61 protein-coding genes and 1 riboswitch (1 of these 62 running past the window's edge) are annotated in these 57,671 nt (G+C 34.4%); of the genes, 32 read left to right on the plus strand and 29 right to left on the minus strand.

From position 1 onward, the window contains the following. The first annotated feature begins 587 nt into the window (after positions 1 to 587). The 10 genes from GCQ56_RS18695 (at position 588) to GCQ56_RS18740 (ending at position 9,442) form a co-directional block, all read left to right on the plus strand. Positions 588 to 1,694 (plus strand): alpha/beta hydrolase-fold protein, encoded by a 1,107-nt coding sequence (locus GCQ56_RS18695; protein ID WP_152736061.1) that lies wholly within the window; start codon positions 588 to 590, stop codon positions 1,692 to 1,694. 408 nt (positions 1,695 to 2,102) lie between these two features. Beyond that, entirely contained in the window at positions 2,103 to 2,645 is a 543-nt protein-coding gene (locus tag GCQ56_RS18700) for an HD domain-containing protein (RefSeq protein WP_152736062.1), read from the plus strand. 139 nt (positions 2,646 to 2,784) lie between these two features. After that, positions 2,785 to 3,237, plus strand: a complete 453-nt coding sequence (locus tag GCQ56_RS18705; protein ID WP_152736063.1) for a hypothetical protein — start codon at positions 2,785 to 2,787, stop codon at positions 3,235 to 3,237. A 72-nt stretch (positions 3,238 to 3,309) separates the two neighbouring features. Further along, the gene (locus tag GCQ56_RS18710) at positions 3,310 to 3,825 is read left to right on the plus strand and encodes a hypothetical protein (protein WP_152736064.1); all 516 of its coding nucleotides are present in this window, start codon (positions 3,310 to 3,312) and stop codon (positions 3,823 to 3,825) included. A gap of 15 nt (positions 3,826 to 3,840) precedes the next feature. Then, a complete protein-coding gene (locus GCQ56_RS18715; protein ID WP_152736065.1) occupies positions 3,841 to 4,977 on the plus strand; it encodes a hypothetical protein in 1,137 nt (378 codons plus the stop codon). Between the two features lie 45 nt (positions 4,978 to 5,022). Then, positions 5,023 to 5,721: a hypothetical protein gene (locus GCQ56_RS18720; protein ID WP_152736066.1), complete on the plus strand. Its 699-nt coding sequence runs from the start codon at positions 5,023 to 5,025 to the stop codon at positions 5,719 to 5,721. A gap of 181 nt (positions 5,722 to 5,902) precedes the next feature. Further along, the gene (locus tag GCQ56_RS18725; RefSeq protein WP_152736067.1) at positions 5,903 to 6,943 is read left to right on the plus strand and encodes a serine hydrolase; all 1,041 of its coding nucleotides are present in this window, start codon (positions 5,903 to 5,905) and stop codon (positions 6,941 to 6,943) included. A 183-nt stretch (positions 6,944 to 7,126) separates the two neighbouring features. Further along, a complete protein-coding gene (locus GCQ56_RS18730) occupies positions 7,127 to 8,293 on the plus strand; it encodes an acyltransferase (protein WP_152736068.1) in 1,167 nt (388 codons plus the stop codon). Positions 8,294 to 8,605: 312 nt separating this feature from the next. Then, positions 8,606 to 8,824, plus strand: coding sequence for a hypothetical protein (locus tag GCQ56_RS18735; RefSeq protein ID WP_152736069.1), 219 nt, complete (start codon positions 8,606 to 8,608; stop codon positions 8,822 to 8,824). A 171-nt stretch (positions 8,825 to 8,995) separates the two neighbouring features. Further along, positions 8,996 to 9,442: a hypothetical protein gene (locus GCQ56_RS18740; protein WP_152736070.1), complete on the plus strand. Its 447-nt coding sequence runs from the start codon at positions 8,996 to 8,998 to the stop codon at positions 9,440 to 9,442. Positions 9,443 to 9,659: 217 nt separating this feature from the next. Here the strand turns inward: GCQ56_RS18740 and GCQ56_RS18745 are convergent, their stop codons facing one another. Further along, on the minus strand, positions 9,660 to 10,124 hold the full coding sequence (locus GCQ56_RS18745; protein ID WP_152736071.1) for a KTSC domain-containing protein: 465 nt from the start codon (positions 10,122 to 10,124) through the stop codon (positions 9,660 to 9,662). 456 nt (positions 10,125 to 10,580) lie between these two features. Between GCQ56_RS18745 and GCQ56_RS18750 the strand changes: the two genes are divergently transcribed. The 3 genes from GCQ56_RS18750 to GCQ56_RS18760 all read left to right on the plus strand — a co-directional run bounded on the left by GCQ56_RS18750 (position 10,581) and on the right by GCQ56_RS18760 (position 15,756). Next, positions 10,581 to 11,246 carry a metal-dependent transcriptional regulator gene (locus GCQ56_RS18750; protein ID WP_152736072.1) on the plus strand — a complete coding sequence of 222 codons (666 nt, stop codon included), beginning with the start codon at positions 10,581 to 10,583 and terminating at the stop codon, positions 11,244 to 11,246. Between the two features lie 39 nt (positions 11,247 to 11,285). Then, positions 11,286 to 13,607, plus strand: coding sequence for a TonB-dependent receptor (locus GCQ56_RS18755; RefSeq protein WP_152736073.1), 2,322 nt, complete (start codon positions 11,286 to 11,288; stop codon positions 13,605 to 13,607). 175 nt (positions 13,608 to 13,782) lie between these two features. Beyond that, on the plus strand, positions 13,783 to 15,756 hold the full coding sequence (locus GCQ56_RS18760) for a tetratricopeptide repeat protein (protein ID WP_152736074.1): 1,974 nt from the start codon (positions 13,783 to 13,785) through the stop codon (positions 15,754 to 15,756). A 3-nt stretch (positions 15,757 to 15,759) separates the two neighbouring features. On the opposite strand, the gene GCQ56_RS18765 is transcribed toward GCQ56_RS18760, so the two are convergent. Continuing rightward, entirely contained in the window at positions 15,760 to 17,379 is a 1,620-nt protein-coding gene (locus GCQ56_RS18765; RefSeq protein WP_152736075.1) for an amidase, read from the minus strand. A 298-nt stretch (positions 17,380 to 17,677) separates the two neighbouring features. Here GCQ56_RS18765 and GCQ56_RS18770 point away from each other — a divergent pair, with 298 nt between their 5' ends. The 13 genes from GCQ56_RS18770 to GCQ56_RS18830 all read left to right on the plus strand — a co-directional run bounded on the left by GCQ56_RS18770 (position 17,678) and on the right by GCQ56_RS18830 (position 31,574). After that, entirely contained in the window at positions 17,678 to 19,324 is a 1,647-nt protein-coding gene (locus GCQ56_RS18770; RefSeq protein ID WP_227006120.1) for an AMP-binding protein, read from the plus strand. A gap of 202 nt (positions 19,325 to 19,526) precedes the next feature. Beyond that, positions 19,527 to 19,728: riboswitch (cobalamin riboswitch) on the plus strand. 30 nt (positions 19,729 to 19,758) lie between these two features. Further along, positions 19,759 to 19,983, plus strand: coding sequence for a hypothetical protein (locus GCQ56_RS18775; RefSeq protein ID WP_152736076.1), 225 nt, complete (start codon positions 19,759 to 19,761; stop codon positions 19,981 to 19,983). Positions 19,984 to 19,999: 16 nt separating this feature from the next. Continuing rightward, positions 20,000 to 20,845, plus strand: coding sequence for a uroporphyrinogen-III C-methyltransferase (cobA, locus tag GCQ56_RS18780; RefSeq protein WP_227006121.1), 846 nt, complete (start codon positions 20,000 to 20,002; stop codon positions 20,843 to 20,845). Positions 20,846 to 20,847: 2 nt separating this feature from the next. Next, positions 20,848 to 21,732: a sirohydrochlorin chelatase gene (locus GCQ56_RS18785; protein WP_152736077.1), complete on the plus strand. Its 885-nt coding sequence runs from the start codon at positions 20,848 to 20,850 to the stop codon at positions 21,730 to 21,732. A gap of 15 nt (positions 21,733 to 21,747) precedes the next feature. Next, complete coding sequence (gene cobI, locus GCQ56_RS18790) at positions 21,748 to 22,452, plus strand: precorrin-2 C(20)-methyltransferase (RefSeq protein ID WP_152736078.1); 705 nt, start codon at positions 21,748 to 21,750, stop codon at positions 22,450 to 22,452. Between the two features lie 6 nt (positions 22,453 to 22,458). Next, entirely contained in the window at positions 22,459 to 23,862 is a 1,404-nt protein-coding gene (gene cobJ, locus GCQ56_RS18795) for a precorrin-3B C(17)-methyltransferase (RefSeq protein ID WP_152736079.1), read from the plus strand. Then, on the plus strand, positions 23,855 to 25,060 hold the full coding sequence (cbiE, locus tag GCQ56_RS18800) for a precorrin-6y C5,15-methyltransferase (decarboxylating) subunit CbiE (protein ID WP_152736080.1): 1,206 nt from the start codon (positions 23,855 to 23,857) through the stop codon (positions 25,058 to 25,060). Before cobJ ends, cbiE begins: the two co-directional genes overlap by 8 nt. 45 nt (positions 25,061 to 25,105) lie before the next feature. Further along, positions 25,106 to 26,938, plus strand: coding sequence for a precorrin-4 C(11)-methyltransferase (cobM, locus tag GCQ56_RS18805; RefSeq protein ID WP_152736081.1), 1,833 nt, complete (start codon positions 25,106 to 25,108; stop codon positions 26,936 to 26,938). A 68-nt stretch (positions 26,939 to 27,006) separates the two neighbouring features. Continuing rightward, positions 27,007 to 28,827 (plus strand): cobalt-precorrin-5B (C(1))-methyltransferase CbiD, encoded by a 1,821-nt coding sequence (gene cbiD, locus GCQ56_RS18810; RefSeq protein WP_152736082.1) that lies wholly within the window; start codon positions 27,007 to 27,009, stop codon positions 28,825 to 28,827. A 3-nt stretch (positions 28,828 to 28,830) separates the two neighbouring features. Then, positions 28,831 to 29,559, plus strand: a complete 729-nt coding sequence (locus GCQ56_RS18815) for an energy-coupling factor ABC transporter permease (protein WP_152736083.1) — start codon at positions 28,831 to 28,833, stop codon at positions 29,557 to 29,559. Between the two features lie 4 nt (positions 29,560 to 29,563). Further along, positions 29,564 to 29,857 carry an energy-coupling factor ABC transporter substrate-binding protein gene (locus GCQ56_RS18820; RefSeq protein ID WP_152736084.1) on the plus strand — a complete coding sequence of 98 codons (294 nt, stop codon included), beginning with the start codon at positions 29,564 to 29,566 and terminating at the stop codon, positions 29,855 to 29,857. Between the two features lie 182 nt (positions 29,858 to 30,039). Continuing rightward, on the plus strand, positions 30,040 to 30,783 hold the full coding sequence (gene cbiQ / locus GCQ56_RS18825) for a cobalt ECF transporter T component CbiQ (protein WP_227006122.1): 744 nt from the start codon (positions 30,040 to 30,042) through the stop codon (positions 30,781 to 30,783). Between the two features lie 5 nt (positions 30,784 to 30,788). Beyond that, on the plus strand, positions 30,789 to 31,574 hold the full coding sequence (locus GCQ56_RS18830) for an energy-coupling factor ABC transporter ATP-binding protein (protein WP_152736086.1): 786 nt from the start codon (positions 30,789 to 30,791) through the stop codon (positions 31,572 to 31,574). Positions 31,575 to 31,679: 105 nt separating this feature from the next. Here GCQ56_RS18830 and GCQ56_RS18835 read toward each other — a convergent pair whose 3' ends face one another. The 24 genes from GCQ56_RS18835 to GCQ56_RS18910 form a co-directional block, all read right to left on the minus strand. Further along, positions 31,680 to 32,969: a glycosyltransferase family 4 protein gene (locus tag GCQ56_RS18835; protein ID WP_152736087.1), complete on the minus strand. Its 1,290-nt coding sequence runs from the start codon at positions 32,967 to 32,969 to the stop codon at positions 31,680 to 31,682. 171 nt (positions 32,970 to 33,140) lie between these two features. Beyond that, positions 33,141 to 33,917 (minus strand): nucleoside triphosphate pyrophosphohydrolase, encoded by a 777-nt coding sequence (mazG, locus tag GCQ56_RS18840; protein WP_152736088.1) that lies wholly within the window; start codon positions 33,915 to 33,917, stop codon positions 33,141 to 33,143. A 303-nt stretch (positions 33,918 to 34,220) separates the two neighbouring features. Then, positions 34,221 to 34,679: a hypothetical protein gene (locus tag GCQ56_RS18845; protein WP_152736089.1), complete on the minus strand. Its 459-nt coding sequence runs from the start codon at positions 34,677 to 34,679 to the stop codon at positions 34,221 to 34,223. A 64-nt stretch (positions 34,680 to 34,743) separates the two neighbouring features. Then, positions 34,744 to 35,541 carry a hypothetical protein gene (locus GCQ56_RS18850; RefSeq protein WP_152736090.1) on the minus strand — a complete coding sequence of 266 codons (798 nt, stop codon included), beginning with the start codon at positions 35,539 to 35,541 and terminating at the stop codon, positions 34,744 to 34,746. Positions 35,542 to 35,628: 87 nt separating this feature from the next. Then, entirely contained in the window at positions 35,629 to 37,692 is a 2,064-nt protein-coding gene (locus GCQ56_RS18855) for a P-loop NTPase fold protein (protein WP_193323833.1), read from the minus strand. A 668-nt stretch (positions 37,693 to 38,360) separates the two neighbouring features. Beyond that, positions 38,361 to 38,657 carry a hypothetical protein gene (locus tag GCQ56_RS18860; protein WP_152736092.1) on the minus strand — a complete coding sequence of 99 codons (297 nt, stop codon included), beginning with the start codon at positions 38,655 to 38,657 and terminating at the stop codon, positions 38,361 to 38,363. A gap of 105 nt (positions 38,658 to 38,762) precedes the next feature. Next, positions 38,763 to 39,500, minus strand: a complete 738-nt coding sequence (locus tag GCQ56_RS18865; RefSeq protein ID WP_152736093.1) for a DUF6261 family protein — start codon at positions 39,498 to 39,500, stop codon at positions 38,763 to 38,765. Positions 39,501 to 40,057: 557 nt separating this feature from the next. After that, positions 40,058 to 40,690 carry a class I SAM-dependent methyltransferase gene (locus tag GCQ56_RS18870; protein ID WP_152736094.1) on the minus strand — a complete coding sequence of 211 codons (633 nt, stop codon included), beginning with the start codon at positions 40,688 to 40,690 and terminating at the stop codon, positions 40,058 to 40,060. Positions 40,691 to 40,717: 27 nt separating this feature from the next. Then, positions 40,718 to 40,945 (minus strand): VF530 family DNA-binding protein, encoded by a 228-nt coding sequence (locus GCQ56_RS18875; protein WP_152736095.1) that lies wholly within the window; start codon positions 40,943 to 40,945, stop codon positions 40,718 to 40,720. Positions 40,946 to 40,947: 2 nt separating this feature from the next. Continuing rightward, the gene (locus GCQ56_RS18880; protein ID WP_152736096.1) at positions 40,948 to 42,090 is read right to left on the minus strand and encodes a DEAD/DEAH box helicase; all 1,143 of its coding nucleotides are present in this window, start codon (positions 42,088 to 42,090) and stop codon (positions 40,948 to 40,950) included. Positions 42,091 to 42,317: 227 nt separating this feature from the next. After that, positions 42,318 to 42,473, minus strand: coding sequence for a hypothetical protein (locus tag GCQ56_RS20335; protein WP_193323834.1), 156 nt, complete (start codon positions 42,471 to 42,473; stop codon positions 42,318 to 42,320). A 62-nt stretch (positions 42,474 to 42,535) separates the two neighbouring features. After that, on the minus strand, positions 42,536 to 42,706 hold the full coding sequence (locus GCQ56_RS20340) for a hypothetical protein (protein WP_193323835.1): 171 nt from the start codon (positions 42,704 to 42,706) through the stop codon (positions 42,536 to 42,538). 68 nt (positions 42,707 to 42,774) lie between these two features. Next, complete coding sequence (locus GCQ56_RS18885) at positions 42,775 to 42,987, minus strand: hypothetical protein (RefSeq protein ID WP_152736097.1); 213 nt, start codon at positions 42,985 to 42,987, stop codon at positions 42,775 to 42,777. Positions 42,988 to 43,041: 54 nt separating this feature from the next. Next, positions 43,042 to 43,212 carry a hypothetical protein gene (locus GCQ56_RS20345; RefSeq protein ID WP_193323836.1) on the minus strand — a complete coding sequence of 57 codons (171 nt, stop codon included), beginning with the start codon at positions 43,210 to 43,212 and terminating at the stop codon, positions 43,042 to 43,044. 91 nt (positions 43,213 to 43,303) lie between these two features. After that, positions 43,304 to 43,480 (minus strand): hypothetical protein, encoded by a 177-nt coding sequence (locus GCQ56_RS20350; RefSeq protein ID WP_193323837.1) that lies wholly within the window; start codon positions 43,478 to 43,480, stop codon positions 43,304 to 43,306. Between the two features lie 17 nt (positions 43,481 to 43,497). Next, positions 43,498 to 43,656, minus strand: a complete 159-nt coding sequence (locus GCQ56_RS20355) for a hypothetical protein (RefSeq protein ID WP_193323838.1) — start codon at positions 43,654 to 43,656, stop codon at positions 43,498 to 43,500. 504 nt (positions 43,657 to 44,160) lie between these two features. Then, positions 44,161 to 44,316 carry a Dickkopf N-terminal cysteine-rich domain-containing protein gene (locus GCQ56_RS20360; RefSeq protein ID WP_193323839.1) on the minus strand — a complete coding sequence of 52 codons (156 nt, stop codon included), beginning with the start codon at positions 44,314 to 44,316 and terminating at the stop codon, positions 44,161 to 44,163. 79 nt (positions 44,317 to 44,395) lie between these two features. Continuing rightward, complete coding sequence (locus tag GCQ56_RS20365) at positions 44,396 to 44,548, minus strand: hypothetical protein (RefSeq protein WP_193323840.1); 153 nt, start codon at positions 44,546 to 44,548, stop codon at positions 44,396 to 44,398. A 17-nt stretch (positions 44,549 to 44,565) separates the two neighbouring features. Further along, positions 44,566 to 44,811 carry a hypothetical protein gene (locus tag GCQ56_RS18890; RefSeq protein ID WP_152736098.1) on the minus strand — a complete coding sequence of 82 codons (246 nt, stop codon included), beginning with the start codon at positions 44,809 to 44,811 and terminating at the stop codon, positions 44,566 to 44,568. A 30-nt stretch (positions 44,812 to 44,841) separates the two neighbouring features. Continuing rightward, positions 44,842 to 45,009: a hypothetical protein gene (locus GCQ56_RS20370; RefSeq protein WP_193323841.1), complete on the minus strand. Its 168-nt coding sequence runs from the start codon at positions 45,007 to 45,009 to the stop codon at positions 44,842 to 44,844. A gap of 56 nt (positions 45,010 to 45,065) precedes the next feature. Beyond that, positions 45,066 to 46,667, minus strand: coding sequence for a vitamin K epoxide reductase family protein (locus GCQ56_RS18895; RefSeq protein ID WP_152736099.1), 1,602 nt, complete (start codon positions 46,665 to 46,667; stop codon positions 45,066 to 45,068). A 695-nt stretch (positions 46,668 to 47,362) separates the two neighbouring features. Continuing rightward, positions 47,363 to 48,934: an ATP-binding protein gene (locus tag GCQ56_RS18900; RefSeq protein ID WP_152736100.1), complete on the minus strand. Its 1,572-nt coding sequence runs from the start codon at positions 48,932 to 48,934 to the stop codon at positions 47,363 to 47,365. Positions 48,935 to 49,121: 187 nt separating this feature from the next. Further along, a complete protein-coding gene (locus GCQ56_RS18905) occupies positions 49,122 to 49,409 on the minus strand; it encodes a putative quinol monooxygenase (RefSeq protein WP_152736101.1) in 288 nt (95 codons plus the stop codon). Continuing rightward, complete coding sequence (locus tag GCQ56_RS18910; protein ID WP_152736102.1) at positions 49,399 to 50,187, minus strand: S-adenosyl-l-methionine hydroxide adenosyltransferase family protein; 789 nt, start codon at positions 50,185 to 50,187, stop codon at positions 49,399 to 49,401. The genes GCQ56_RS18905 and GCQ56_RS18910 overlap by 11 nt, the downstream gene beginning before the upstream one ends. A gap of 127 nt (positions 50,188 to 50,314) precedes the next feature. Here GCQ56_RS18910 and GCQ56_RS18915 point away from each other — a divergent pair, with 127 nt between their 5' ends. Together GCQ56_RS18915 and GCQ56_RS18920 are read left to right on the plus strand one after the other, a co-directional pair. Continuing rightward, positions 50,315 to 51,301 carry a PhoH family protein gene (locus tag GCQ56_RS18915; RefSeq protein ID WP_152736103.1) on the plus strand — a complete coding sequence of 329 codons (987 nt, stop codon included), beginning with the start codon at positions 50,315 to 50,317 and terminating at the stop codon, positions 51,299 to 51,301. Between the two features lie 59 nt (positions 51,302 to 51,360). After that, a complete protein-coding gene (locus GCQ56_RS18920; RefSeq protein WP_152736104.1) occupies positions 51,361 to 52,308 on the plus strand; it encodes a phosphoribosylaminoimidazolesuccinocarboxamide synthase in 948 nt (315 codons plus the stop codon). A gap of 110 nt (positions 52,309 to 52,418) precedes the next feature. Here the strand turns inward: GCQ56_RS18920 and GCQ56_RS18925 are convergent, their stop codons facing one another. The 3 genes from GCQ56_RS18925 to GCQ56_RS18935 all read right to left on the minus strand — a co-directional run bounded on the left by GCQ56_RS18925 (position 52,419) and on the right by GCQ56_RS18935 (position 53,539). Continuing rightward, complete coding sequence (locus GCQ56_RS18925) at positions 52,419 to 52,754, minus strand: translation initiation factor (RefSeq protein WP_152736105.1); 336 nt, start codon at positions 52,752 to 52,754, stop codon at positions 52,419 to 52,421. A gap of 198 nt (positions 52,755 to 52,952) precedes the next feature. Then, positions 52,953 to 53,156 (minus strand): PLDc N-terminal domain-containing protein, encoded by a 204-nt coding sequence (locus tag GCQ56_RS18930; protein ID WP_152736106.1) that lies wholly within the window; start codon positions 53,154 to 53,156, stop codon positions 52,953 to 52,955. A 47-nt stretch (positions 53,157 to 53,203) separates the two neighbouring features. Then, positions 53,204 to 53,539 carry a TraR/DksA C4-type zinc finger protein gene (locus tag GCQ56_RS18935; RefSeq protein ID WP_152736107.1) on the minus strand — a complete coding sequence of 112 codons (336 nt, stop codon included), beginning with the start codon at positions 53,537 to 53,539 and terminating at the stop codon, positions 53,204 to 53,206. A gap of 131 nt (positions 53,540 to 53,670) precedes the next feature. Between GCQ56_RS18935 and GCQ56_RS18940 the strand changes: the two genes are divergently transcribed. The 4 genes from GCQ56_RS18940 to gltA all read left to right on the plus strand — a co-directional run. Further along, a complete protein-coding gene (locus GCQ56_RS18940) occupies positions 53,671 to 54,510 on the plus strand; it encodes an AraC family transcriptional regulator (protein WP_152736108.1) in 840 nt (279 codons plus the stop codon). 241 nt (positions 54,511 to 54,751) lie between these two features. Continuing rightward, entirely contained in the window at positions 54,752 to 55,903 is a 1,152-nt protein-coding gene (locus GCQ56_RS18945) for an iron-containing alcohol dehydrogenase (protein WP_152736109.1), read from the plus strand. 335 nt (positions 55,904 to 56,238) lie between these two features. After that, positions 56,239 to 57,057: a sulfide/dihydroorotate dehydrogenase-like FAD/NAD-binding protein gene (locus GCQ56_RS18950; protein ID WP_152736110.1), complete on the plus strand. Its 819-nt coding sequence runs from the start codon at positions 56,239 to 56,241 to the stop codon at positions 57,055 to 57,057. Positions 57,058 to 57,083: 26 nt separating this feature from the next. Beyond that, on the plus strand, positions 57,084 to 57,671 hold the start of the coding sequence (gene gltA, locus GCQ56_RS18955) for an NADPH-dependent glutamate synthase (protein ID WP_152736111.1). 915 nt of this gene lie beyond the right edge of the window; the window shows 588 of its 1,503 coding nt (coding positions 1-588); it begins with the start codon at positions 57,084 to 57,086; its stop codon lies beyond the right edge, outside the window.

Genomic DNA, 57,671 nt, shown 5'->3' on the forward strand with positions numbered 1-57,671 from the left:
ATTACTGCTGTTTCTTACTGAAAAATGGAAATAGAATTTTTGTTACCAGTTTAAGCTTTCCTATTGAAAAAACCTTGAGAAAAAATAAGATCAATTTTAGTAAGATTAAGATGATTATGCCTTACCTGGATAAAAAAATAGGTGAATTATTAGTTGAGAAGTGAAAGTACAACCTACAACAAAAGTAACCGTTGCGCATCCACATAAAATTAGATGAATAGAATATAAAAGCCTTAAAAGTTTGTCTCTTGGCAAGCTTTTAAGGCTTTGTTTTTTGCTTTTAGTTAGTGAAAAAGTACAATTATTGAGGTCTTAAAATGGATCTGTTACTTTTAGTAGGAAAGCAGCTTGAATTTGAATAGAAAGGCAATGGAATTTGGAAGGTCTATTACAGAAATGTATTTTTAGCTTACTTTAAGGAAGATAAATTAAGATCAAAAGAATCATCAACAAGGGTAGAGACTAGTTTCGTGTAAAGTCTACTCTTTAACTTGTGTAAAGGATGTGCCTTAACGAACATTAAATCCAATATCGATAATTGGGTTGCAATTGAAAAATAAAACCGATAATTGTTTAAACCTAACTTAATGAAGAAGATTTTAGTTTTACTATTCACGTTATTTCAAACATCTGTATTCAGTCAAAGTAATGATAAACAGTTTGTTTTTACAGATACCATTCAATCAAAATATCTTAAAGATAGTAGGGTAATAAATATTTATCTGCCTACAAACTATTATAATTCAAATGATACTTACCCCTTACAAGTAGTACTAGGTGATTATTCAAGAACCCGTATGTACTTTTCTGTTTCGGAATATCTAAGTCAAGCCTATCAAATTTTGGAGTTGAGTCAATTGCACACAATTCCTGAATCAATTGTAGTTGGAGTTGGCAATCCAAACTCAAAAAACTTGAGCGAGTATAGTAAGTTTATTTCTCATGAAGTTATTCCTTTAATCGAAAGAAAATTTGGAAAGTGTCATTTTAAAGTAATAATTGGGCATTCTATAGGTGGGGAATTGGTATTGCGTACTCTGCTAGCTGAAAATAGCCCGTTTCATGCTTTTTATAGTTCAGCTCCAATAAATTCTGAATACTTTATCGAAGAATTAAGCAATGAAGATAAATTATCATTTTTAAGAGAGTCTAAAAAACGATTATTCATAGCTGCCAGCCAAAACGATTACTTTTACGAAGGAAATATAAAACTTATAAATACTATTAACCAAATAGATAGTGAAACATTTTTATTCGAATCAATTTTAAAATCTTCAGACAATCATCATACTATTTTTCCTGTTACCATAACAAATGCATTGTTCTTTATTTTTAAAGATTGGAAATTTACTATTCCCGAAAAAGACACTATAAACACAACAGAATTATTCTTAAAGTATTATAAAAATATATCAGAGAAAGTAGGCATAGAGATAAGCCCACCAGAGTTTGATTTTTATTTATTAGCATACATTCTTAATGAGAGAAATCAAACGCAAGAAAAAATTAAATTATTAGAAACATGTAAAAAGTTTTATCCAAAAGCGATTAATGCCGACGCATATTTAGCAAGAACATATTATTCGATGGGTGATTTTAAAAAAGCAAAAATTCATAATGAGCAATCATTATTACTAAATCCAGATAATGAATTTACGATACAAACTAAAAAACTAATTGAGAAAAAGAAATAAAAACGTCACACAACAAAAGCAAGCGTTGCGCATCTACATAAAATTAGATGAATGTATTATAAAAGCTTTAAAAGTTTGTCGATTGGCGAGCTTTTAAGGCTTTGTTTTTTGCTTTCAATTCTTGAATAAGTAAAATAATAGGTCTTAAAAAAGATCTTTTGCTTTTAGAGGGAATGCAGCTTGAATTTGAATAGAAAGGCAATGGAATTTGGAAGGTCTATTATAGAAATGTATTTTTAGGCTACTTTAAGGAAGATAAATTAAGATCAAAAGAATCATCAACAAGTGGAGAGACTAGTTTCGTGTAAAGGATGTGCCTTAACGAACATTGAAGACGATGAAATATCAAAGAATTCTTCTTATAAAATAAAGCGATATTTGATAATAAAATCTATTGAGACATATATTATGATACAAGATAAATACCAGGAAGCAATAAAATTCGCTGCAGAGAAGCATAAAAATCAAAAAATGCCAGGAACGGAATCGAATTATTTACTTCATATATCTAATGTGGCTATGGAGGTTCTGATTGCGTATAAGGAAGAACAAAATTTTGATATCGACACAGCCATACAATTAGCCATATTACATGATACACTTGAAGATACAAATACAGAATTTGAGGAATTAAAAGTAAAGTTTGGAGAATGCATTGCTTTAGGAGTAGCAGCTCTATCTAAAAATGAAAGCTTGCCTTCAAAAACTGAACAGATGGAAGATAGTCTTGACAGAATTAACAAGTTGTCTAAGGAAGTTGGAATAGTAAAATTAGCTGATAGAATAACAAATTTACAAGAACCACCTCATTATTGGACTAACGAAAAAAAAATGACTTATCGTAGAGAAGCTGAAATAATAAATCAAGCTTTAGAAAATAAGAATAAGTACTTAAACAAAAGATTAGATTTTAAGATTTCTGACTATAAAAAATATATAAATAACGATTAACCACTGGCTACCTCAATGTGTATAATTAATGGCGGGTTCTCGCATTTAATTATCGGTCCTGCCGGATAGAAATTGTCTCTGATAATCCGCCACTAAATCGCAGACTTAAGGTTAGGCATAAAGCTAAAGACATAAGATTATGAAGCTAATACTAATACTTTCATTTTTTATTTTATTTATTTCTAATGTTCATGGACAGATACGCACGATAACAGGGACTGTAATTAATGAAGACTTGGAACGAATTCCTTATGTAAGTATTTATAGTGCAGATACGATAAAGATTGGGGAAGCTAATATCGATGGATATTTTGATATTTCTATAAAAGAAGAAACTAATCGGTTGATGTTTGGTTTTGTAGGAATGGAATGGTTGACTATTAGGTTTGCTGACAATTGTAACAAGTTTGAAATAATAATGATGTCGAAATGGTTTTATGATTTTATATCACTTAGAAAGGCTGATAGGCTCAGAAAGAAAAGATTCGATAAACTTCCTGAACTTCGTAAAAAAGCATTTGAACAAGGAGTATTTAAATCTGACTCTCTAAATTATAGTCAGGAATTTGTGCGCTATAGTGGTTTTAAGTGAAACACTAAATAGTATTGTAAATGCTTTTAATCAACCAATAGAATTGTACAGCAATCAAGTATTCGAAAAAAAATGATAAAGTGGTATAGAAATTTAATTGATAAAGTACTGAATGAAAAACCTTATTTCGGGATAGGATATCGGGAAGGTAAATACAAAGCAATGATATTTCTGCCGCCATTGGTTTTATTATTTGCTGTTATTTTGGGGCTGGCAGTTTTCTTTTCTAATTTCAAATCCTATCAAAGGAGTTGGCGCGCCAAAATGAATACAAACGAGATTGTGGTTCGCTGCGATTCATCAATTCAAGGGGATAGTATTAAGATTGAATGGAAAAATTCTTTTCCACCTGCAAAAGTTGTGTTTTACAATGGAGAACAGGCTGATGTAAATATCAATAAAAGGGGATACAATTACTTTACGGTTTCTTATTTAGGACAAAAGATTGGTACCTACGAGCAATTTAAAAGTGATTATTGGTCCTATCATAAATATGAATTTTTAATAAAAATGGATAGCAGTGATACGCCACAATCTGCACTACAAATTGAAGGGAAATATCATAAATGCAAGCTTGCTGCTGAGTAAACAAACGAACTACACATGAGAATATACCTACTACTGCTTTTTGCACTGATGCTTTTTGCTTGTAAGAATGGATCTAAAAACGAAACGGATAAGAACAGTAATAGTTTAATTGCAAGTGAAAAGTCTGGAATTGATTCTACATTGATAAAAAAAAGGCAAGCTGATTCATTAGCAAATTTGATGTCTGTAAGATCGAATTTGAAAATTAAATCTTTTGAAATAATTGAATACGGAAAGTTTCCAGGGTATTCGAAAAAGACATTGATAACTCTTGATTCGGTATTTGTTATTGAAAAACCGATAAGGAATGATTCATTAAAGGGGATTGTTTATCAGGCAAGTGATCCCTATTTATTAGCAAGTGTATCGGCTGTTGTAGAAAGTAAATTTTCCGAGAATATTGTTTTCTGCGAAGAGCAATCTTATTATTCTGAAAGCAGAGGTTCATTTGTGAGGTTGAATGTTGACTTTAAAAATGGTTTAAAAACCAATTTATCATTCGAAAATTGCAAGTCGAAATCGCTTAAAGAAGTTGTAAATGTTCTAAATGGAGTCTTACCTAAAGAGAACACTATAAAATTACCATTGAAGACAATTGTTGATTTAACAATGCCACCCGATAGCGTAAAGACCTGGAAGAAATTAAAAAGTATTGCGAAATACAATGATAAGACCAGCTTTACATTATCTGAATTTGATAAAAGTAAATTAGTTCGCTTAGACTCTACAGTATTCGGAAAGAAAATTCATGAAACCTATGCTTTAAAATCTAGTTACATTATTGCTGTAAAGCCAAATATAGGTGAGTTTTATCCTTGTGTTGTTTATGGACAGCAGTTTGATTGCGGGCAGGTTACAAATTTTATTGCCATATGTACGCTAGATTCTTTATTACAAAAAAGGGGAACATTTGATGTGATTGCCGGAGAATGGTCTGACTTTGAGGGGGATTGTCAATACAGTAGTGAGCTATCGGATTCTATCATAAACAAAAATTCATCCTATTCTTTTGATGTATCGGCTGAGGAATTAAGAAGAGATGATAACATAAAGTCTTTTGATATTAAAGAGAAGCTAGTAATTAATAGGAAGGGTGAGATTCTTACAATAGAAAAGGATACATTAAATGTTAAGTATTTCGGCAAACAATAAATTATTTCTCTGTACATACATTCAAAGTAGAAATCTGAAATATACATGGACGGTAAGGAAAAAAGATATTTAGAATTAGGTCTATCATCAGGACAAATAAAAGTTAAAATGAAAACTCCACTTTTCGGATTGGCTTTGATATTTTTTCTATTTAGCTATTTGTCTTCAGATGTTGTTAGTGAAACAAGCCTTGACAAGTTAGAAGATCAAGTAATTGAAAATCCACCCAGACATAAGGAGTATAGCGGAGGAAAGAGTGGCAGGCATTACAGTTGCAAGATAAAACTAGAGAACTCTACTCATAAATTTGTGATTGATGGGGTAGATTATCAGTATGTTAATTTTGAAGGACTTTATAGAAATATAAGGAAAGGTGATGTTGTTAGCTTACTGGTATATAAAGATGATATCTACTCGATTAAGAAAGATGGAGTTGATTATTGCAATTTAGAAGCTGCAAATGAACATCGAAAAAATAATAAAGCCTCAATAAGATGGATAGCAGGAATAGCGTCAATCTTTTTCGGATTTGGGGCAATTTTGGAAAGATTTAAAAAGGTGAGGGAATATTACAATAACAAAATTAAATTTTCATGGGGATGTCTTTCTGTTGGAGTGGTAATTATTTCATTTTTCGCTATAAACCTTTTTATTGGAGCTCGTTATGTAACCAATAAGTACGATCATGATAAATCTTACAAAGAGATTTTAAGAAAATATGAATATAGACCCAACAGTGGGTAACAAAAGACAAAATTTATGGGTGGTGATGCTCAAACTTAAAGGATAGCACAATTAATAAACATCAACAAGTCAATTAAAAATGGTTTGCTTTAATTCGTTTATCAAAACAGGTGGTGTAAATCATGAGACTTGTGCAATTGCAAACTATTGTCTGGTAGGTACATTTAAAACAGTGTAAATAATGAAATTTAGTATACTAATATTGGGGATTTTTTTAATAGTTTCTTGTCAAACACATCAACAGAAAGATTCTGATTCTTATAATGATTTAAAATCGGAAATTGATTCTATAATAATTAACAGTAGTTTTAACGGAGTAGTACTATTAACAAAAGATACTGCAAGAATATACTCGAAAGCAGTTGGCTATTCCGATATAGAAAACAAGATTCCAATTAAGTTGGATGATCAGTTTGTTATTGGTTCAATTAGTAAACAAATAACTGCTGTATTAATATTGAGAGAATATGAAAACGGTAAAATTAAACTTGATGATAAAATTGATCAATATTTAAGCGATATCGACCAAACGTGGGTTAAAGAGGTAACAATTCATCAATTACTAACTCATACTCATGGTATTGTTGCTATAAATAAGCCGTTGGAATTTAAGCAGGGTTCACGTTTCCATTATTCCCAATTAGGCTATGAATTACTTGCAAATATTCTTGAAAAAGTGACTTCAAAAACATTCAATGAATTGTCAACTGAATTATTTAACAAGTATGGTTTAACACATACTTTTCATCCAGATAATAAAGAATTTAAAAATCTGGTTAAAGGATATCGAGAAACTAAAAATGGGAAGTTAAAATATTGTTCAAATAGTTTATTTAATTACGTGCCTGCAGGTTCATTTATATCAAGCGTTGAGGATTTAAACAGGTGGAATCAATATTTGCATTCTGGTAAACTTGTCAAAAAAGAAAGCTTAGAATTAATGAAGACAAAATTCGCAACAAGAATTCACCCGATTTTTGGAACCGTTGAATATGGTTATGGTTTGCTTTTTAAAGATGGAGAAGAAAACATACAAATTGGAGCATTGGGTTATGCTCCGGGCTTTGTTTCTGCTTGCTATTATTATCCTCAATCAAAACTGAATGTATCTGTTTTGCAAAACACTGCCACTAATTTAGATGATTTTAAAAAGACATTTAAAGTACATACTGAACTAATGGAATTAATTAAAAAACAAACACCCAATATTTTGAATAAGTAATGGCAGAAAATGGGGTAAATATTAAAGTTTGTATCCCGATCGAACTATGATAGGAAAGTGTCATACAGTCTGTTACTGCTTATACAATTTATGGTTGGACTCAATTGTATTTTGTTAATAGTATTTACTTGTAACTTTTCAATTGGTAGAAGCGTCGTATCCCGATAAAGAAAAAAATAATTAATGGGGAATCAAGCAAACCGAAATCTTTGGATAGATTATTTACGATCAGCAATTACTGTTTTGGTAGTTGCGCATCACTCATCTCATGCATACACAACCTTTGCAACTTTTGACAAGAAAGCTTATATCAATTCAACTCACGCTATTGTTGATATAAAAAGATGGATTGGTATGGATTTGTTTCAGAATTTTAATGATATTTTTTTTATGTCTCTTATGTTTTTAATAGGGGGATTATTCCTAATTAAGAGCATCAACAAAAAAGGAGAGACAAATTTTATAAAAGATAGATTCTATCGATTGTTTATTCCATTTCTTTTGCTGGGAACATTCTTTATGCTAATTGCTTATTTCCCCTCTTACTATGTAGCTCATAATAATGTTGACATTATTGCTTATGTGAATGATTTCTTTTGGGTAGAAAAATGGCCTGTTGGACCACCTTGGTTTATATGGGTATTGTTTCTTTTTAATCTCTTGTTTGCATTGTTTTATAAAATAGGTGAGAAAATAGGAATATCATTTTCCAATGCAGGAAATAAACCTTTTACTTTTTTCATTATTTTGTTTTTGGTCTCTTTTCTGCTTTATGTTCCAATGGCGTATAATTTTGGGGCAGGTGCATGGGTGGGAGTTGGTCCATTTGATTTTCAGTTAAGCCGAATACTTCTGTACTTCGGATATTTTGTACTTGGTATTTTTATTGGGAAAACCGATTTTAATAAAAATATATTTTCAACAGAATCGCGAATTGTAAAAATGTGGTGGTTTTGGTTATTGCTTTCTTTGATGATTTATTTTATGTTGACAATAATGAGTGATCAATTAACTCAATTTGTAAAAGATAATAAGATAAGAGAGTTTAATGCCTGGATGATTTATTATACAATCTATGTATTGTCATGTACAATAAGTTGCATCGCATTTATCACAGGTTTTAGAAAGCTTATTATTGCAGAAAAACTTTGGTGGAGTTCATTGTCCGAAAATGCTTACTTGATTTATTTAATCCATTATATTTTCGTGATCTGGTGTCAATTTTTACTTATGAAGTTTAACATTCCTGCTCTTGTTAAGTTTTTAATAACTTTTACACTTGCCCTTTCATTAAGTTGGGTGTGCAGTAATATGCTAAGGAAGATAAGAGTAGTGAATAAATATTTATAATTAGGAAAGTGTCGGGTATTCATTGTAATTATTGTTTGGCTATTAGCTCTTGTTTTTCGAATGGTTTTGTAGTAAGTATTTTTATTGGAGCTCGTTATGTAACCAATAAGTACGATCATGATAAATCCTACAAAGAGATTTTGAGAAAATATGAATATAGATCCAACAGTGGGTAACAAAAGACAAGAGCTATGGGTGGTGATGTTTAATTGGATAAAAATCAAATACAATATACACAAGTGACTTTGGTAAGGTGGTAATTGTACATTGCTCGAAGTTAAAAAAGGAAGATAAACTAATAATACAATACTTATGAAATCAATAAAGTTTGGAAAATTAATTTTCAATAGAAAGGCTATATTTTTAATTGCCTTTTGTCTTTTTCTTAATGGCGTTTTGATTGGAGCCTTGGTTGCTTATAATCAGGATGCTAATGAGTCGATAAATGTGATTCTGTTGCTATTTATGATATTTTTACCTTATCTGCTTTTTTATAAGAGTATTGGAAAAAACATTACTGAAATGAATTGAAGTTGTTCGAACTTTCTGTTCTCACCCTTAATGGTTAACTCAAATAAAATTGCGATTGACTTTATTATATGTAAATTTAATCGGCTTGCTTACTTGTTGTGTTGATGAGACCATAAGCTTGATTCACAAAAGTACATTAGTAAGCCCTTTGTAGTACATAACCCGCATTAAATGATTGAAAGAATAATATTATCGATAGTGGCAATAGTAATGCTGATTCTGACAATTCAGAGGAAGGAAAGATTATCAATTGTATTGACCAGTGGGTTGACCTTGGGAATATTAATAATTTGGTTTGGGAATCTAATGCTAATACGAGTGGGAATGTTGACTTATCTGATTTCTGCTTTGTGGATAATGCTTTATGGATTAAAAAAGAAAGAGTTGCTAACATATGAGAAGTTAATCATCTCATTGACGGGACTGTTTGCAGCTATAGCTAATCTTTTTGAATTGATGCATTATCCATACGCATACGAAATCGGATTAAGTATGATTATTCCATTAGTACTTTTTCTTTTCGCATTAGTTAGGGGATTGATAAGGAAGTGTGAGTTAGGTTTTATGGTAATATTGAACCTCGAATTTTTATTCAGGTTTATAAATCTTTGGAGTTAGGAAAATTAGCTAGTGTTTAACGAACGGAATAAAGGTAGCTTGTTAGTGATTGAGTTTTATTACTCCGCTGCACGAAATGAGGTTCGATAAAGTCAACCCTTTTCAGTTTTTCCATCACAGCAAACGATCAAAAGAATCTACAATGCAGATGGTATATTTTCCATAAAAAAAGCATCACTCCTAAAAAGTGATGCTATGCTAATATATTGTAATTCAATTAAGCGACTTCAACTTCCTCAACAAGTGTAGCCTTCTTCGATCTTCTGTACAGATATGAGTTATAGATATTTCTTTTAGCAAAACGCATTTGTTTATCAGAATTAATCAGTTTTTCAAAAACGCTTCTTTTCACACCAAAGTATTCGTAAGCCGATCCATCTAAAAAGGTAATCTCAAGCAATAAGCCCTTGTGCTTAAAGTCCTCAATACCAACTTTGGTTGTTGTATGCTCATAGTCTTCAAGGTTTGCAGCTTTAGTTTCCGGAGCAATACTCACTAAGAAATGATAAGCATCGATAATCTGACGGCTTTTTAATTCAGCCTCTTCATACATTTCATGTCCTTCAGGAAATTTATCGGTATGCCACTCTTTTACTAAATTTCGGTAAGTTGATTTAAGACTTCTAAGTGTTGTGTCATTATCAACATTGAACAATTTCTTGTACTCATTAATACGCTTCATAGATGCTTCCTTTGTAAATTTCCTCTCGGTTGATTCTTAGGTGTTTTTTAATGGCACACCCATGCTCGTTTTTTTCAAAACAGCCGCAAAAGTATGCATTTAAAACTTATGAATACGATGTATTGATTCTTTTCTTCTTATTTATTATTTCCTGCAACTTAGAACGATGAGTCTCCCTTTATTTTGTTTGAGAAAACGATTAGTATGCGTTCTACCGATAGCCTTCAATTAATTTCTACGATGTAAAAACTGAACCCTGCTAAGGAACTCTTGTTGCACATACGCAAGCATAAGAAAGAAACATTTCAGTAATATGTAATTTCAATTAATTATGCTTTAAAGCTATTTTACAGGATAGTTTATTTTTTTGATAAAATAATAAAGTAGATTTAGTCTAAATAAAAAGATTTAGTATATTTGAATTAATATTTAAGTATGCTTAAATCTTTTATTTGTATGTCGGCGTCAACAGAGAATTTTTTAAAAACCATTTACAGCTTTAGAAAGTTGGAAGCAAGAGATACCAAACCAGGTTCTATTGCCAAGGCTTTGGGCATTAGCAATGCTGCAGCAACTGATATGGCTAAAAAATTATCGGTTCGTAAGTTGGTGTTGTATGAGAAGTATCAACCCTTGAATTTGACTAATGAGGGAGAGAAGATCGCCTTGCAAATTCTTAGAAAACACAGGTTGTGGGAAACTTTTCTGCACAAAACCTTCGGCATGTCTTTATTGGAAATTCATCGTGAAGCTGAATTGTTGGAGCACCAAACATCGGATTTTATGGCGGATAAACTGTGGGAGTATTTAGGTAAACCTGATTGTGATCCACATGGAGATCCGATTCCGGATGTAGAAGGAAAGGTTCATTTGCACAAGGACAACCAGGTTCTTTACAAGGCAGATGTAAATGTGTTTTATGAAATAAAAAGATTGATTAATAGGGATGAGGAGTTCTTTCAATTTTGTAAGGGAAATGGAATTGAGATAGGGACAAAGCTTCAGGTTGTTAAGCAATATTCTAAAAATAAATTAACGGAAATACTGATCCGGGAACAGAAAATCTTGATTCCTCAGGAGTTTTCAGGTCTTGTATATGTGAGACAGATTAGTGAACAGTAAACAATTAATAAAGAATAATAAAACCATAATATAATGACTATGATAAGATACTTTTTTTTAATCCTTTGTTTCATTGGGATTAATGAAACTCTGTTGGCTCAGGGGACAGATGCCAATGTTTTTGGAGATGTGAAATCTCAAGAGAGTGGTGAGCACATTCCATTTGTAAATATCTATTTGGAAGGAACTACCACAGGAATTACAACTGATCATACGGGACACTATTTATTGGTGAATCTACCGGAAGGTGATCATGTATTGGTAGCTAAATCGATGGGGTATGAGACGGCTAAAAAGAATATAAAAGTCGTGAGTGGAAAAACCATAGAGGTGAATTTTGTATTGAAGGAACAGGTAATGTCGCTTGATGATGTGGTGGTTACCGGAACCAAAACCTTTAAAAGAAAAACAGAATCTGCTGTTATTGTGAATGTGATGGAGAGTAAGGCTCTGGAGCAGGTTCAGGCTTGTAACATTTCGGAAGGTTTGCGCTTTCAGCCAGGATTGCGAGTTGAAACGGATTGTCAGACTTGTAATTACACTCAGTTGCGTATGAATGGTTTAGGTGGTGGATATTCACAAATCCTGATTAATGGTCGCCCGATATTTAGCCCTTTAACCGGTCTGTATGGAATGGAGCAAATTCCTAGTAATATGGTAGAGCGAATTGAGGTTGTACGAGGTGGAGGATCTGCTTTGTATGGTTCGAGTGCTATTGGAGGAACGGTGAATGTAATTACCAAGATTCCATCGAAGCCAAGTTACGATTTTGGAGTTACCACTCAATTTATCGATGGTAAAGAATCGGATGTGATCATGAATGGAAACATTGGCATGTTGAATCAGAAGCGCAATGCTGGTGCATCGATTTATGTGAATCGAAGAACACGAAATGCTTATGATGCCAATGGCGATAATTACTCGGAGTTACCTGAACTGAAGAACAACTCGTTTGGTGCAAACTTGTTTTTTAAACCAACAGAAAACCAGAAAATAGAATTGAACTTTACCAGTTTGCATGAATACCGTTATGGTGGTGAAATGGTTGATAAGGCTGCTCATTTGGCGAAGCAATCTGAGGAAAGAACTCATGATGTTTTAATGGGAGGATTGGATTATCAGATCAATTTTAATGAGGACAATTCATCCTTTATTGCCTATGTTGCCGGACAATATACCGAACGAGCACATTATACGGGAATTTATCCTGATTCAGCTGAAGATATTCAAGATCATTTGGCGAATCCGCCATATGGAGATACAGAGAATACGACTTTACAGTTTGGGACACAGCTTAACCACAGATTGGATAATTTCTTTGGAGGAAAGAATATTATAACATTAGGAACAGAGTATGTTTATGATGATGTGTTCGATTCGATTCCGGCGTACAATTATGAAACAGATCAGACCACAAAGAATTTTGGAGGTTTTTTACAGTCGGATTGGGAAGTAAGAAAGAACTTAAATTTGCTTGCCGGAGTTCGTGTGGATAAGCACAATCTGGTTGATAATGCTATTGTAAGTCCGCGTTTGTCCTTACTGTACAAGTACAAAAATTCGACTCAGTTTCGTTTGACCTGGGGAACAGGTTTTAGAGCTCCACAAGCTTTTGATTCTGATTTACACATTGCTTTTGCGGGTGGTGGAATTTCAAGAGTTATTCTGTCTGATAATTTGAAAGAGGAACGTTCGAATTCGTTGAGTGGATCGGTGAACTTCGATAAGGCAACTGAGAAATGGATCGCTGGTTTTACAGTTGAAAGTTTTTATACCAAGTTAGATGATGCTTTTTATCTGCAGCCAATTGGAGAAGATGAATTTGGTGAGCGATTTGAGAAACGAAATGGTTCAGGTGCTAAAGTACAGGGAATGACACTGGAATTGAGAGCGAATTACAATCGTAAGGCGCAATTCGAAGCTGGTTTTACCTTGCAGACAAGTAAGTTTGATGAAGCGGTTGAAAATATTGAAGGATTGCCAGCAAAACGTGAATTTTTAAGAACACCTAAAGAGTATGGATATGCAAGTTTAAGTTATACTCCATCGCCTAAGTTTAGTGCAAGCCTAAGTAGTGTGTATACAGGTCCAATGACCTTGGTTCATTATGCAGGGGCTCCTGAGCAATCTATTGATGAATACGTTACATCGAAATCGTTTACCGAATTGAATATGAAAGTGGGGTATACTTTTAAATTGAAAGCGGTAGATTCCGGATTGGAACTGTTTGGAGGAATTAAGAATATGACCAATGAATATCAAAATGATTTTGATAGTGGAAAAAATAGAGATTCTAATTACGTTTATGGACCTGGAGCGCCAAGAACATTTTATGTTGGGGTAAAGCTAAAATCGTGGTAGTATAGACTAAATCGATATAGAAAGCCTGAGTTGAACTTGTAATGAGTTTAATTCAGGTTTTTTAATTTATAATCTTAACAAATCATATAAAAATGAGTGGATGGGAATCTCAACTCTAAAAATAATCCTATATTTAGCTTTGAGGTACAAATATAGCTTTAAAGCGTAGTTTTGAATGATTAAATTCCAACCACTTTTATTTCTTTTCATTCTATTGGGTTTCGCTCCAGATGCATTTAGTCAGTCGGGAGGGAAAACCGTAAATGAGTTATTTTCCGATGTAGAGATTTCTAAAAAAGTTAAATTTTTAGGAGACGAATGCTGGAAATTAAGAGAACTCGATTCTGATTCTGCATTAGTTCTTGGCGAAGAGGCATTGAACTTGGCAATAAAGCATGATCTTCAAAAGGAATTCCCGCGTCTTTATGGTTTTATGGGTGTAATTCAATTGCATTACATGTATCGCCCGAAAGAATCCTTGCATTATCTTCATTCTTCATTAGAACAAAGTGTTAAGCAAAAGGATAGCATTCAGTTGGCATTTGCTTACAACAACCTGGGTGATCTGTATCTGTTTACGGGAAATATTCCATTATCATTAAAATTCTCGGAGCAATCCCTGGAACTTTTTACCGAAATAAACTACTCTGTTGGGAAGTCCTATTCGAATGTGAATATGGGATTGGTTCATCGAGAGAAAAAGAATTATAATCTGGCATTGGATTATTTTAATGAGGCTATTGTTATTTGGGAGGAAATGGGTGAAGAGATAGGTATTGGCGCTGTTTATTTGGAGATGGCGAAAACCTATGAAGACATGGAAGATCTGGATATAGCGATGCTTTATTATCAAAAATCGTTACAACGTACAAGTGGTGAGCATTTAGTGCGATATGCAGCCTTTTGTTTGCATGGAATGGCAAACATATATTACAAGAGAAACAATCTGAAAAAAGCTCATGAATATTATCAAAAAGGAATACAGAGAAACCTGGAGCGAAATCATGAATTTGGATTGATTGATGATTATATTGGATTGGCTTTTGTTTACGCCAAACAAAACAGGCGAGAAGAGGGGGAAATGTATCTTGAGAAAGCTATGGATATTTCAAGGACTTTGGGTTTGAATTCAAAAATATTGAAAGTAAACAAATCATTTGCGAATTTTTATCAAATTCTGAATGATTTTAAGAAGTCAACAGAGTGTTATAATCGGTTTTTACATCAGTACGATTCTATCTTTTCAATTCAGCAGTTTGAGATCATTACGGAAATGCAAAACGGTTTTTCTGTGCAAAAATCCTTATTGGATACCGAGGAGGAATTGGATTCGCAAAAGACACAGGAAATTTACCTGTTGGTCATTATTTTATTGGTGCTGATTATTGCAGGCGTTATTTATGGGAGGTTTATTTCTCATCGAAATTTGAATCGAAAATTATCGGAAATCAATCAATCGAAGGATAAACTTTTTTCGGTGATTTCGCATGACCTTAAGAATCCATTCAATTCATTAATAGGTTTTAGTGAGCTATTGCTTTCTGAAATTGAGAATAGAAACTATGAGAAAAGTAAGCGATTTGCAACCTACTTGAATCAGGCTTCTGTTGAAGGGTTAAAATTACTTACCAATCTATTGCATTGGTCTTTATCGCAAACCGGGCGAATTCAATACAATCCTGAATTGGTTAATTTTAATGATTTATTTACTGAGTTAAAAGAGTTTTACGAATTAGAATCTAAGGATTATAATGTGAATTTAAGTTTCGAAAACCTATTGCAAGATAAGGTTAGTGTGGATTTTAATATTCTTAGGATTATAATAATTAACCTGGTTTCTAATGCATTGAAATATACTATGGAGGGAGGTGTTATTCTTGTAACAGCCTCGAGTAATGATAATAAGGTAAAAATAAAAGTAAGAGATACGGGGATTGGAATGTCGAAAGAGCGATTGAATAGTATATTCGATAAGGGTACTTTTGTAGAAAGTAAAAAGGGATTGCGAGATGAACACGGTACAGGTTTGGGCTTAAATATTGTTGACGAATTGGTACAAATTCATAAGGGTGAAATTAAAGTGAAAAGTGAGGAAGGAAAGGGAACCACTTTTGAGTTGGAGTTCCCTTTGAATCTTTCCAATATGTAATTGTTATTGCATAATTGTTGAATAAAATTCGGGTGATTTTCTGTGTTTTGTTGCTTGTTCGTATGCGTAGGCAAATTGAATTAATTTTTGCTCTGAGAAAGCTTCTGCAAAGAATGAAATGCCAACCGGTAAACTGTGAACAAAACCTGCAGGAACCGTAATGTTTGGATAACCAGATACAGCAGCAGCCTCGCTACTTCCTCCACCATAATGATCTCCATTGATTAAATCGATACTCCAGGCAGGACCATTTGTAGGTGCGATTAACGCATCTAGTTTGTGTTTTTGGAGTGTAGCATCAATTCCTTTTTTACCAGCCAATTCTTTACACTTTTTTAATGCATCAAGATATTCAGGTTCATTCAAATCTCCCTTTTTGTTTGCCATTTCCATAATCTCTTGTCCAAACCATGGCATTTCAAGATCAGCATATTGTTTGTTAAAGGCAATCACATCTTCTAAGGTTTTAACAATTGGGTATTTACAAGAAGCTAAATATTTGTTCAAATCGTTTTTAAACTCATACAATAGCACTTCAAATTCTTCACTGCTGTATTGATGTAGGTTTTCAAGTTCTACATCAATGAGTTCGGCTCCCGCAGATTTCAAATCTTCGATTGCTTTTTCCATGATTTTATCCACTTCGGTATGGAATCCGAACAGTTGACGTACAATGCCAATTCTGGCTCCATGCAAAGCTTTGGAATTTAGATTTTTGGCATAATTAATTGCTGAATTGTTGTTGTTAAGGGTGATTTTATCACTGTTATCCTTAGCTGTCATTACACTTAGTAATATTGCAGCATCTTCAACCGATTTTGCCATTGGACCGGCTGTATCCTGTGAGTGAGCAATTGGAACAATTCCAGATCTGCTAACCAATCCGAGAGTTGGCTTTATTCCTACAATGCCGTTGTGTCCCGAAGGGCAAACAACTGATCCGTCTGTTTCGGTTCCTAAAGCTGCCACACAAAGATTGGCTGCTACGGCAACTCCTGATCCGGAGCTAGATCCACAAGGAGATCTGTCAATCACATAAGGGTTGTGGGTTTGACCACCTCTTCCGCTCCATCCACTCGATGAGCGCGTACTTCTAAAGTTTGCCCATTCACTTAAATTGGTTTTGGCTAAAATGAGGGCACCGGCCTCGCGCAATTGTTTCACAACAAAAGCATCAAATTCAGTAAAATTTCCTTCCAGTGCGAAGGATCCAGCGGTAGTCATCATTTTATCGCCAGTATTAATATTGTCTTTAAGCATTATAGGAATACCATGTAATGGTCCTCTGATCATGCCAGCTTTTCGTTCTTCGTCCAGTTGTCGGGCAAGTGGTAAAGCATCTGTGTTGATATCTATTACTGAATTTATTTTTGGTCCATTTTTGTCGATGTTTTCAATTCTATCCAAATAGGCAATCACCAATTCTTCCGAACTTAGCTGACCTGAATTCATCAAATCTAACAATTCAGTTATACTTTTTTCATTGTAAGGGAAATTATTAAAATCTTCCTGATTTGGAATTTTTTCTTCCGGATTACTGGAACTTTGACAAGCTTGTAAGCCTAAGCCAGAAACAAAAGCAGCACTAATTGCGGAAAGAGAAATGAATTGACGTCTCTTCATGGTGTATAGAATTATAGGTTTGTATGTAGTGATTTTCCTTAAATGTAGGAAAAAAAGAATTATTTCAGGATTTGTCAGTCAAAAAGAGAGTGAGGGATTTGCTACTGATAAATACCTGTGAACTTACTGTCTGTATTGGACTTGCGATCCTTAGTCTTGGAGGTCAGGGAATTGATGTTTGAGCTAGGTGTTAAGCTATTTGGAGAAAAGGCATGCTCTGATTTTAATTTTTTTTATCTTGCAGACGTGGATTCTATCATCTCATGCTATATGATTGTTACCACAACACAACTGAACCATGATGACAAAATATAAGAAACTAACATTTCCAGCACTTTTTTCGGAAACCGTAAAAAAATATGGAAATTGCAATGCGATGGCTTTAGTAGGTCAGGAACCATTGAGCTATAATGAAGTCAATTCTAGTATACAGGCAATAATTGCATTTTACGAGAAGCTTGGAATAAAACCTGGCGATAAAGTTGCCTTATTAAGCACCAACATGCCGAATTGGGGTATGGCGTATTATGCAACTACTTTTATGGGAGCAGTTGTTGTTCCTATGTTGCCTGATTTTAGTACTGCTGAAATTGAAAATATACTAAAACATTCTGAAGCCAAGGCGATATTTGTATCGAAAGGCTTGCTACCTAAACTTAAGGAAATTAAATCCGATAGTCTTCAGTATAAGATTGCAGTTGAGAATTTTAATTTGATTGATTCAAATGACACGGTTCATGCATTTCAATTGGGAGAAACACCATCTGACACGTATGAGGTCGATGAAGATGATATGGCTGCGATTATTTATACATCAGGAACTACAGGTAGTTCAAAAGGTGTAATGTTATCGCACAAAAACATTTGTTTCAACGCAACAAGAGCTAAAAATATTCATCCAATTGATGAAACAGATCGATTTCTTTCCATTTTACCATTGTCTCATACCTATGAAAATACTTTAGGATATGTGATTCCAATGATTGCAGGATCTTGTATTTACTATTTGGGAAAAACTCCGGTTCCATCTTTGTTAATCTCAGCATTTAAGGAAGTTAAACCAACCATAATGTTCTCGGTTCCGTTAATCATCGAGAAAATATATCAGGGGAAGGTATTGCCATCCATCAATTCTAAGGCGATCACTAAGTTTTTGTATAAGATTCCTTTCTTTCGCAAGAAATTAAATTTGGTTGCGGGTAAAAAATTGATGCAAACATTTGGAGGAGAGTTGACCTTTTTTGGAATTGGTGGAGCGAAATTAAGTTCGAAGGTAGAATTGTTTCTTCGAGAGGCTAAATTTCCTTATGCAATTGGATATGGATTAACAGAAACAGCTCCTTTATTAGCAGGAATAGGACCATCAAAAACTAAATATCAATCTACAGGTCCTGCACTGGATGGTGTGAAGGTGAAAATTAACGATCCTGATCCTAAAACACAAATTGGTGAAGTTTGGGCTAAAGGTGATAATGTAATGATGGGTTATTACAAGGAGCCGGAAAAAACCAAGGAAGTTCTGACTGAAGATGGTTGGTTCAAGACAGGTGATTTGGCAAAAATGGATAAGGACAACTTCCTTTATATTGAAGGCAGGTTAAAAAACATGATTGTTGGTGCTAGTGGTGAAAATATTTATCCAGAAGAGATTGAATCAGTAATAAACAACTTTAAACATGTTGTGGAGTCCGTGGTTATTGAAAAGAAAGGTAAATTGGTTGCCATGGTTCATTTCAATTACGAAGAATTAGAGTTGCAATACAAACACATGAAAAAGGAAGTTGAAAATTATGTGGATCAAACGGTTGACGAATTAATGGAGGAACTTCAAGTATACGTTAACTCAAGAGTAAACAAATTTTCTCAAGTACAAATGGTAGTTGCCCATGTTGATCCATTTCAGAAAACGGCTACGCATAAAATAAAAAGGTTTTTGTACCATTAAATTGGATATAGAACTTAAGTTATATAAAGGGAGACAGCTTATGCTTGTTTCCCTTTTTTATTGTAGGAAATTTATGTTTTTAGGCAGAATTGAAAAGTCAATTGTCTTTTAAGTTTCAGATATTCAGGCTTTGACTGTCTGGTCTAATTTTAAATAAGGATTCCCATTAATTCAGACTTGTAAATCTCTAATTAAAAATCCTACATTTGTTCTGTGATTTGGCAATGTCAGTTCGTTTGATCTGATATTAAAGAGGGAATCCGGTTTAAGTCCGGAACTGTACCCGCAGCTGTAATCTCTACACCAAACTCTACTGCATTATGTCACTGTATTTCATGGGAAATATGGGAAGGCGCAGCCAGAGGGAGAAAGTCAGAAGACCTGCCTGATAACGAATATGTTTAATCGATACTTTCGGGAATAAAGGTGAGATTATGAGAAAAATTATGACTTCCATGCCTGCGGGGCGTGTTGATTTGAGTTCGCTAAAGCAGAACTTTATTCATGTTAAAAAAAGAACCGGTGAAAACCTTTTCACCTGGTTAAAGTCGATGCTAAGTCGAATATCCCCAATTCAAATTATTGAGAATGCTGAGGAATCTCTTCATGAGGAGAAAATGATTCCTGTTGTGGTATTTCACAAAAGGTTCAATAGATAAAAATCTATTGGCTTAATTGTCGTATTCGCTAATAAGAAGAATTGAAATATCAAACAATCGTTTGAATCCAGAAAATTCAGAAATCATGATAGGTGTTAGAGGAAAAGTAAGCATTGTAGGTGCTGGTCCGGGCGATCCGGAATTGATAACCATCAAAGCAATTAAAGCTATTAAGAAAGCAGAAGTTGTTTTGTATGATTATTTGGTCAGCAAAGAGTTGTTAGACTATTGTCAGGATGATTGTGAGATCATTTATGTCGGTAAAAAAAACAGACAGCACACATTTCCACAGGAAGAGATCAATAAAATGTTGATTGATTATGCATTGACAGGTAAGAAAATCGTACGCTTAAAAGGTGGTGATCCTTTTGTTTTCGGTCGTGGAGCTGAAGAGATCTTAGGATTAAAAGAACACGATATTGAATTTGAGGTGATTCCTGGGATTACTTCAGGAGTGGCGGTTCCAGGAGCAGCAGGAATTCCTGTTACTTTAAGAAATGTGGCTTCATCTGTCGCTTTTTTTACTGGTCACCAATGTGCCAATCACAAAACAGAAATTCAGTGGGATAAGATTGCTACAGGAATCGACACTTTGGTTTTCTATATGGGCGTTACTCAGGCTCCTAAGATTATTAAGCAGTTGGTTGAAAATGGCAAAGATGCCAATACTCCTGTTGCTATGATTCGTTGGGGAACACTTCCTCAGCAAGAAATCCTAAAAGGAACTTTATCAGATATAGTTGAAAAAATGGAGGAACGTGGATTTAAGCCTCCGGCAATTTTCATAGTAGGTGAGGTGGTTGCCTATTCAGAACAACTGTCTCCACTAATCAATCAAATGAACGAAACTCAAACGGTATAGCTATGAGCAAAAAAGGTATTTTGATTTGCGGTCATGGAACGCGCAAGGAGAGAGGAGCTAAGGCTTTTCAGGAATTTGCAGAGAAATTTGCTGCAATAACTTCGGATTACGAAGTGGAATATGGCTTTTTGGAATTATCAGAGCCGGATTTTGAAACTGGAGTGAAGCGTTTGGTTGAGAAAGGAGTATCAGAGATTGTAGCTGTTCCTGTTTTTCTATTTACCGGAGTTCATATTCAAAGAGATATTCCTTATGCTTTAAATAGTTTTCAGGAAAAGTATAATGTAAAGATTCAATTGGCGAATTACATTGGAACTTGTAACGAAATGGTTGAGTACGGAGCTGAATTGATAAATAATACAATAGCTGATAAAGAATGGAAGGCTGAAGATACTGCTTTTCTTGCTCTTGGAATTGGTGCTTCGAAACCTGAAGCAAATGGTGATTTAGCTAAAATGACTCGTTTGATTCAGGAGAAGCAAAATTATCCTTTCGCAGTTAATGCTTATACCAGTAGCATGACCTATCCGGCATTACCACCAGTTTTGGATTGGTTGAAAGTTTTGCCATTTAAGAATATTGTGATGCTTCCTTTTGTGTTTTTTTCTGGTGTTTACATGGACAGAGCCTATGAAACAATGGAAGTTTTTGCAAAAGAGAATCCTGATAAGAATATTGCTATCGCACCACTTTTAGGTGATACAGATGGCTTATTTGATGTTTTAAAAACAAGATTGCAGGAAGTTTTGGATGGTAAAGTGGATTTGATTGAATCAACGGATTTAACGGGGGTAGAGCCACATCATCATCATCATCATCATCATGGTCACGATCATGGGCATTGCCACGGGCACAGCCATGATCATGGACATCATCACCATCATTAAGATATAGAGAAGAATATGAATGGAAAAGTATTTGGAGTAGCTCTTGGTCCCGGAGATCCGGAATTGATTACCATTAAGGCATTGAAGTGTTTGCAGAGAGTGGAGAAAATCTATTTTCCGGCAACCCAAACGCCTAAAGGAAATCAGGATAGTTTCTCTCTGGTGATTTTGAAACAATTGGAACTGGATGAATCAAAATTTGTTCCTGTAAATGTTCCGATGAGTAAGGAAAGGTCGCATGCAGAAAAGGCATATGCTGAACTTTATCTAAAGGTTGAGAAGGACGTAGCGGAAGGAAAGCAAGTTGCTGTTGTAAGTGAGGGAGATATTTCATTCTTTAGCACTTTCTCATATTTGTTGGAAGATTTTCAGAAGAATGAAATCAATTTTGAAATGATTCCTGGAGTACCGGCATTTATTTTGGGTGGATCGGCAGGGCAATTGCCACTTGTTACTCAGAAAGATAAGCTTTTGGTCGCGCCTGACTTGGAGAATGAAGAAGAACTAAAATCACTTTTGGAACAGAATCAAACGGTGGTTTTAATGAAAATCTCTAAGGTTCGAGATTGGATCAAAGAGTTTATTGAAGAAAGCAAGTTGAAATTCTTTTACGGGGAATATTTGGGTACAGAAAAACAATTTACTTGTAAGGATATCGAAAGTTTACAAGACAGAAGAATTCCATACTTCGCCATTATCATTTTTTACGGAAATAAATAAAATATCATGCCAAATATATTAGGAAAGATTACGGTTGCAGGCTTAGGACCAGGAAGTCCTGAGATGTTTTTGAATCCTGCTGTTGATGCAATCAAAACTGCCGATGTTGTTATCGGCTACAAATATTATTTTCAGTTTATCGAAAGTTTCTTGAAAGAAGGAACGGAATGCATGGATACAGGCATGAGACAGGAAGTGCAGCGTGCCGAAAAGGCTTTCGAATTGGCTGAGCAAGGAAAAGATGTTGTTGTGATTAGTTCTGGTGATGCTGGAATTTATGGAATGGCATCTTTAGTATTTGAAATGGCTGAGAAAACACAATCGAAAGTAGAATTGAAGGTTGTACCTGGAATTTCAGCATTTCAGGCAGCGGCTGCTAAATTGGGTGCTCCATTGAGTCACGATTTGGTGATTCTTTCTTTATCTGATTTGTTGACGGATTATGCTTTGATAGAGAAAAGAATGAGGGCAGCTGCTATGGGCGATTTTGTTACTGCAATTTATAATCCTAAAAGCAAGAAAAGATATTGGCAATTGTATCGCTTAAGAGAATTGTTCTTGGAAGAAAGAGACGGAAATACGCCGGTTGCGGTTGTACGTCAGGTAGCGCGTGATGAGGAGAATATTACTTTAACCAACCTACAGGATTTCGACCCTGAAATTGTAGATATGTTCTCTATCGTTATTGTTGGTAATTCTCAATCTTACATTTCTGGCGATAGATTCATAACACCTCGAGGCTACTACAATAAAGAAGAGCAAAACGGCAGACCGGGTCCGCTAATTATGCAGGAAAGTTTCAGAACAATTGCAGCTGAACTAAAAGGCATGGATTTGCCTTTGGAAACCAAGTGGATGTTATTACACTGTATTCACACTTCAGCCGATTTTGAGTTAGCGAAGATTTTGAAAGTACAAAACAATGCAGCTCCGAAATTGAATGAATACCTACAAAAAGGTGGTGTAATCATTACTGATGTGACTATGGTTCAATCGGGAATTCGCAAGAAAGCATGTGAAAGAATGGGTGTTGAGATAAAATGCTACTTGCACGATCCAAGAACAATGGAATTATCCGAAAAGCATGGGATTACTCGCACACAGGCAGGAATTCGTTTGGCGGTTGAAGAGCATCCGGATGCATTGTATGTATTTGGAAATGCACCAACGGCATTGATCGAATTGACTGATTTGATTCGTACAAAAGGCATTCAACCTGCAGGTATAATTGCTGCTCCGGTTGGATTTGTGAATGTGAAAGAATCAAAGCACAGAGTGAAGAGTTTTACCGAATTACCAGCGGTTATTATTGATGGACGTAAGGGTGGATCTACTTTGGCAGCTACCATCATAAATGCCATTTTGAGTTTGGAAGATGCTTACGATCTAAAACCCGGAAGAGATGTATAATTTCTACATCATTGGTATACCTGATAGAATGGAGGTGAGCCTTTCTCCTGAAGTGAAGGAAGTACTGCAGCAGCAGCACTATTTCTCAGGGGGAAAGCGTCATCATGATTTGGTGAAGAAATATCTTCCAACTAATGCAGAATGGATTGATGTTGTGGTGCCATTGGAAGGAACTTTCCAGAAATACGAAAAGATTGATGAGCCAATTGTGGTGATTGCATCCGGTGATCCATTGTTCTTTGGAATAGGGAACACCATCAAGCGTAGATTTCCTGGAGCTAAAATGAAAGTGTATTCTTACTTTAATAGCTTGCAGTTATTGGCTCACGAGTTTCAATTGCCTTATGGTGAAATGACGATTACGACCTTAACAGGTAGAGATTGGGTGAATTTGGATCAAGAATTGATCCGTGGAAAAAAGACTATTGGAGTTTTAACCGATAAAAAGAAAACGCCATCTACCATAGCAGCCAGAATGCTGGGTGCCGGATTGGACAATTACAGGATGATTGTAGGTTCAAAATTGGGAGGTGAGGATCAGTTTTGCACTGAGATTGCCTTGAATGATGCTGTTGGAAAAGAATTTGCTCATCCTAATTGTTTGATTTTAATTCAGGAGAAACCAATTAAAAGAACTTTGGGCATTCACGAAAAGGATTTTCACATTTTGGATGGACGCCCGAAGATGATAACCAAGCGCAGCATTCGTTTGAACTCCATTTCCTTTTTGGATTTGGATGAGGCAAAACATTTGTGGGATGTGGGTTACTGCACAGGATCGGTATCTATCGAAGCCAAACAGTTTGCACCTCACATAAAAGTAACAGCCTTTGAGAGAAGAGAGGAGTCAAGGGAATTGTTGAAGGAAAATCAACAAAAGTTTGCTGTGCCTGGAATAGAGGGAATACACGATGACTTTTTCAATATAGATCATTCAACAATTGAGAGACCAGATCGCATTTTTATTGGTGGTCATGGTGGAAGATTGAACGAAATGATGCAGCGTTTGCATGCAGTATTGGAAGATGATGGAATCATTGTTTTTAATACGGTAAGTGAATCAACCAAGCAGGATTTCTTGAAAGCAGCCGAGGAACTGCAAATGGAAATTTCTGATCAAATGAGTATTCAGCAGGATGATCACAACCCGATTGTGATTTTTCAAGCGAAAAAAAAGATTAAACACGAAGGACAATAAAGAAATAGCTGTTGGCTGTAAGCTGATAGCTAAAAGCTAAAAAATATGAGCAATACATTTATCATTATCAATAATCGATTTGCCATGGCAACGGCAGAGCGAATTGCATCAAAAATGGAAGGCAGTTCAATTGTTTCTGTTGCAGGATATGCTGGTAGCCTTAAAATAAACTCCATTCAGTTATTTCTGCAAAAGGAGTTTCTGAATAGTGATTTGCTGATTTTTATTGGGGCAATGGGTATCTGTGTAAGAAGTATTGCTCCCTATATTCAAGATAAAGCTACCGATCCGGCAGTTATCAATTTGGATGTGAAAGGTAAATTTGTACAATCGGTTTTATCAGGACACAAAGGTGGTGCGAACGAATATGCCAAACAAATTGCAGAGATTGTAAATGGAACTGCCATTATTACTACAGCAAGCGATACGTTAAATTTGTGGCCTCTGGATATTATTGGAAAAGAATACGATTGGACCAATGAATATCAAAATGCAAAGGAGAATGATTTTATTTCAGCCTTTGTAAATAAAAGGAAAACAGCTCTTTTATTGAATGTGAAAAATGAAGGAACTGAAGAACTGAAAGCTTCTTGTCCTGATTTTGTTGAGATATTCTACAATTTTGAGGATATCAAACAAGAAGAGTTTAGATTGTTAATTGCTGTAACTCCGGGACTATACGATACAAAAATTCCAACACTCTTTTTCCGACCTAAGTGTATTGTGGTGGGAACAGGAGCTCAAAAAGGAATTTTATTGAATGCTTTTGATGCTGAATTGCAAGAGCAATTCAAAGCCAATCATTTGTCATTTGCCTCTCTTAAAAGCATAAACAGTATTGATGTAAAGGCAAAGGAAGAAGCTTATAAGATTTTTAGCGAAGCTATGAATCTATCATTCCAAACTTTCACAGCTGAAGAGTTGAATGAAAAAGAGGATGAAGTAAGCTTTTCAGAAGCTGCTCATCGTGAGGTGGGAGCGGTAAATGTATCCGAGGCATCGGCATTGGTGGCAAGTGGATCGAATAAACTATTGCAAGCCAAGAGCAAACATGTTGATGCGAATGGAAAGCATTTTACTTTGGCATTGGCAATGGATGCAGCTCAAGAGAGAAAAGGTGAGATATTTATTGTAGGAGCTGGTCCGGGAGCACCCGATTTGGTGTCGGTTCGTGGTCAGAAATTATTAAAGCGTGCAGATTTAATTCTATATGCAGGAAGTTTGGTTCCTAGAGAATTGACTGATTACGGAAAAACCTCTTGTGTGATACGAAATTCAGCAGACTTGACTTTGGAAGAGCAGTTTGATGTGATGAAAAAGCATTATGATGAGGGTGGTTTGGTTGTACGTTTGCATACAGGTGATCCTTGCATTTACGGAGCCATTCAAGAGCAGATGAATTTCTTCGATCAGCACGAAATGGACTATGAAATTGTACCGGGAATTTCTTCATTCCAGGCTGCAGCAGCTCGTTTGAAATCTCAATTTACCATTCCTGAGAAAGTACAGTCGATTATTTTAACGCGTGGCGAGGGAAGAACTCCAATGCCTCCAAGAGAGCAATTGGCGGAATTTGCCAAATTTCAATCTACCATTTGTCTGTTTTTGAGTGTGACTTTGGTAGAGAAATTACAGAAGGATTTATTGGAAGGATATCCTGAAGATACTCCTGTGGCAATTTGCCACAAACTAACCTGGAAAGAGGAGAAAATCTGGAGAGGCGAATTGAAGGATTTAGTGAAGATTGTGAAAGAGAACAAACTATCGCTTACTGTGATGATTGTGGTTGGAGAAGCAATTGGCAATCGCAAGAATAGATCGCTTTTATATCATCCGAAATTTACACATGGCTGCAGAGTAGCTTCGGAAAAAGAATAATTACGAATTCAAAATTACGTATTGACCTGACTGGTTTTTATAACCTGTCAGGTCTGATGGATAAATAAATGAAAATTCTACTATTCGGAGGAACAACAGAAGGCAAAGCCACATCGAATTGGTTGAGTGATTTGGAAATTGAACATTTCTATTCCACCAAGACCAATTCGGGCAATTATGAGAGCAAATTTGGCACTCGTTTTTGCGGAGCTATGGATATAGCTGAAATAGGAGCCTTTTGTAAGCAACATCAGATTGATTTGATTATTGATGCAGCTCATCCTTTTGCAGATATTTTGCATCAGAATATTGTTAGTGCAGCCAATCAATCCGAATTGCCTGTCATTAGAATTGAAAGAGACTCAGTTCCACGAATAGAAAGCGAATTTGTTCAATATCATCAGGATTTGGATGGAATCTTGAACGAGATTAAGAATCAAAATCAGACGAAGGTTTTGTCTTTAATGGGTGTGAAAGCCTTGCCTGAAATTCATTCCAAAACCGAAGGAATTGACATTTGGTACAGAATTTTGGATTTTCCTAGCTCTTTGAAAATAGCAGAGGAAGCTGGGGTAGAAAGGAATCGATTGATTATAGCTCCTGCTTTTGAAGGAATGGAAACGCAGGAACCATTATTGATTTCAGAAAGTATTCACGGAATGATCACCAAAGAGAGTGGTTATTCTGGGCTGTTGGATCAGAAAATGGAATTGGCAATTAAGCATAAAATCCCTTTGTATGTAATTGGCAGACCTGACCTGCCTGAATATAACGAAACGATTACCAACCGTGAAGGCTTGCAGAAATACTTGAAATCTGTTTTTGCTTTTGAAAGAAAGGAAATGGCTCATGGATTTACATCTGGAACTTGTGCCACCATATCTGCGAAAGCAGCCATGAAATTATTATTGGGAGAAGAGAAACAACAGAAAGAGCATATTACTTTGGCTGATGGTGGAGTTTGCGAAATGGTATTGCATCAAAATCAAAAAGGAGAGAATTTTACTCTTTGTTCGGTTGTAAAAAATTCTGGGGATGATCCGGATATTACCGACGGAATGGAAATTGGTGTACGATTGTCCTGGAATGAGGAAAATGCAATTCGATTTGTAAAAGGAGAAGGAGTTGGAATTGCAACTTTGGATGGATTGGGAATCCCTTTGGGAGAACCAGCTATAAATCCTGTTCCACGAAAAATGATTCGTTTTGAATTGGAGCAATTGTTGGAAGATCATGAAATTGATAAGGGAGTAGATGTTTCTGTTTTTGTGCCATTGGGAAGAAAACTGGGTGCAAAAACTTTTAATCCGAAGCTCGGCATTGTTGGTGGGATTTCCATTATAGGAACAACGGGTAGAATTAAACCTTATTCATTGGAAGCCTATGTGCAAACTATTCAGAAACAATTGGATTTGGCGGTTTTGAATAAGAGCAAGCATATTGTAATGAATTCGGGCGGACGAAGCGAACGTTACTTAAAACAACGATTTCCCGAATTAAATAATCTAGCCTTTCTGCAATACGGAAATTTTATTGGTGAGATGCTGAAAACCATTAATGGCTCAGGAGTAGAGAAAGTAAGCATGGGTATCATGACCGGAAAGGCAATAAAACTAGCTGCTGGAAATTTGGATACGCACAGTAAAAAAGTGGTTTTAGATCATGAGTTTTTAATGAATCTAGCACGAGATTGTAATTATTCCAAGGAAATAATTCATCAAGTTGGAAACATTAAAATGGGGCGAGAGCTGGAAGATATTTTTACATTTTCGAAAGATGAAGCATTTTTTAAATCAATAATTGATTGTTGTAAGGCGGTTTGTCAAACTGCAATTGAAGATTATGAATTTGAGCTTTTACTAATTAGTAATAAGGGAGAAATATTATAAGATATGGGAAAAAAATTACTTGTGCTATTCGCATTTCTAATTCCTTTTCAGGGATATAGTATGCACATTATGGAAGGCTATTTGCCTGCTGGTTGGTCGATTTTTTGGACTGTTGTCTACTTGCCATTTTTTGTTTGGGGTGTAAAAATCATTCAGGAAAAAGTGAAGAAACATCCAGAGCTTAAGATGTTATTTGCCTTGGCAGCTGCTTTTGCATTCGTTATGTCGGCTTTAAAATTGCCTTCGGTAACTGGTAGTTCATCTCACCCAACAGGCGTAGGGCTTGGTACTTTATTATTCGGTCCCATTGCTATGAGTGTGCTTGGGGTTTTGGTACTGGTATTTCAAGTTCTTTTATTGGCTCATGGTGGAATTACCACTTTGGGAGCCAATGCTTTTTCTATGGCTTTAGCAGGTCCATTGGTTACTTTCGGGATCTATAAGTTGTGTGTAAAATTTAAAATCAATCGCTCAGTATCTATTTTCCTAGCTGCCTGTTTGGGCGATTTGGCAACCTACACAGTAACCTCCTTACAATTGGCATTGGCTCACCCGGATGTACAAACTGGTGTGGCTGGCGCATTCGTGAAATTTGCCTCCATTTTTAGCTTTACGCAGATTCCTGTAGCAATTATTGAAGGATTAATTACCGTTTTGGTAATGAACATTCTCATTAAAAATATACCAAGTTGGGAAGGGTTAAAATTCAAGTTTAAAACCTCAAAATCATAAGAATATGCTACAAAAGATCGTAAAGAATCAGAATTTTTGGATTATCATCGCCATAGTAGCTATTGTTGTTGGTGTATTTTCATACGTTGACAATTCAGAATTTGGTGGCGCCGACGGACAAGCAGAAGAGTATATTGTGGAAGCAAATCCTGCTTATGAACCTTGGTTTTCGAATATCTGGGAACCACCAGGATCGGAAATTGAAAGTTTGCTGTTTGCATTGCAAGCCGCCATTGGAGCAGGTATTCTGTTTTATGTGATTGGGTACTATAAGGGAAAGAAAGCAATAGTGAAATAATATGCACCCCTCTGGCTGCTGCCATCTCCCCTAGAAGGGGAGAAATGTATTATAGAGAATTTTAATTCTAAGAATCTTCCCCTTGTAGGGGAAGTGCCGATAGGCGAAGGGGTGAATAATAACTAAATAATAAGAAATTGTTTTTTCAGGAACGATACATATTAAAAAAATCTCTTTTTGGATTGCAAGGCATGGAGAAATTTATCCTCTTCATGTTATTGCTAAATGCTGCCTTGTTGTCTGATCAAACAGGATTACATATTTTCTTGTTAGCTAGCATTGTTCTGTGCTTTTTGATTTATGGCATGTCTTTGCTAAAAATGATGCGCCTTTTGATGTTGCCGTTTGGATTTATTTTGCTGGGAAGTATTTCTATTGCATTGTCCTTACACGCAAACCCCGAAATTTCGCTTTTCTGTTGGGAGGGAACGAGTATTTGCATAGGAGTAGAGGAAGAAGGCTTACAAAACGCAATAGCCTTATTTTGTAAAGCCATGGCAGCAGTAATGGCGCTAAATTATCTAATTCTTTCCTGTCCATTATCAGAAATTAACGATATTGGAAGGAAGTTAAGAATCCCATTGATTTTAAGAGAACTTTTTGTACTCACCTATCGATATATAGCTTTGCTTTTCGGATTTACAACACAAGTGCACATCGCTCAACGCAATCGCCTGGGGTATGCAAGCAAGAGAAAAAGTATTGCATCTATCAGCATGTTGTTTTCTTCGGTATTTGTTAAGAGTTTGCAATATTCACAGCGAAACTTTGAGGCATTGCAATCGAGAGGATATACCGGTGAATTCTATTTTAATGAGCAAAGCAAACCTGTAAGATTAAACCAATTAATCGTATTGATACTTGTAGGAGTTGGATTGTTGACTATTCATTTCATTCTTAATTCCTCATTTATAATTCATAATTAAAAATCATGTTGCGTCTTCAAAATATAAACTACACCTACCCTGAGGGAACCAAAGGTTTACAAGATGTTTCTCTTGAGATAAAAAAGGGCAGTAAAGTTGCTTTTTTAGGTGAGAATGGAGCTGGTAAATCATCTCTTTTTTTGGTATTGAATGGAATCCATAAACCACAAAAGGGAAAATATTTTCTGGAGGAAAATCGCTTTAAATTTACATCGAAAGAGAGAAAGCAGATGGCGGCAAAAGTTGGATATGTATTTCAGGATCCGGATGTACAGTTGTTTGCAGGAACTGTTTTTGAAGATGTTGCTTTTGGTCCATCCAATTTGGGATTGAAAGGTGAAGAGTTAGAGAACCGAGTAAACAAATACATAGAATTATTAGGAATTGTTGAGTTGAAAGAAAAAGCACCGCACCAGTTAAGTTACGGGCAAAAGAAGCAAGTTGCCGTTGCAGGCGTGTTGGCGATGGAACCGGAAATTGTATTGTTTGATGAGCCATTTGCCTGGTTGGATAATCGTCACAAGCAAATCATGACAGGCATTATCGATGATTTGAACAAGCAGGGGAAAACAGTTTTAATCTCTACTCACAATCCTGATTTTGCCTACGAATGGGCAGATGATGTGGTATTAATGAAACAGGGAAGAGTGATCGCCTCAGATTCTCCTGAAAAAGTGATGACAAACAAAGTTATGATGCAGGAAATTGGTATGGAATTGCCTTTGGTCGTTCGTTTAGCGAAGAAAATGGGTATGGAAAACCATCCCCGTTCAGTACATGAATTTTTGTAAGAAGTGTGACTCCACTGGAGTCAGATGTTTATAGAATAAGATATTCTATAAACCTACGATCCCATCGGGATCGAATCTTAAAGAGTGTTTATTTACCCTGTGAAATCAATTCTCAGACTTTCGATAAATCTCAATTAAATTATCTGCTTGTGTGTAGATATTGAAATATTTTTCAACTCCAGCTCTGGCTTTTATTGATAGATCCTTAAGTTTTTCTTCATCCTTTAAAAGATTTTTTAAAGCTCTTGCCAATTCCTCAGGACTGTTATTGTCGTAAACCATTCCACCTTTCGATTTTTCAACAATCTCAGGGAATGCTCCCAAAGCTGGTTGAACAACCGGAACTCCTGACGCCATGCTTTCTAATAGATATAAGCCAAATGCTTCTCCGTTACGAACCGGAACCGATATCATCTGGACTTTTTTAAAGAAATCATGTCTTCCTTCACCATCAAAGTCTTCATGAAATTCAACTTGTCTACTCAAACTGGCATGTTGTAATTTTTGCTTCACTTTCTTTAGAAGAGGCTTATCATCTCCTGTTGATCCACCTGTAAGAATCAGGTTTACATCTTCAAAATCCGCATCCCTTTTCAATTCAATGAATGCATCTATCATGATATCAAAACCATTGGCTTCGCACATTCGTGAGATGTAGCCTATATTTCTGACCTTCTCTTCAGGTTTTGTAATATGATACTCATCCGGATCAACGCCCAAATGGTTGGTGAACACCTTATCAGCATTCATGTTCATTTTTTGAATGGATACTTTTGAATAGAAATCACTCACACCAATAAAGCCATCAATAAATTCTGATTTAGTACTCATCAACTTCCAGATCTTGTCTCTGAAAGAATCCTTCATTGCGTCTACCCACACATCTTCATCTTGCAAGGAGCAAAAGAGACGAGCATTGGGAAATTCTTCTCTCAACTTAGGAGCTAAGCCTAAGAGTAGCGCATTCGATAGATGAATCACATCTGGTTTTAAATACTCAGCCATCCAACTCACCATGCGATTGAGCTCTTCTTTTTGAGCGCCTTCTTCTCCCATGAGCATGGATACTGTCATTTCTTCTAATCCTTTGGCATTGGTCGATCCCGCCATACTTGCTGCAAATTTCAGCATCGGACGAGAGTTTAACATTCGATCAAACCAAGCAGGAGCATGCCTGAAAATGGGATACAATTGTTTTAAATAAATGCTAATAGCTCCATAAAAAACAGGCATTTCATTCAAATCATGTTCATCGGAAAATAATGGAAGATACATGGGGATTTTAGTTACCTCATGACCTTGTGCTTTCATGGCATTGTGAAATTTATCATCGCGCAAGCAATTGCCACAATAAAAGCTACCACCAGAACCGGGAATAATTTGAAGGATATTCATACGAAGAAAAGTTTAAGTGCCTAAAGTTTTAAATACTTAAAGTTATAATTTTCTATCTATTTTAATGATGATATTTGGGTAACATGTCTAGCATCATGGAGATGCTTGACATGTTCTATTCTATACATGGAACGGTTTTATTTTTTCTTGAAACTTGCGATTTGGAGCTTTCTATTTATCAAACTGCTTTGCTTCCTCCCAAATCTCATCCATCTCCTCCAGATTCATCTCTTTCAGGTTGCGTCCTTGTTTTATGGTTTTGCGTTCCAGGTAGTTGAATCGTTTGGTGAATTTCTGATTGGTGCGTTCCAATGCATTTTCAGGATTCACGCCGTACAAACGAGCAGCATTGATTAGTGAGAAGAACATATCGCCAAATTCTTGTTCCATCTTATCTTGATCGCCTTTCTTGATCTCATCTTCCAGCTCGTGCATTTCCTCTTTCACCTTCTCCCAAACCTGTTCTTTCTCGTCCCAGTCGAAACCTACACCTCGTACTTTATCCTGAATTCGATTGGCTTTTACCAAGGCAGGAAGAGATTGAGGAACACCTTCCAATACCGATTTGTTGCCTCCTTTTTCTTTCAACTTTAATTGCTCCCAATTTTCTTCTACTTCTTTGGCATCAGTCACCTTGGTATCGCTAAAAATATGAGGATGACGATAGATTAGTTTTTCGCTGATACCATCACATACATCAGCAATATCGAAATCATTGGTTTCCGATCCTATTTTGGCATAGAAAACAATGTGCAACAAAATATCTCCAAGTTCTTTCTTTATTTCCTGCTTGTCACCCTTTAGAATCGAATCGGCCAGTTCGTAGGTTTCCTCAATGGTAAGTGTTCGTAAAGTTTCAAAGGTCTGTTTCTTATCCCACGGACAACCAGCTCGCAATTTATCCATGATATCTAGTAAGCGTTCAAAGGCTTGTAATTTTCTATCCATTTTTTCGTAATTGTGTAATCGAAGATCAAATGTACTAATTAAGTATTTAAAGTGCCTAAAGTAAAAAGTACTTAAAGTTTAAATTTGAATGTTTGCTATTTTTGTCAAAGGTTTCAACTTTAAATGGTAGTATCGAAGCTGTTTTCTTTTCTCCTGAAGGAGAAAGATAGAATGAGGTAAATAATTTGAAATTTTCGTTGTACCCTTTGTGAAATACCTTCGTTTATCTTTGAGGTAAATACGTACCTCTAGCATATACTTTAAAAATTTTATCGGAGCTTGTTGCTTGTGACTTGGAGTTTTCTATTTTTCTTTCGGATATTTCAATTCCAAATTCATATTCTCAGCCATTTCCCTGGCAATTTTCTCCACTTTTTCTTGCTTTCCACTAAGTACTTCTATGTGACTGTTTGGCATCATCATTAACAGCTTTTGTACCACATTGGTTTCATTTCTTCCAATAGATAAGACTGCCATACCCTTTGTTTCTCTCACTTTAATAATTTGTAGGTGTTGAGCTGCAGTTATATCTACCCATTTACCAAAACGCAAAAAAAACAGACCTGTGTATTTTCGGATACGTTGATTTTCAATATCAATTACTACTCCCGATTGTGTAAAAAGGAGAGGGATGGCCAATAAAAGGGTAAGGGAACCTTCATAATCTCCATTTATAGTAGTCGCCACGCCGACTAACGCTAAGCTAAAACCTAGCATTAAAAAATTAAGGGGAAGTCGTTCGGTTTTGTAGGATAGAAGCATTGGGCTTAAGATTTTTTAGAAATTTAAAGTTAGATAACTTTAACCGTTAAATGAAGAAATGTTATTAAATACCTACAGTGGGTTGTACCTTATTTTCCAGTTCCCTTGCCTTGTATTCTTGTTTGGCTAGCTTTATCTTAAGGATATTGTTTTGTTTTTCCAGGAGTTTAGATTGATCTTTGTATGTTTTTGTTAGCTTATTTAACCGGGTAATTTCCTTTTTGTATTTTATAATTGTGTTATCTCTGTTTACTGATCTAATAGCTCCTATATTCACATTATTCGCTAAATTATAATTCAATTGTTCGAGCAATGACACTTTATTGTTGAGTGATTCTAATTTTTTAGTTAATTCTTGATTTTGCACCTGAGGCAAATTGTGTTTTGTCAGCTCTTTTATTCTCTGTTCTTGTTTATCGAGTTTTATTTTAAGATTTTCATTTTCGTATATTAAATCGTGGATGTGTTTTTTATGATTTTCACCACGAGTTTCTAATCTGGTAATTCTATTTTTATAAGTTTTATTTGTAATGTTTGCATTTCTTATATTGGTTGCTTCTCGCTTATAACTGTCTGTTAGGTTATAATTCAATTGTTTTAATAATAATAAATCACTATTACACAACTCAAGTTTGGCTACCAATTTTTGATTTTGTTCATTAAGGAATTTATTTTCAGTTTCCAGATTGTCGATAATTTTTGCAGAATCATGATCACAGCTATCCACAAACTTTAGCTTCACTTTCACATATTCTTTTCCCTTGATATCTATTTTCTCTCCGTTTTTCAAGTTCTTGTAATGAACCGATTCTTTATCCTTTTGAAATAAAAACGAGGGTTTAAATATTTTGGGAATTTTCATTGTGGTAGAATTTATATGTGTTGTCGATAAATGTATTTCTAGATTGCTTTCGCAAATCATGAACTATAAACATTTGTTAGTTTTGTCTTAAGTTTCTAACAAATAGTAGTTAAAATTTGAAGCTTTATATTTCTCCCAATAATTCCATATTTGTAATAATTCGGAATCTTCATGATTTTCTTCATAAACATCTTTAAAGAATCGTTCAAAACCATCATAGTTACCAATTTCATCATTAAAAATTTGATCTAAATGGGGACGAAACGCCCTCATATTCATATCATCAAATTCATGCTTTGTGATTGCCAAATTTTTAAGAAAAGGAATTTTGTTTTCGCTAAGGTTAATGAAATCTTTCATCAATTTATTAGCCCTTGGGTCAACTATAAATTTACTGTCACTATTTTTTTTATTTATGCAACTAGAATGTATATCAAAGAGATTGTCATCAATCTTTTCTTCGGATATTTTCTTTTTTAACATCTCCAATGTAAGAGAATGAAACAACTCTAGTCCATTATTGATTTTAACTATTAATGAATAGCTTTCATTAGTGATCTTTCTGATGTAGGCTAACTTTATTTTAAATAGTAATGATGTTATTAAATGTGTATTGACATTTAATGGATTAGCAATAATATTGCTTAGTATATCAATACATTCTTCTTTAAAATCATTTAAAACTCTAGTTATACTTCCAAATAAATAGTCAAATTTCAATATCTCTTGTAAATACAATAAGGCATGAACTTGAACTTGTGCCTGCATTTTATTTTCTGCTATATACTTAGTTAATTTGATTGAGAGATTATTTAATTTTTCTTGATTTAAACTTGTTTTTTTCAAGTTGAGTAAGTCAATTTGATCCATTAAATTTTCTGCAGATTTAATCCACTCTTTAAAATCCTTAAACTTTATCTTATTTTCTGAAACAACACCATTGTAATAAGTTTCATAATTGTCATTACATGAAGCACTTCGAATACATGGTTTTTGAACAAAAAATATTGCTTGAACAAGGTTCAGAAAATTTTTGTTTTCATTTATCTGTTTTATAAGGTAGCGTGGTTCTGTCTTGGCAGATTGATCCTTTACCTTTTTAGTTACATTTTTTAATTGATCTAGATTTTTGAATTGAAGCCCACCATTCTCAATAAAAATATCATTCATATTTAAATAAACTTTAAGGGCTTCATCTGGAAATAAGGTTTTAAGAATGCATACAAGAAATAAATCGGAGGGAAGAACTTCTCCTTCTAAATTTTGATAATGAGCAGAAAAGGAATTTAATATTCGAATACAATCTCTTACATTACCGAAATAGTCTTCTAAAATGAGTTCATTTATTTTTCTTGCTCCATTATTAGAACTTTCTAATTTCTCTATAAATTTAGGCTCTAATATTCTATTGATTTCATCGTAGCCAATATTAAATTGTCCTAATTTTGTTTCAATAAAATCAACCAATGCGCCACTTTCTATTTCAGGAAGTGCATATTCTAATTGAATTATTTTATCAATATAGTTTTTGTGATTCTCTTTCAGTGCTTCTTTTAATGCTTTGTCAACATATTCTGCATCATAGGCAACAATAAAAACTACATTTTTAAAATTGGCTGTATTGCGAATAACTTTGAAACACTCGATAATTTCTTTGGCATATAAACGATCAAGATCATCAATGCTGATGTAAATTTTTCGATCCAACTTACCGATATGACTATTTAGATCTTTGTAGAGGGAGTGAAGTTCTTTTGATTCTTCGAACAAGTTGAGAGCCTTTCCTATATTTTCAGTAAATGTGTTTTTTCTTAATGATAAAATTACTTTAGCATACTTCTTCAGTTTATTATTAATTGAGCTATGATATGCTTTTAATCCATCAGATAAAGAATCGAAGAATAAGGAAATAATATCTGATTCTGATTTGCAAAACCAAGGCGAGAATTCTATGAAAATAGCCTTGCTATCTTTTTCTTTTAGTTTCTTGATAAGGAACCGCAGAAATGTTGTCTTCCCATTACCCCATGGTGAGGTTATTCCAATAGCATAGGATGATTTAACTTGGATTTTCTCTATTGATATAGAAAATTTTTCTGCGATACTCATTCTTTCAGGAAATATATCGTCATCAGCAGGATCGTCACTCAAGTATGATGGTTTTGACGTAACATTATCTTTCTTTTTATGGATCTGAACTGGATATAATATCCAAATTCCATATATCACAGGAGCTAAAAGTAAATAAAGAAGATCCCAATATGCTAAATTATTCAACCAACCAATTTGTGTAAATCGCGAGAAACTAAATGGTGTGTCAAAGAATCTTAATAGCGAGTAATTAAACAAAAGAGCAATGTAAATTGAAATTCTTTTGCCTGAGTAAACATATTGTCTCAATCCCTTGGCTACGCTAAATAGAATAATCAGTATTACTGCAAGAGCAAACAAGAGAATTGGAATTTCTCCTGTTCCTATTTTAGATAAGATGGGATTGATCCAATATTTATTTATTAGCTCAGTAATTGATTTTGCAAATCCTTCATTCTGCGTCGAATTCAATACATACAAGAACCAAAATGCTGTACTTGCAAGAATTAGTAGATTAAATTTTTGAAAGGGAAATTCTAAGAGTAATAATTGATTTTCTCTTTTTGAAAACCAATATGATTTTTTTTCTATAGGTTTTGTGATCATTGTAAGTTGCAAAATTACTTTGATTTAAGGTAAGGGTATATTAATACACAATTTATCTTTTGATTTTTTAAAATAGTGCATTATTAAGGATTAATTATTCCTTTTTATATAATTCCAGTATATTATTTCTCACAGGTTTCAGATTTATTGGCAGAAACAACAGTGACACCACCTTTCAAACTAAATTCACCTTCTAGTTTATTACAAGTTGCACATGAAGGAATTATTTTCTCACCTGATACATTTGAATTTATAACATGAGCACCTAATGTTGCAGTATTATTGCAATTATATATTGAACACTCGCTTGGCCAGGATTTGCTAGAATTATTAATCCAATGTTGCTTCCATGAACCACAATTACAATTTCGGTCAGCAGTTCCTTTTTTATTTTTCCAATTGTTTGCTGTTATAGTCATATTTATAAAATTAATAATTTAATGTTTTGTACACTTTTAGAAAATCAACAAAAAAACCACCCCTTTCGGGGTAGTTTCAAAATTGCATGTAGTTAATAAAAACAACTACTCTACGGCTGTAGACTCTTCAGTTTCTTCTTTTTTATTGGTTCTGCTATCAATTAATTGGTTGTTCATGTCAATTAGTTGATTTATTTTCTTGTTTACATCTATGTATGGTTCTTCTCCTGTTAGGATAGCATTTGCTTCCATATGCTTAAGTACAGTTTTATAGCTTTCGTAAGATTGTTTGCGGTAGTCTACCATTTTAATCTCTGGAGAATTGGCATCTAGTTCCATTCGCTCCATATATTGTGCTTCGAATTGAGTATTGAATTCATTCAATTTTGCTGCCCATGGATTAAGATGTAAGCTTGAAAGAGCATTGGCATATTCATCTTCTTTATTCCAATTTGTGCAAATCAGTCCAATTGCTGCAGTCTCCTTCTGATAGCTAAAACTACCAATCTGATCTCCGTAGATGTCGATGGAATTAAGTAGCAATTCGGCTGCTGCTTTCAGCACAGGATCGTAGTGTTTTTGGTAGGCTCGCAGAACATCTATAATTCCCTGTAAAGCTTGATCTCTGTTTGCATCTAAATTTTGCACCTGCTTGGTTAGTTTGTTAGCCAATTCTGGTTTGTAAAAATCGTGCATGGCAGTATAAATTGTTAGTAAAGCATCGTATTGTGCTTTTACTTTAAGTAGCTCAGGATCGGCTTTGGCAATAATTTCAAGAAATGACTTCATGAATTGAATCAGCTCCAGATTTTGGAGGTTGTGGAAATTAATTTTTTGATACATAAAAATAGGGTATTAGGGTTAGTCAATTTTATTTATGTCATATTAAATGTAAGAAAAGTATTGGATATAAGTAATATATAAAGTGTTAAAAAATTCAAGTTTATTGTTTTAATCAGGAAAATTAGGATGTTTGGCAGGTTAAAATATCGTTTAGGAAGACTTCAGTTTTTAAAATTTATTAGAAATGATTTGAATTTTTAAAAGCATGAAAAATATTATCATGAATTAATTATAAGATTTAGATATTCTATTTTGGGGAAGCCAGTTTTGAAAATAAATGCCTTCCCCAACTTGGGGAGAGCTTGCCTGGAAAAAAGAGACCTTCCCCAAGTTGGGGAAACTTGAATCGAAAATAGAAGGTCTTCCCCAGCTTGGGAAAAGTATAAATTGAAATTAGGGAGGCTTCCCCAGCTTGGGGAAAGGTGAAATGAAATTAGAGAAGCTTTCCCAGCTTGGGGAAACTCAAAATTATTCAGGTTGGTCTTTCCCCAGTTTGGGGAAGAGCTTATGAGTTGGAATAATGTTTCCCCAATAAGGGGAAATATCAAAAAACGATTTTAAACAGAGAATACTATCAGGCGATTATCAATGACAGTGTCCGAAAACCCGAATTCTTTTTGTATCCATTTGATGGTGTTTTTCTGATAAATGAATACATGAGTAGGATCATTTTTATAGTACCAATCGGCAAAATCTATACTTTCATCGTAAATGTGGGTCATACAATACAGCTTTCCATTTGGTTTTAAAAGCTTCTTTAGCAGTTGAAACTCTTTGTGTGGAGTGTAAAAATGTTCTATCACCTCGCAGCAGGCAATGTAATCGTATTGATTTTCGAGTAATTCGGGATACGCATGAAAGTAAGGATCGTACTGAAGGATTGAAAAATCATTATCGCTTAGAACCTTTGAGATGACAGGACCTGTACCTGCACCAAAATCCAAACCTATGTGAGATGGAGTGTAATCTCTTAAAATGGATGAGGTAATAGGAGAGACGAAATTTTGATAGCCTTTGTTTTCTACATCGTTCTCATGTTTTTCATAGTGGTCGTACTCAATAGTAGCGTTGGGTAATAAGTTTTTGTCAGCAAATATGCCTGAACAAGATTTACATTGATAAAAGAGTTGTTTTTTGTTCTGATAAAAAACTTCTCCAAATCTGTTACATAAAGGACATTGTGCTGACATATAAGCTTTTTTGAATTTAATATAGAATTAATGTTTATTTACTGTTTTAAGATATAATTCTTCCACCTCTTGTCGTGCCCAAGCAGTTTTTCTTAAGAATTTAAGACTCGACTTAATGGATGGATCTTTCTTAAAACAATTGATATTTATTCGTTTTCCTAATTCTACCCAACCGTAGTAGTTTTCTAAGAACTCTACTATCTCGGCTAACTTTATTCCATGTAATGGATTGTTGTTTTGCTCTCTGTTTTCCATTATTAATATCCTTTGGTATCTATCTCTTTCGTATCAATAAGGTTGATTCTTTTCTTCATTTTTTTCTGAATCACTTTAAAGTGATGCTCGTCATCTTTGGTAACAAAAGCAATGGCTTCTCCTGGAGATTCTGCTCGTCCGGTTCTACCAATTCGGTGGATGTAATCCTTAGGAGAACGTGGCAAATCGTAGTTTACAACATAGGGCAAAAATTCAATATCAATACCACGAGTTAGCAAATCGGTAGCAACCAATACGCGAAGCTTTCCGGTTTTAAACTTTCGAAGATTTTCGGTTCGTGCTCCCTGGCTTTTCTTGCTATGAGTACTGGTGGCCTGAATTCCATTTTTACTCAATTTATAAGCAACAGCATCAGCTCTGTGTGCCGATGAGGTAAAAACCAATACTTGCTTTAAATTGTTGTGTTTGATTAAATATCGCAAAAGCGGACCCTTTTTCTCTTCGGCAACAGAATATGCCAATTGATCGATTAAATCGATGGTATCTACTTCCGACTCAATTTTAATTACCTGTGGGTTCTTTAAAAGAACCTGATTTACATCTTCTACATTTTTGCTAAGCGTAGCCGAGAATAGCATGTTTTGGCGTTTCTTTGGCAAAAGTGCAAATATGCGATTCATTTCATCCTGAAACCCCATATTTAGCATCTTGTCGGCCTCGTCCAAAACCAATGCTTCAATTTCTGTTAAGTGTACAGCATTTGAGTCTACTAATTCTAACAATCTACCGGGTGTGGCAACCAAAATGTCAACATTCTGCATGGCTTTCATCTGTGGATTAATTGAAACACCACCATGTACTGCTAAACATTTAATAGGATCGGAAAGGGCAGAGGAGAATTGTTGAAATACCTCAAGCACCTGTGCCGCCAATTCTCGTGTAGGTACTAATACCAATGTCTTGATATGTCTGTTTTTTGAAATGCTTCCTCCCTGAAGATTTGTAAGGATTGGTAAAACGTAACTTGCCGTTTTTCCGGAACCGGTTTTGGCAATACCCAACACATCTTTTTTGTTAAGAATAGCAGGTATTGCTTCTTTTTGAATAGGGTATGCTTCGGTGTATGATTGTTTGGCAAGTGCTTTTTGTAATGAAGAAGCCAAGCCTAAAGAGGTAAAAGACATGATATTTTTATTCTGATTGTTATGATGAGTTATTTTAAGGGCACTAAGTTACGGCAAATAAAGCTCAACTAATCATGAATCAAGAAAAACACTCTATCATGTAGGTTAAAATATTCTACTTTTATTTTTAATAAAGGAATTGTTTTCTGTCTTAAAGGGGATGTTTTTAGATAAAAAAAGAGGTTGCGTAGTTGGCAACCCCGAGAGAATAAGTGTTCTTAAAAATCTTAATCGTAGATTCTCATACAAACACCGCCATCGCAATAATACCCGCCAGGGCAATCTTCGTGCCAGTCACAAAAAGGATGGGCACCACCTTTAACATTTTGTTGTTCTTTTTTACTCAATTCTTTTGCTCCAACTAGTTTTTCTAAATTTTTCATAGTGTTACAATTTAATTTTGAGTTATTTTTGAACTTAAATCCTTTTGGTTTTGTGATTAGATTTAATCAATAAGTGGTTTTAGCTTTATTGGTAGACATACATGCCCATCACAAAATTCATCGGCTCTGCATTGAGAATCTGAAGTACATGGTTCATGTCTACCACCTTTAATAATTTGTTGCTCTTTTTTATTAAGCTTTTTTGCGCCTGTTAAATTTTCTAAATTTTTCATTCTGTTACAATTTAAATTAAGTTGAATCTTTGATTTTTAGCAAGATTTTAATTTTTTAGCTTTAATTATTATGGTTCTAATCCACCATTACCTCCGCCGCCACCACCACCAGAACCACCAGAGTTCGGATCATCAGGTACACAGAATATTCCTTCACAATGTTGTCCTTCGGGACATTCGGGATCGGATCCGCAGAATGAACCAGAAAAACCACCTTTAACATTTAATTGTTCATTTTTGCTCAGATGTTTAGTTCCGGTTAAATTTTCTAAATTTTTCATTGTTTTAATTTTATATCCTGAAATTCAGGATGGGTTTGAAAATAGACAATCAATTTAAACTGGAATTGGAAGGCAAATACCAAGGTCTATTACACAGCCTTGCCCTTCAGGACAGCTTTGATCATCAATACACTTAGGATCTTCTGTCCATTGACCACCTTTAATATTTTGTTGTTCCTTTTTGTCTAGTGATTTGGCACCATTTAGTCTTTCTAAATTTTTCATTTGTTTAAAAAATAATGGTTTTTTTCATCTTGAACATCTACACCGTCAAGGTTTCGGTTTTAATTTAAATGCAATATTATCAGTATTCTTATTACCTTCTGCTACACCAGTCTCTGCAATTGGGTGGTGCAACTCTTATGCAGCGCTCGTAGGTCATATATTGCAATCCCATATCTGCACATGACATTGGTACTTCTCCTCCAGTAACACGTACTTGATCTTTTTTACTCAGAATTTTGATTCCTGTTAAGTTTTCTAAATTTTTCATTGCTTTGATTTTTTAAATTAAAATTCTGGCATGTGAAGTTCACAAACTCCCTTGATACAAATACCCCATGGAGGACAAGTTCCATCAGCATTACACTGCATTTTTCCACCTTTAATGTTTTGTTGTACTCTTTTGTTAAGAGTTTTGACACCTGTTAGATTTTCTAAATTTTTCATTGGTTAAAAATTATAAATATTGTTCTTGAATATTAAGTACCGTCAAGATTTCGGTTTTAATTTCTACAAGAGAAAAATTATACTTGTAGGAAATGTTGTTTTTAGGATTTATTACTTATGGAAACAATTAAAATCTCCACAATAAATTTGGTTTATATTATTGCTTTAATTAGGACGTTCTGGTGGTTTTAATTTACAATGTCCTTTTTCACAATAATACCTTTCTGGACATATTTCTATACAATTATGATATGCACCACCCTTAATGTTAAGTTGTTCATTTTTACTAAGTTGTTTGGCACTATTAAGATTTTTTAAATTTTTCATTGGTTAAAAGCAATACGTTTTAGATCTTGAACATTTATATACCGTCAAGATTTCGGTTTTAATTCCTACAAGTGAAGGCTTATCACTTGTAGGAAATGTAAGTTTTTTGATTTTTTTATGGTAATAACTACTATGGTTCTTTATAGTAGCTAATCAACTGTAAAAATCGAATTGATATTATTCAAGTAGGTATCTTTCACATGCACCGTTAATACAGGTCCATCCTGTTGGGCATGTGCCATCTGCATTACATTGTCTTTTTCCACCTTTAATACTTTGTTGTTCTTTTTTGCCAAGTGTTTTGGCTCCTCTTAGGTTCTCTAAATTTTTCATTTTGTATAAATTTAAAATGTAGTTTTTAGCCTGAACATTTTGAAACTGTCAGGCATTCAGTTCTGTTTATTTGGTGTATTTATTCTATACTGTATTGACAAACACCATTTATACATTTCATTAATCCAGGGCAGGAATAATCAGGTCTACAATCAATTTGACCACCTTTTATGGCTTGTTGCTCATGCTTACTAAGCACTTTGGCTTTTGTGAATTCTTTTAAATTTTTCATAGGGCTTAATTGTTGATTTATAAATTAGGATCAATGTGTATTGGTCCTTCAGGATTTCCGCAATTATTTCCGTTGCTACCACTACCAGTATTGTTCGGAACGCAAGTTCCATTCTCACAATGTTGTCCTGTTGGACAATAGCCAACTCCATCTTCCATTTGACATGCCGATGGAATGTAATGTGATATTAAACCACCTTTTACATTTTGTTGCTCTGTTTTTGTAAGTGATTTTACTCCTAATTGATTTTGTAATTTTTTCATGATATTCATTTAAAATAATTGATAGATGATTTATAAATCTTCGGCGAAGAGTTCACAGGTATAATTGATGCAAATAGTTCCTGGAGGGCATGTCATTCCTGGAAAGCACTTGAATGGAGTTAGTGAACCACCTTTGATTGATTGTTGCTCTTTTTTGTCTAGTTTTTTAGCGTTTACTAATGTTTTTAAATTTTTCATTCTGTAAATTTTAAGTGTAATTTTCCTGAATATTTAAAGCCCGTCGGAAATTCGGTTTATGGTATAAGAACAGTTTTCGATTGTTCTGTGATTTCTTCATCGAGTAGCGATTCAATAAAATGTTGTAAGTCTTCAAAATCATATTCTTTTGGATATGATCTACCATTAATCAGTACTTCTGGAGTAAATAGAATATGGTTTTGTGTGCACCATTCTTTTTCTTTTTCAAGTACGTTGTAAATGTTTATATTATTACACTTCCCGTATGTCTGAATCCATTTTAGAGGTGTAAAATTATTATAAGCATCGTTCATTGCTTCTATGCATGCGGATTGACCTTTTGTTTTATATAAGTCTATTAATTTAGAGGCAATTTGCGTATCAGTATTCTCCTTTTTGTTTGATAAATTGAAGCGTACAATAATTTTAATATCAGGTGATTTTTCTAAGGTTTGATGTATTATTTTGTGTGAGTTCTTACAAAAACTACATAATGGATTAGTGATAATAAGAATTTCAAGATTGGTATTTGAATTTCCAAAAGTAATCTCATTAACAGTGGGAATTTGAGTATTTAATTCTGGAGATCTGAGAAGTAATGCCTTAAATATTTCAAAATTTCTTTTGAATTTGCTGTGTTGAATTTTCAGATCGAATATTTGCTTATTTTCCTTTAATTTTTGCGAGATATAAAACCAAAAACTAGCTGAAATAAATAAGCTTACCAGGAGTGCTGGTATCAGGTTTATTGATAACTGAAGTAATTCTGCTGAAGTAATTCCAAAGTAAGAAATTGAAGCTTGTAAAAAAAGAATGCTAATTGTAGACAAGCAGAGTAAACACCATTTTTTCACAACTACAGCTTGGTATATAATTGAGTAGATCGTAAATGGTAATGCTAAGATACTTATCTGAAAAAGTAATTTAAAATCATGTGATTTAAGAGTAATGGAAAATGAGAGAATCGTAATGAATACGAAATAGATCATACCCAAGTCACTAAGTTTTAGAATGCCAAGGAATTTTCCGCCTTTTGAATTCATAACATCTGCACAGCTTAGTTTTTTGTTTTTTCCGGAACAAATTTTGTCGAGAAGTGGAGAGTTTTCTCCTAATTCATGTTGGAATATTAATGAACAAACATAAATTCCAATAGTAGAGAGAAAAAAGTGAATACTCTCGAATATATTCTGATTTGTAATAATAAATGTTAGCACAATAACTAATGGGCTTACGGTTACCAATAGCTTCTTAAAATTATAATCTTGAGTTGTTTTTTTGTATTCATCAATATCGATGCCTAAAATAATACCAGTCCAAATAATTATAAACTGAGAATAGGTAAGAAATTCATATTTCTTGCCATTTTCACTCATCCTCAATCCATTATTATGTTTGCTAATTAATGCAAAATTATCTCCGTTTTCGTTCTTGATATGAGCAATGAAGTGATTAGGTAAAAATTCTATATTTTCTTCTGATTTTGGAATTTCCAAAGCTAAATTTGGAACCTTGAAATGATCAAGAACTCCAGTTAATGAATTTAAGCTTGGATAGGTAGGGTGACCGAATAGTTGAAGGCGAAGTTCGTCATTATCAACTTTAATTTTATTCTTAACTAATAATCCTTCAAGAATTAGGAATAAATTTTCATTCATAATAGCATTAAATATTAGGTAGGTGTATTTTGGGTAGAAACAGAAACTAATTTATCATCAATTTTCAATTCAAAAACATGAATTATATGTTTAGAAGTTAATTGTTTTGATACATTGTTTTAAAACGATTAAAACCTTTCCGGTGTTAGGTGTTACAGTAGATATAATGTTTTTTTTTGAAATGGTGTTGTTCTTTATTCTGGAAAGAATAGAAGTGTAGTTTGTAGTACATAAAAGTAGTGTTTTGTCTTTGTTTATTTATAGTAGTCAGGTACTAATTTATGAAAAATTTATTTTATTAGCACAATTTATTTTATAAAAAACAATACATATAAAACCATTTATCAGTAAAAATAAGGGTTTTAGAGTAATTAAAATAACATTTGCATATAATGTGTTGCAATGTCAAATGTTTGGATTAATATTTGGAATTAAACAATATTACTATTGATCAAAATAGTGAGTTGTTGTAGGTGAGGAGTTCTGATTTTGCTGTGTGTATAGTGAACAAAACATGATTGATTATACGAGTAAATACAATTGTAGAAAGTAAATAATAATGTGGAATGATATTATTGGTGTTGCAAAATAGTTGTGAAAATTAAGCTTCATTTTATTTAGATAATGATATAATCATTTCCAAATAAAAATCTATTAGAATTAAAATTATCATGTGTATGAAACACCATTGTATTTTAAACTGAAATACTGGATTTTCTATTTTCAAGCTTTAAATGATCTTCATCTGAATGTGAGATGGGAATAGTAAAATAAAATAAACTACCTCTTTGCAATAGAGATTGCAAATGAATTTCTCCACCAAGTTTTTCAACAAGACCTTTAACGATAGATAATCCTAATCCTGTTCCTCCATAAATTCGATCTGCATTCTGTTCAACTTGTGAAAAACGGTTGAATATTGATTTGTGATAGGTTTCAGGAATGCCAATGCCAGTATCTTTTATGTAAAAAGTAAGTAATCCGTTTGTTTCAACTTTAAGGTCTACTTTGATATAGCCTTTATCCGTAAATTTAAAGGCATTATTAACAAGATTTGTAATTACTTGCTTTAATTTTCCTTTGTCTGTAAAGAGGATAATATTATTAGATTTTTCTGTGTTTGGTAATTTTAGTTCAAGATGAGCTTTATCATATCTTTTTTGAATTTCGCAAAAAGTAGGAGTTAATTCTGTTATGAGGTCATTTAAAAGAAATTGCTCTGTGTGTAGTGCTATGTTTTCAGATTCAATTTTAGAAATATCTAATAAGTCACTGATAATATAAAGCAAATCTTTCCCTCTTTGACTTATGATATTAGTATATTCACTTAGTTTGATTTTGTTGTTAAATTCTTGTGGTAAGAGTGAAGAAAAACCTAGAATTGCGTTCATTGGTGTTCGTATTTCATGACTCATATTTTGAAGAAATATAGTTTTTAAACGATCACTTTCAATTGCTTTTTGGTTTGCGACAATTAGTTTATTGTTTTGTTCTTTTAAGATAGCTTCACTTTGAATAACTCTTTTCTGGGAATCATTTTTCTGTTTTGCAACCATTAATATTCTTCTGTAAGACAAACTGCCTATGAGTAGAAGTAAAAGATAAATGATAGAGTGGGTAAGAATTAAGTTGTTGATTTTTACTTTTAAAATTTCCTTATATCTTTTCATTGGAATGGCAACACTTATTCCTCCTCGGATATCTCCAATTTTGTATCCCTGATTAGCATGACATTTAATACATGAATTCTCTATTACTAATGGCTTCATGTATCTCAAATGATTTTCATTATTAATATTTTCAATACTTGAATATTCTTGTTTTCCGTCCTGAAACATTTTTAGAGCATTCGTTTCCCATTCATCTGCTTTATTTTTTGGATTTAGAGGATGTAAACTGGTAATGTGTCCTTTTTCGCCATACTGTACAGCACCTATTTGAAATACAAGTCGGGTCATGTATGCAGGATTAATTAAGGTAAGTATTTGTCCAGTATTGGTCGTTATATTTCTGTCCTTAACAAACTCCAAATAAGGGTTGGGAACTATAGAATCGGTTATTGGTACATAAACACCTCCGTGCATGGATGCCCACTTGCGAAAGGCGAGATCTTTATTGTAATTACCTAAAGCTTCAACTTTAGCTAATTCATAGGTGGTTTTTCTTTCATTTGTAATATTCCATGACAAAGATGTTGCTATCAGAATGGTAAATCCAACAATCATTGATATGAAAAATTGCTTGAAATATTTTATTTCATTACTCATAGTCAATATTTAGTAGTAGTCGTTTGTATACCTGTTAATATGTCTAAGTACATTGATATACAAATTCAATAAATAAAAGTTATGATATAAGTTAATGAAATTTATTAGTAAGCAAAAATTATTTAATGTGTTTTATTTCACTAGTAATGAGAGATTTTGTTTTTTACAAAGGAAAGCGTAATGTTAATTATTCTGGATGAGATAAGCTCCAAGCTTTGGGTTCGGCTGAGAACCATGCTTTAACTTGTGACCAATTTCCTCTAAAAAAATCCGATTCCCGATAGTGATTTAAAGCGTTTTCTGATTCCCAATGACTTCGTGTGAAAAATATTGAGGGATTCGAAATATCTTGTAATATTTCAAGATGTGAACAGCCATTAAACGCTAATATATCAGATTTTTCATTTTTGGTTAGCTGTTTAAAATCATCAATGTGATTAGCTAGGATCTCAAGTTTTACGAATCTAATAATCATGGAATTTTATTCTGATATCTGAGTTGGTTTCTAACTGTAAAAGTTCTGCTAAGTTACCTTTGTTTATTGCGATTTCCAATAATCCCGAAGAATTGAATAAAGCCAATAATTCACCATCTGATGTTTCGTGATAATCTTTATTAATTTTTGTAATTCTGTAATGATTGCTCTGAACCAAAATCTCGAATTTACGATTGTCGCAAGCCGATGTAAACAATTCCTCTGAAACATTGGTTGTAATGTTTCCATTTGAGTCAATGTAAATGGCTTGCCCTGTAATGGTTCCTTTCTGAATGGTAGCACGTATTGGAACCAATCGATACAAATCTTCCTGAGTAGGACCTAATGATTTTATTCCTCCTGAATTTATAATTTCAGCAGCAGCTTTTACAAATACATTCATTTCGGGAAAAGTGTGATATCTTTCCTCTTTTTTAATATTTTCGATTCGAACAATTTGCTCAGGTTCTCCTTTCAAGGCAAGACTGAAAATACCGTTATCAGCGCCAATAAAATAATGTCCTTTGTGTTTTATAGCCACATGTTTATGCTGAGAAGTAGCTTCAGAATTGACACCCAAAATATGTATACTTCCTTCAGGAAAATGGTGATAGGCATTTTTTAAGATGAATGCGGCTTGAGAGATGTTGTAGTTTTGAATGTTGTGACTTAAATCGATTAATTGCGATCCTGGGCAGAGAGATAAAAGTCGCCCTTTTAATGCTCCCAAATAATAATCCTGATGATGAAGATCGGTGGTTAAACTGATTACGGTCATAAGTAAGTTCCTTTATGGTGATACATTAGGTGACAAAAAACTAAATTTTCTTCTTTTTCTTTGCCTGACAAATCAGAATTAATAACTAATTTGTGTGCTCAAAAGTAATGATTATTGAAACAAATTTATGATTGAAAAGAGTATATCTTTAGGGGTGATTGATCCTCTTGAATTTTATGGAATTAACAATAGTAAGCTTGAGGTGATTAAGGAAATGTTTCCAAAATTAAGCATTGTTGGAAGAGGAAGTGAGATAATTGCCAATGGAGAAGCCAAAACTCTTGAGTTGTTTGAGGAAAAGGTAAATTTGTTAATACAACACTACAATCAATACAATGTTCTAACCCTTGCTAATATCAAAAGAATCTTTCTTGAGAATTCGTCTGGAGTTCAAAATCCTGATGATCCTGAAAGTGTAATCATTTTTGGAAACAATGGTAAAATTATTCGTTCCAGGACAGCAAATCAACGAAAGTTGGTTGAGAAATCGGCGAAGAACGATATGGTTTTTGCCGTTGGTCCTGCAGGATCGGGAAAGACATATACAGCAATTGCGCTTGCAGTTAAAGCATTAAGAAATCAGGAAGTAAAGAAAATTATCCTGAGTCGTCCGGCGGTTGAAGCAGGAGAGAATCTTGGATTCCTTCCGGGAGATTTAAAAGAGAAAATTGATCCGTATTTACAACCCCTATACGATGCCTTATTGGATATGATTCCACCAAGAAAATTGGCAGATTATTTAGAAGCAGAGGTGATTCAAATTGCACCTTTGGCATATATGCGAGGTAGAACGTTAAACGATGCTTTTGTGATTTTAGATGAGGCACAGAATACCACAACCAAGCAGTTGAAAATGTTTTTAACTCGAATGGGAACAAGCGGTAAATTCATGATTACAGGTGACATCACTCAGATTGATTTACCACGAAAACAGCAATCAGGATTGGTGCAAGCATTTCGTATTCTTCGTAAGATTAAAGGAATCGCAATGGTGGAATTCGATAGTTCGGATATCATCCGTCACCGATTGGTAAAAGAGATTGTATCTGCTTACGAAAAAGAAGATGAAAGAGAGGAAGAAAAGCAGACGAAAAAGAGAGAAAATAAAGAATAATTAATTTATCTTCGCGGTAAAATAAACCATTTTATAAATTATTTGAATTTTTTGGAACAATGAAAGAAGCAATCGTAAAAACAGATTTTAATTTTCCGAATCAAAAGAATGTTTACAAAGGTAAGGTAAGAGACGTTTATAATATTAACGATGAATATCTTGCAATGGTCGTTTCGGACCGTATTTCAGCATTCGATGTTGTTTTACCTGAAGGGATTCCTTTTAAAGGACAGGTATTGAACCAAATTGCAGAACGCTTTTTGGATGCTACTGCAGATATTGTTCCTAACTGGAAAATCGCTACTCCGGATCCAATGGTAACAGTTGGACATTTGGCTGAACCATTCATGGTTGAAATGGTGATCAGAGGTTATTTAACTGGTCATGCATGGAGAGAGTACAAGGCTGGAAAAAGAATGCTTTGTGGCGTTCCAATGCCAGAGGGAATGAAAGAGAATCAAAAGTTTGAGAAGCCAATTATTACACCTACAACAAAAGCGTTGGAAGGTCATGATGAGGATATTTCAAGAGAAGAGATTTTGAAGCAGGGTATCGTAACAAAAGAAGATTATGAAGCACTTGAAGAGTATACGCAAGCATTATTTGCTCGTGGTACTGAAATTGCTGCTGAAAAAGATTTGATTTTGGTTGATACAAAATATGAGTTTGGAAAGAAGGATGGTAAAATTTACCTGATTGATGAAATTCATACACCAGATTCATCTCGTTATTTCTACTCAGAAGGTTACGAGGAGCGATTGGCAAACAATGAGCAACAAAAGCAGTTGTCGAAAGAGTTTGTTCGTGAGTGGTTAATGGAGAATGGTTTTCAGGGAAAAGAAGGACAAGCTATTCCTGAAATGAACGAGGAAAGAGTAAACCAAATTTCTGAGCGTTACATTGAGTTGTACGAGCAGATTATTGGCGAAAAATTTATTAAAGCTGAAGCTACAAGTGTAAAAACAAGAATCGAGAAGAATATCGAAGCTTGTTTAAAAGAGATATAGTATATCAAATCTAGATATAAGAAAACCCCGAAATCTTTTGGATTTCGGGGTTTGTTATATTGTATGGCGCAGAGACGCACGACCGTGCATCTGTACGGTGTAAAATAAAATCATCCACCAACACGCTTCACCTTGTAGCCTTCCGATTTTAAAAGATCCATGATTTTATCACGATGATCGCCCTGGATTAAGATTTCTCCATCTTTAGCAGATCCGCCGCCACCGCATTTCGATTTTAACATTTTTCCTAATTCTTTTAAATCATCAGAACTTCCAACAAATCCTTCGATAAGAGTCACTACTTTTCCCTTGCGCTGTTTCTTATCAAGCAGTACTTTTAAGGTTTGTTGATTGGGAGCCAAGGTTTCTTCTACTGACTCATCATCGTATTCGTAATTGTAATCAGGGTTCGTGGAATACACGATATTTTTTTTCTTTTTAGCCATGATAAAAAGGATAAAGTTTAAAGTAATAAGTTTAATGTATTAAAGCTCCAAGCTCCAAGCTCCAAGCTCCAAGCTCCAAGTAAAAAGGTAAATTGAAAAAATTCAAATTCCAAAAAACAAATCGCAAAGGAAACAGTTTAACAATTTCTGGAAAACCTAAGAAGTTTCGAACTTTGTAACTTCAACGCGCAAATATACCTATTTTCTATTTCTGGATCTTATTCGATCGTAAAAATAGATAATGGAACCTATAACAGGAATAAAGGCTACCAATAGTATCCAAACGAGCTTATCAATTCCCAATAATTTTCTTTTTAGTATATCAACAATTGCAATAATTGGTAGAATAATGGCTACGATTTTGGTTAGTAGCCAAATATCAAATAGTATGGAAAGTATCATATCAGAGTGTTCTTATAAATTATAATCGACAAAAATAAAAGAAATCCTTATCTACTCGCACAACGCACACACTTTTTACTTTCTGGCATTATCATTATTCTTCCTAATGGAATGGTAGCACCACATTTAATGCACTTTCCAAAATCAGGATTATCGATATTTTTTAAGGTCTCTTTTAAGGCGGTAAGTTGAACTTGCTTTTTACGCAGAGCAGCCTCATTAACACTCTTGTTGTTAATGGCATCCATTCTACTAACTCTACCAATTGCGCAATCGGGAGAAATAGGTTGGGTCAAATCTTTTAGAGTGATGATTTCAGCTTCCAGCTTCTCAATCTTTTCTTTTATTTGCGTTTCAATAGTTAGTTTTTCGTCTTGTATCATTTTATGTTTCTTATTTTCGGGTCTATCAAAGATAATAGAAATTGTAGATTGTAAAATAATATCCATGGCTTATGAGAAAATGAATTATTTTTGCAGGGAGAAACCTATTCGTACTTTCTAAGAAGAGACCAATGTCAGTAGAAAATATACCCGAAATATACCTTAAAAAGGATGAGCATGTACAGGATTTGTTTGTCTACGATTTTAAGATGACCAGCGACGTTGTGAAGAGTAAGGTGAATTTGAGCATGAACATGTTTAGTTTTTTGCAGGTGGGCAAAAAGCAGGTTCACTTTGCAGATGCATCGGTAATGGTGAATAAGGAACAATCTTTATTGATAAGACAAGGGAATTGGTTGTGGACGGAGTTGCTAGATAATGATGACATCTATTATTGTAAGCTACTTTTTTTTTCTGAAAGCAGATTGAAAACATTCCTGGAAAAGTATACAGAGAAACAAGAGAGTCTTAAAGATGAAATACCATTCTTTGTGATTGAGAATGACGATTATATTGCTTCTTATCTGAGTGCACTTTCCCAAATGAGGGTAATGCCAGCAAAATTCAATGCAAATTTACTTTCGATCAAGTTTGAAGAGATCATGCTGTACTTGATTGCAAAATACGGTCGAAAATTTGAATTTTACCTTCATTCATTAATATCTAAAGAGATTTCTCCTTTTAAAAAAATCATTGAAAGTAATGTGTATTCGAACTTAAAACTGGAAGAGATTGCCTTCTTGTGCAATATGAGTTTGTCAACATTCAAACGTAATTTTATTGCAGAGTATAATGTATCACCAGGAAAATGGCTTCAAGATAAAAGACTTCAGAGAGCAAAAGAGTTGTTACAAAAAGGAGGTGTAACGGCTTCGGATATCTATTTGGATTTCGGTTATTCGAACCTTCCTAACTTTAGTATTGCTTTTAAAAATAAGTTTGGAATCAGTCCAACGGAAATTGTAAAATAATTCTATTTCCATTATATCTCTTTATTTATGGGTGTTTTGGTGAGTTTTATGTAGATGATATATCATTGCAAATCCAGATTGACCTTTTTTAATAATCAAATGAGCTTTTTCAGTAAGCATACTGGGAGAGACTTGCCATACTTTTGTAAGCGTAATCATTAACAAGCATTCTGCTTTGGATAAAGCAAACGGATGAACTTTTGATTCAAATTGATAAAAAACCAAATAGTAAATAAAAGTTATGGCAAAGTTTATTGTACCAAAGGAAGTTTTTCACGGACTAGGAAGTCTTGAAAATTTAAAAGGATTAAAAGGAACAAAAGCAGTTATCGTTATTGGTGGTAACTCGGTAAAAGCAAATGGATCGCTTGGAAGAACAGAGAACTATTTAAAAGAAGCAGGAATGTCAACTGTTGTATTTTCAGGAGTTGAAGCAGATCCATCAATTGATACCGTAATAAAAGGTGCTGAGTTTTTTACTCAGGAACAACCAGATGTAATTGTTGGTTTAGGTGGTTGTTCGGCTATTGATGCGGCAAAAGCAATGTGGGTATATTATGAGTATCCAGATTCGACACTTGAAGAATTGGCAGCTCCATTTGCAGTTAAGCCAATGCGTAACAAAGCATATTTTGTAGCAATTCCTTCAACCAGTGGAACAGGTACTGAAATCACAGGTCTTTCTGTAATTACCGATAGAGAAAAAGGAACCAAATACCCAATTGTTTCGCACGAGTTAACTCCTGATGTAGCAATTGTTGATGGTGAGCTTTGTGAAAGTATGCCAGCGCATGTAACTGCTAATACAGGATTAGATGCATTGAGTCATGGTGTTGAAGCTTACGTTTCAAACATTGCTGATCGTTATAACGATGCCTTGGCAAAAGGAGCTATCGAATTGGTATTTGAGAATCTACAAAAAGCACACACAGAGCCGAACAACAAAGAAGCTCGTCAGGCAATGCACGATGCATCATGTATGGCAGGTATGGCATTTACAAACGTATGGTTAGGAATTGTTCACTCCATGTCTCACCAAATTGGTGGTACGTTCGGTACTCCTCACGGATGTGGTAATGCGATCCTAATGCCAAATGTAACTCGTTTCAACTCCAAAGTAACAGATAAGTATGATGATTTAGCAACACTGTTTGGGAAATCAACTGCTGAAGATTTTGCGCAAGAGATTGAGGCTCTACGTTCTTCAGTAGGTGTTGTGGGTTCTATCAAAGAATATGGTATCAGCCAGGAAGAGTGGGATGCGAAACTGGATACGTTAACACAGAATGCAATGGATGATCCTTGTACGCTTTTCAATCCTAGGAAACCTAAGTTTGAAGAAATTAAAGCGATTTATCAAGCTTGTTACAATGGAACTTCTATTGATTTGTAAGAAATCGATGTAAAAGGACTGTAGGGGAGTTGTAATAACTCCCCTTTATTTTTGCATAATTAGCTGTAATAGTATATTTTACATGCACAATTCAGGTTGCATGCCCAATAAAGCTGAATCGCGTGGAAACTAAGGGTTTATTTAGATTCATCCTAAAATAAAAAGCTGTTTAAAAATAGCTTTTTAGTTGTAGGTAGGTATGCCACTTCTTTTTACATTTGGAATAGAAACAAGTGCTGATGTTCAGATATGGAAACGATTGCGAATAAGCATGTTCCATATCCAAATCAATCAGTTTTTATTCTGTTTTTTTCATTCATTTATTAAAAAACGTAATGAACAAGATCGTTGAAAAAGAAAATTTTTCAGAAAAAGTCGTAAAAATTGTAGTCGAGGCTCCTTTAATAGCCAAAGCTCGCAAGCCGGGTAACTTTGTAATCGTAAGAGTTGGCGAAAAAGGAGAGCGTATTCCTTTGACAATCGCAGGTGCGGATGTTAAAAAAGGAACCATTACCATGATCGTTCAGAAAATGGGGGTTTCTTCGAAGAAGTTATGTGCTCTTGAAGTTGGTGACGATGTAACTGATTTGGTTGGACCTCTAGGGAAACCAACCGAAATTCACAATGTTGGAACTGTACTTTGTTGTGGTGGTGGAGTAGGTGTTGCACCACTTTTGCCTATTGTTGAAGGATATAAGAAAGCTGGTAATAAAGTGATCACTATTATTGCAGCACGTAATAAAGAGCTTTTGATTCTTGAAGATGAGATGCGTAAGCACTCTGATGAATTGATTATCATGACTGATGATGGTTCATATGGAAAAAAAGGTTTGATTACAGAAGGAATGGAAGAAGTAATTCAACGTGAAAAAATTGACGAGTGTATTACTATCGGACCAGCAGTGATGATGAAGTTCTGTTCTTTGGTAACAAAGAAGCACGAAATTCCAACAATGGCTAGTTTGAATAGTATCATGGTTGACGGAACAGGAATGTGCGGTGCTTGCCGTGTTACTGTTGATGGAAAAACCAAGTTCACTTGTGTTGATGGTCCTGAATTCGACGCGCATAAAATTGATTTCGACGAAATGATGTCGAGATTGGGCGGATACAAGAGCGAAGAGCAGGATAAATTAGATCATTTTCACGAATAATTATTAAACTAGACAAACACAGGACAATGGAAAGGTCTGAAGAATATATCAAAAACGAACGTAAAAAAGAGTGGCGCGTTGAGCTTCAAAAGAAGACAAAGGCGAAAGATCGTATGACTCTTGAAAGAGTTGAGATGTCTGAAATGGATGCTAACGAGCGTATCAAATCGCAAAGAGTTGAAGTAAATCAGGGTTTAACTAAGGAGCAAGCGATACTTGAAGCTACTCGTTGTATGGATTGTGTAAACCCAACCTGTATGGAAGGTTGCCCGGTAAGCATTAACATCCCTAAGTTTATCAAATACATTGAGAAGGAAGAGTTTGGAAAAGCTGCTTCTGTATTGAAAGAAACATCTGCATTGCCAGCTGTTTGTGGTCGCGTTTGTCCACAGGAAGTGCAGTGTGAGCAGAAGTGTTTTTATGTAGAGAAATTAAATCAACCATCGGTTGCAATTGGTCACCTGGAGCGTTTCGCTGCTGACTGGGAAAGAGAATCAGGAGAGATTGCTGTACCAGAATGTGCTGAAAACAATGGTGTAAAAGTTGCTGTTATCGGTTCTGGTCCTTCAGGATTGTCATTTGCAGGAGATATGGCTAAGTTGGGTTACGATGTA

Origin of the sequence: Marinifilum sp. N1E240 (assembly GCF_009295825.1) — a bacterium.
Taxonomy (GTDB): Bacteria; Bacteroidota; Bacteroidia; order Bacteroidales; family Marinifilaceae; genus Marinifilum_A; species Marinifilum_A sediminis.

Coding starts and splice junctions, on each gene's coding strand:
- GCQ56_RS18865 (WP_152736093.1), bottom strand. CDS start 39,500: ATGTATCAAAAAATTAATTTCCACAACCTCCAAAATCTGGAGCTGATT.
- GCQ56_RS18710 (WP_152736064.1), top strand. CDS start 3,310: ATGATAAAGTGGTATAGAAATTTAATTGATAAAGTACTGAATGAAAAA.
- GCQ56_RS18910 (WP_152736102.1), bottom strand. CDS start 50,187: ATGACCGTAATCAGTTTAACCACCGATCTTCATCATCAGGATTATTAT.
- cbiE (WP_152736080.1), top strand. CDS start 23,855: ATGTATAATTTCTACATCATTGGTATACCTGATAGAATGGAGGTGAGC.
- GCQ56_RS20335 (WP_193323834.1), bottom strand. CDS start 42,473: ATGAAAAATTTAGAAAAACTAGTTGGAGCAAAAGAATTGAGTAAAAAA.
- GCQ56_RS18705 (WP_152736063.1), top strand. CDS start 2,785: ATGAAGCTAATACTAATACTTTCATTTTTTATTTTATTTATTTCTAAT.
- GCQ56_RS18920 (WP_152736104.1), top strand. CDS start 51,361: ATGAAAGAAGCAATCGTAAAAACAGATTTTAATTTTCCGAATCAAAAG.
- GCQ56_RS20340 (WP_193323835.1), bottom strand. CDS start 42,706: ATGAAAAATTTAGAAAATTTAACAGGCGCAAAAAAGCTTAATAAAAAA.
- GCQ56_RS18820 (WP_152736084.1), top strand. CDS start 29,564: ATGCTACAAAAGATCGTAAAGAATCAGAATTTTTGGATTATCATCGCC.
- GCQ56_RS18835 (WP_152736087.1), bottom strand. CDS start 32,969: ATGAATATCCTTCAAATTATTCCCGGTTCTGGTGGTAGCTTTTATTGT.
- GCQ56_RS18720 (WP_152736066.1), top strand. CDS start 5,023: ATGGACGGTAAGGAAAAAAGATATTTAGAATTAGGTCTATCATCAGGA.
- GCQ56_RS18930 (WP_152736106.1), bottom strand. CDS start 53,156: ATGATACTTTCCATACTATTTGATATTTGGCTACTAACCAAAATCGTA.
- GCQ56_RS18915 (WP_152736103.1), top strand. CDS start 50,315: ATGATTGAAAAGAGTATATCTTTAGGGGTGATTGATCCTCTTGAATTT.
- GCQ56_RS18925 (WP_152736105.1), bottom strand. CDS start 52,754: ATGGCTAAAAAGAAAAAAAATATCGTGTATTCCACGAACCCTGATTAC.
- GCQ56_RS18845 (WP_152736089.1), bottom strand. CDS start 34,679: ATGCTTCTATCCTACAAAACCGAACGACTTCCCCTTAATTTTTTAATG.
- GCQ56_RS18725 (WP_152736067.1), top strand. CDS start 5,903: ATGAAATTTAGTATACTAATATTGGGGATTTTTTTAATAGTTTCTTGT.
- GCQ56_RS18775 (WP_152736076.1), top strand. CDS start 19,759: ATGAGAAAAATTATGACTTCCATGCCTGCGGGGCGTGTTGATTTGAGT.
- GCQ56_RS18895 (WP_152736099.1), bottom strand. CDS start 46,667: ATGAATGAAAATTTATTCCTAATTCTTGAAGGATTATTAGTTAAGAAT.
- GCQ56_RS18940 (WP_152736108.1), top strand. CDS start 53,671: ATGTCAGTAGAAAATATACCCGAAATATACCTTAAAAAGGATGAGCAT.
- cbiD (WP_152736082.1), top strand. CDS start 27,007: ATGAAAATTCTACTATTCGGAGGAACAACAGAAGGCAAAGCCACATCG.
- GCQ56_RS18850 (WP_152736090.1), bottom strand. CDS start 35,541: ATGAAAATTCCCAAAATATTTAAACCCTCGTTTTTATTTCAAAAGGAT.
- GCQ56_RS18735 (WP_152736069.1), top strand. CDS start 8,606: ATGAAATCAATAAAGTTTGGAAAATTAATTTTCAATAGAAAGGCTATA.
- GCQ56_RS18785 (WP_152736077.1), top strand. CDS start 20,848: ATGAGCAAAAAAGGTATTTTGATTTGCGGTCATGGAACGCGCAAGGAG.
- GCQ56_RS18715 (WP_152736065.1), top strand. CDS start 3,841: ATGAGAATATACCTACTACTGCTTTTTGCACTGATGCTTTTTGCTTGT.
- GCQ56_RS18745 (WP_152736071.1), bottom strand. CDS start 10,124: ATGAAGCGTATTAATGAGTACAAGAAATTGTTCAATGTTGATAATGAC.
- GCQ56_RS18885 (WP_152736097.1), bottom strand. CDS start 42,987: ATGAAAAATTTAGAAAATTTAACCGGAACTAAACATCTGAGCAAAAAT.
- mazG (WP_152736088.1), bottom strand. CDS start 33,917: ATGGATAGAAAATTACAAGCCTTTGAACGCTTACTAGATATCATGGAT.
- GCQ56_RS18875 (WP_152736095.1), bottom strand. CDS start 40,945: ATGGAAAACAGAGAGCAAAACAACAATCCATTACATGGAATAAAGTTA.
- GCQ56_RS18860 (WP_152736092.1), bottom strand. CDS start 38,657: ATGACTATAACAGCAAACAATTGGAAAAATAAAAAAGGAACTGCTGAC.
- GCQ56_RS18750 (WP_152736072.1), top strand. CDS start 10,581: ATGTCGGCGTCAACAGAGAATTTTTTAAAAACCATTTACAGCTTTAGA.
- GCQ56_RS18770 (WP_227006120.1), top strand. CDS start 17,678: ATGATGACAAAATATAAGAAACTAACATTTCCAGCACTTTTTTCGGAA.
- GCQ56_RS18730 (WP_152736068.1), top strand. CDS start 7,127: ATGGGGAATCAAGCAAACCGAAATCTTTGGATAGATTATTTACGATCA.
- GCQ56_RS18890 (WP_152736098.1), bottom strand. CDS start 44,811: ATGAAAAAATTACAAAATCAATTAGGAGTAAAATCACTTACAAAAACA.
- GCQ56_RS18765 (WP_152736075.1), bottom strand. CDS start 17,379: ATGAAGAGACGTCAATTCATTTCTCTTTCCGCAATTAGTGCTGCTTTT.
- GCQ56_RS20360 (WP_193323839.1), bottom strand. CDS start 44,316: ATGAAAAATTTAGAGAACCTAAGAGGAGCCAAAACACTTGGCAAAAAA.
- GCQ56_RS18760 (WP_152736074.1), top strand. CDS start 13,783: ATGATTAAATTCCAACCACTTTTATTTCTTTTCATTCTATTGGGTTTC.
- GCQ56_RS20355 (WP_193323838.1), bottom strand. CDS start 43,656: ATGAAAAATTTAGAAAATCTAACAGGTGTCAAAACTCTTAACAAAAGA.
- cobI (WP_152736078.1), top strand. CDS start 21,748: ATGAATGGAAAAGTATTTGGAGTAGCTCTTGGTCCCGGAGATCCGGAA.
- GCQ56_RS18815 (WP_152736083.1), top strand. CDS start 28,831: ATGGGAAAAAAATTACTTGTGCTATTCGCATTTCTAATTCCTTTTCAG.
- GCQ56_RS18880 (WP_152736096.1), bottom strand. CDS start 42,090: ATGTCTTTTACCTCTTTAGGCTTGGCTTCTTCATTACAAAAAGCACTT.
- GCQ56_RS18945 (WP_152736109.1), top strand. CDS start 54,752: ATGGCAAAGTTTATTGTACCAAAGGAAGTTTTTCACGGACTAGGAAGT.
- GCQ56_RS18950 (WP_152736110.1), top strand. CDS start 56,239: ATGAACAAGATCGTTGAAAAAGAAAATTTTTCAGAAAAAGTCGTAAAA.
- GCQ56_RS18905 (WP_152736101.1), bottom strand. CDS start 49,409: ATGATTATTAGATTCGTAAAACTTGAGATCCTAGCTAATCACATTGAT.
- GCQ56_RS18935 (WP_152736107.1), bottom strand. CDS start 53,539: ATGATACAAGACGAAAAACTAACTATTGAAACGCAAATAAAAGAAAAG.
- GCQ56_RS18870 (WP_152736094.1), bottom strand. CDS start 40,690: ATGTCAGCACAATGTCCTTTATGTAACAGATTTGGAGAAGTTTTTTAT.
- GCQ56_RS18755 (WP_152736073.1), top strand. CDS start 11,286: ATGATAAGATACTTTTTTTTAATCCTTTGTTTCATTGGGATTAATGAA.
- GCQ56_RS20345 (WP_193323836.1), bottom strand. CDS start 43,212: ATGAAAAATTTAGAAAGACTAAATGGTGCCAAATCACTAGACAAAAAG.
- GCQ56_RS20350 (WP_193323837.1), bottom strand. CDS start 43,480: ATGAAAAATTTAGAAAACTTAACAGGAATCAAAATTCTGAGTAAAAAA.
- GCQ56_RS18700 (WP_152736062.1), top strand. CDS start 2,103: ATGATACAAGATAAATACCAGGAAGCAATAAAATTCGCTGCAGAGAAG.
- GCQ56_RS18695 (WP_152736061.1), top strand. CDS start 588: ATGAAGAAGATTTTAGTTTTACTATTCACGTTATTTCAAACATCTGTA.
- GCQ56_RS20370 (WP_193323841.1), bottom strand. CDS start 45,009: ATGAAAAATTTAAAAACATTAGTAAACGCTAAAAAACTAGACAAAAAA.
- GCQ56_RS18740 (WP_152736070.1), top strand. CDS start 8,996: ATGATTGAAAGAATAATATTATCGATAGTGGCAATAGTAATGCTGATT.
- GCQ56_RS18900 (WP_152736100.1), bottom strand. CDS start 48,934: ATGAGTAATGAAATAAAATATTTCAAGCAATTTTTCATATCAATGATT.
- cobJ (WP_152736079.1), top strand. CDS start 22,459: ATGCCAAATATATTAGGAAAGATTACGGTTGCAGGCTTAGGACCAGGA.
- cobM (WP_152736081.1), top strand. CDS start 25,106: ATGAGCAATACATTTATCATTATCAATAATCGATTTGCCATGGCAACG.
- GCQ56_RS20365 (WP_193323840.1), bottom strand. CDS start 44,548: ATGAAAAATTTAAAAGAATTCACAAAAGCCAAAGTGCTTAGTAAGCAT.
- GCQ56_RS18830 (WP_152736086.1), top strand. CDS start 30,789: ATGTTGCGTCTTCAAAATATAAACTACACCTACCCTGAGGGAACCAAA.